Genomic DNA, 57,671 nt, shown 5'->3' with positions numbered 1-57,671 from the left:
GTTCGAGAGGCACGCGTGCTGATGTATGTCTGGGGCGGGAATGCACCGCGCGGGTCACTGCTCCCGTCGCCCTATCTGGGCAATCAGGGCAAGACGATTGTGCTGCGTCCAGCCGAGACGGGTTCGGCCAACGAACAAGTCGATCTGGCTGCCGATTATCGGCGCAGTTTTGGCGAGGCGCCAACCGCGCTGGTCGGGCTGGCCATATCGGCCGACAGCGACGACACGAACACCACGATCACAGCCGGTTTGTCGCGCCTGCGCCTTGAGTGAGCTTGCGTGCCACCAGGCACCCGCCAAAAACTTGACCAATTGTAAAAATATTTGGCCCCATCAGCCCATCGGCAGTTGACGCCTCGCGCCAAGTTCTGCCTATTGAACGGGCCGGGCGCAGGCTGATCCTGCCGCGATCCCGCATGAATTCAAGGGCCGGCGCACGTCACGAAACTGTTGCACTCCTGTGCACATAAGCGCGGCGGAGCCATCCGGATAACCAAATGGAGATTTCAATGAAAACCATCATGCTCACACTGACCGCTGGTGTTGCCACCACCGCGCTCATGGCCTCTGCCGCCAGCGCTGACACGCTGCGCCTGCTGACCTGGGGCGGCTACGCGCCCGAGAACGTCATCGAGATGTTCGAGGAAGAGACGGGTCACACCGTCGAAGTCACCATGTCCAACAACGAGGAAATGATCGCCAAACTGCGCGCCACGGGCGGCAGCGGCTTTGACCTTGCCCAGCCCAGCCAGGACCGCATCGCAGGCCCGCAGGCCGAATTCGGCATCTACAAGCCCATGGACCTGAGCCAAATCAACGAAGACCTCTTCATCCCCTCTATGCTGGACGCGACGAAGACAAACACCACCGTCGACGGCGAAGTATATGGCGTGCCGCACGTCTGGGGTACCAGCGGCCTGATCGTCAACGGCGCCGAAGCCGAGGGCGTCGCCGATTACACCGACCTGTGCGATCCCGCGCTCGAGGGCAAGGTTTCCTACCGTCTCAAGCGTCCGACACTGATTGGTTTCGCCTATTCGATGGGTCTCGACCCCTTCGCCGCCTACGGCGACGAAGCGGCCTATACCGAGATCATGAACGAGGTCGAGGCCAAGCTGGTCGAGTGCAAGCCCATCGTCAAAACCTACTGGGATGGCGGTGACGAGCTGCTCAATCTGGTGCGCTCGGGCGAAGTTGTCGCCGCGATGGCATGGGATACCGGTGGCTGGAAGCTGAACGCCGACAATTCCGACATCAACTTTGTCGCGCCCGCCTCCGGTGCCCTCGGCTGGATCGACACCTTCGTCCTGCCCGCCAAGGGTCAGGCCGATCAGGCCGCCTATGACTGGATCAACTTTGTCATGCAGCCGGAAGTCGCGGCGATGATCACCGAATCCGCCGGTAACTTCACCGCATCGGCTGGCGCGGACGAGTTTGCATCAGATGCGCTCAAGGCCCAGTATCAGGAAAGCTTCCCACCCGAAGCCGTGGACAACATTAAGTGGTATCCCCCCGTGCCCGCCGGTCTCGAAGCGATCGAAGGCGGCGTGCTGGACCGTGTGAAGGCCGCTCAATAATCTGCGAAATCGCGGGCGGCCCCATTTGCGTGGGGCCGCCCGTTTTCATGTCTGGAAATACCCCTTATGACCGCTGCCTCCGATAACGCCCGCACCGGCGTTCCCGATCTCGAATGCACCAATCTGACCCGCCGCTTTGGCGATACGGTGGCGGTCGATGATGTGTCCTTTTCGGTGCCCGCCGGTTCATTCTTCTCGATCCTGGGCCCCTCGGGCTGCGGCAAGACGACGATCATGCGCATGGTCGCGGGCTTTCTCGAGCCGTCATCCGGCGACATCGCGATCAAGGGACGCTCAGTCCTCGACACGCCGCCCAACAAGCGACCAGTCAACATGGTGTTCCAGCACCTCGCGCTCTTTCCGATGATGAACATCGAGGACAACATCGGCTATGGCCTGCGCCGCGCCGGAGATTCCAAGGCCGAGATTGCCCGCAAGGTGGATGAAGTGCTTGACCGCATCGGCCTGCCCGGTATCGGCAAACGCAAGACGGACGAGCTTTCGGGCGGCCAGAAACAGCGCGTCGCCATCGCCCGATGCATGGTGCTGGAGCCTGATGTGCTGCTCTTGGATGAGCCGCTGGGGGCGCTGGACCTCAAGCTGCGCGAGCGCATGAAGGTCGAGCTGAAATCCCTGCAAGCCGCCTTCGACACCACCTTTGTCTATATCACTCACGACCAGTCCGAGGCACTGGTGATGTCCGACAGCATCGCCGTGATGAACGAAGGCAAGTTCGAGCAGATCGGCAGCGGTCAGGATCTCTACTATCGCCCGCAAACGCCTTTCGTCGCCAGCTTTGTCGGCGACAGCAATCGCTGGCGCGGCACCGTCCAGCGCGTCGAGGGCAATACCGTGGAGCTGCGCACCGATACCGGCCTGACCATGCGCGCCGCCACCAAGGGCGCGACCACCAAGGGCGCGGATGTAAACATCTTCGTGCGCCCCGAGGCGATCCGCATTGGCCGCAGCGCTGATGATCTGGCCCAATTCGACAACCGGCTTTCGGGCCAGGTCGGCAGCCTGCTGTTCAACGGCGCCGCCAGCCGCATCATCGTGACCAGCGACGAGACCGGCGGCGAGGTCGAGGTTACCCTGCCCCAATCGGGTGAATTCGCTGACCTGCAACGCGGCGCCCCCATCCACATCGGCTGGGCCGCCGATCAGGCCAATTGTTTTGCCGCGGGCGAGGGCTGAGCGATGGCCAACAGCGCCCGCCTCGGCTTTATCCTGCTGCTGACGCCGCTCTTGCTGTGGCTGAGCCTACTGATCCTGATCCCGCATGTCGACATGCTGATGCTCAGCCTGCGCGAACGTGTCGGCGTGGGCGAATACGAGGCCAGCTTCGCCAATTACAAAACTATCCTGACCGAGCCGCTTTACATGCGCACCTTCATGCGCACCGCCGTCATGGCAATCATGGCAACGCTCATCACGCTGCTGATCGCCTTTCCGGTGTCCTATTACATTGCCAAGATGGTGCGGGGCCGCGCGCGCTCGGTCCTCTTCTTGCTGTGCCTCATCCCCTTCTGGGTGTCCGAACTGGTGCGCACCTTCGGCTGGATGATCCTCTTGCGCGAGACCGGCGTGATCTCACAATTCCTGCAATGGTCGGGCGTCGTTTCCGGGCCGGTCGAGATGCTCTATAACGACGCCGCCATCATGACGGGGCTCGTTTATACCTCGATGCTCTTCATGGTCGTCCCGCTGGTCACGACACTGGACAGCCTTGACGACGCGGTCATCGAGGCGGGCTATGACTTGGGCGGTTCAGGCTGGTCCGTCATGCGCGAGATAGTGATCCCCCATGCGGTGCCCGGCATCGTCTCGGGCTGCATCGTCGTCTTCATGCTGAGCCTTGGCAACTACCTGACCCCCACCATGCTGGGCGGCAAGGACAGCCTCTGGTTCACCGAGATGATCTATTCGCAGTTCATCGTACGCTTCAATTGGGAACTGGGGGCCGCCTTTGGATTCATGCTCCTGGCGGCGTCGTCGTTCATCATCTGGGCAATGCTGCGTCTGACCGGCCAGACGCTGGAAAGGACGATGGGCTGATGATTCCCACCATTCCCACCCCCCGCGCGCTCAACGTCATCTGGACGGGCTATGTCGCCCTCTTTTTCATCTACCTGACATTGCCGCTGCTGGTCGTCGCCACCTTTGCCTTCAACGACAGCCAATTCCCGTCCCTGCCGTGGGAGGGGTTCACGCTCGACTGGTTCTTTGGCGATAGCGATCCCAAGATCGGCGTCTTTCACGAACGCAGCATCCTTGGCGCCATCGGCACCTCGGCCATCGTCGGCGCGTCCGTGGCCATCCTCTCGGTCGCCGTGGGCACGTCCAACGCGTTCCTCTTCAACCGCTACAAGTTTCGCGGGCGCGGGGTGCTCTATGTGCTGATGCTGCTGCCGCTGGTGGTGCCCGGTATCGTGCTTGGCATTTCCATCCTCGTATTTTCCTCGACGCTCGCGAACGGGCTGTGGGATGCGGCGAACATCGACGCGCAATTCCTGCGGCCAGGCCTTGCGCTGGTCATTCTGGGGCAGTTCTCCTTCATCACCACCATCGCCACGCTGGTCATTTCGGCCCGCCTGCAAAAGTTCGACACCACGCTCGAAGAGGCGGCGCTCAATCTCGGAGCAAACCGCCTGACGGCCGTGCGCACCATCACCATCCCCTTTCTGATGCCCGCCATCGTCGGCGCGGCTGTCGTGGCCTTTCTCATGAGCTTCGAGAATTTCAACACCACGCTCATGCTGGTCGGCTCGGACGCGCCGCTGACCATCGCCATGTTCGACCGCCTGAAAGAAGGCTCGACGCCTCTCCTCAACGCCGTCTCGCTGATGCTGATGATCGGCTCGTCCCTCCTCGCGCTGATCCTGGTCGCCTTTCAGAAACGCGGCTAAACCACTCGCCCGAGGGAACGCACGGGGCCCCCGCGCTGTTACTCCCGATCACAAGGGGTAACGCCGCAGATGACAGACGCTCACACCACCAAGGACCAGCCGCACATTTGCGTGCTGATCAACGCCAGCTCGGGCAAGCAGGGCGCGGACGGCGCGCGTGCGCGCATCGAAAAGGCGTTTCAATCCGCTGGCACCCCCGCCGAGATCCGCGTGCTCGCCAAAGGCGGGCAGATCAGCACATCAGCGCAAGGCGCGCTCGACGATGAATTCGACATCATCGTGGCCGCAGGCGGCGACGGCACCATCGCGGGCATCGCCGGCACCCTGCGCGGCAACGGCACCGTCATGGGCATCGTTCCCTTGGGCACGTTCAACTATTTCGCCCGCTCCCTCGACATCCCCGAGGACATCGAGAGCGCGGTCGAGCTGATCCTCAACGGCGCGCAGCGTCCCGTGCCTATCGGCACCATCAACGGCCACACGTTTCTGAACAATGCCAGCCTCGGCGCCTACCCGGCCATCCTGCGGACCCGCGAGGAGACGTATCGCAAATGGGGCCGCAGCCGCCTTGCCGCCTATTGGTCGGTGCTGGTCACGCTGGTCACGCTGCGCCGCCCGCTCAAGATTCATATTGAGGCGGATGGTTATGCCCGCACGCACCGCACGCCCTTGGCCTTCGCCGTCAACAACGCTTTCCAGCTGCGCCAGATGGGCCTTGAGGGCGAAGAGCATATCGCCGCCGGGCGCCTTGCCCTCTTTGTCGCGCCCGATACCGGGCGCTGGGGGATGCTGAAAAACGCGGCCATGCTGGCGATGGGCCGCGCACAGCGCGACATTCCCTTTGATCTCATCGGGGCCAAGCAAATCACCATCACCGCCCACCGCAAGCGCAATGACGTCGCCTGCGATGGGGAGCGGTCGCGGATGCGCGCGCCCTTCGATCTGCGCGCCATCCCCGACGAGCTGACCGTGATCGTGCCCAAGGACCGGCAGGCAGGCACAAGGTGAGCCGTCTTATCCACCTTTCCGACCTGCATTTCGGTCGCGCCCGCCCCGAGTTGTTGCAGCCGCTCATCGCGCGGGTGAACGCGCTTGGCGCGGACCTCGTGGTCATTTCCGGCGATCTGACGCAGCGCGCGCGCTCGGTCCAGTTTCGCGCCGCACAGAATTTCATGGATTCGCTGGACGCGCCGGTGCTGGTGGTGCCCGGCAATCACGACATCCCGCTGCATGATCCTTTCAGCCGCTTTTTGCACCCTTGGCGCAACTATCGCCGTATCATAGACGAGACCCTTGAACCCGACTATCTGGATGACGGTCTCAGCGTGCTGGGCGTCAATACGGTCAACCGCTTTGTCCATCAGAGCGGTTGGTTCAATCCCGTCGCCCTTTCGCGTATCGCAAGCAGGTGGGAGAATGCCGGAACACGCACGCGCGTCATCGTGGCCCATCACCCGCTGGATCAGCGGCCCACCGATACGAAAAAGCCGACACGCGGCGCGGATCACGCCATCAACACCCTGTCCGAGCTTGGCGCCGATATCGTCCTGTCGGGGCACCTGCACAGCTGGCGGGCCGCGCTGCTGACACCTCCCAACGAGGGGCGCGCGATCTTGCAGGTCCATGCAGGCACGGGCCTCTCCACACGGCTGCGCGGCGAGGAGAACGATTTCAACCTGATCGAGACCGAGCCGGATCGCATCTGCGTCACCCGCTATGCCGCAGGCGCGGGCGACAAGGGCTTCGAGCCGATGCAAATTTGCCACTTCGGGGCGGGTGATGCGGGCTGGACATTGCTGCACGGCGACACCAGCTGACTTGCACTCGGGCCCACGCGGCCCCACCTTGGGGCAAACAGACATCCAAGGAACTTCCCCATGCGCTACTCCGTTCTCGATCTCGCGCCCGTGCCCGAGGGGCATGACACCCGCACCGCCATCGCCAATTCCGTGGCCTTGGCGCAGGCCGCAGAGGGCTGGGGATATCACCGCTATTGGCTGGCCGAGCATCACAACATGCCCGGCATCGCCAGCGCCGCGACGTCTGTCCTGATCGGCCATATCGCGGATGCAACAGAGCGCATGCGCATCGGAGCGGGCGGTATCATGCTGCCCAATCACGCGCCTCTGGCAATCGCCGAGCAATTCGGCACGCTCGCCACCATCCACCCCAATCGCATCGACCTTGGCCTTGGGCGCGCGCCGGGCGGCGACATGAACATCGCCCGCGCCCTGCGCCGGGGGATGGAGCAGGACAGCTTTCCCGATGATGTCGTCGAATTGATCCAGCTTCTTGGCGATCATCGCCCCGGCGCGCCCGTGGCGGCGCATCCCGGCGAAGGCACCCATGTGCCCGTCTGGATCCTCGGCAGCAGCCTTTATGGCGCGCAGCTGGCCGCGCATCTGGGCCTGCCCTACGCTTTTGCCTCGCATTTTGCGCCCGATGCGCTGGATCAGGCGGTGCAGATCTACCGCGACCGCTTCCAGCCGTCGGCCCAACTTGACCGGCCCTATTTCATGCTAGCCGCCAATGTCTTTGCCGCCGAGACGGACGCCGAGGGCGCATATCTGCGCACCTCGATGCAGCAAGCTTTTGCCCACTTGCGCACAGGCAAGCCCGGCAAACTACCCGCCCCGGTTGCGGACATCGAGGCGACCATCGGCCCGGACATGACCCGCGCCGTTGGTCAGGCCCTGCGCGTCAGCGCGACAGGCAGCAAGGCATCGGTGCGCAGCGCGCTCACCGCAATGCAGGATCGGTATACCCCTGACGAGATGATCCTGACCGGACAGATCCACGACGCGGCAGCCCGGCAACGCTCCTTCCAGATCGCTGCCGAGGTGCTGTCGGATATGGGCGCCGCGCAGGCGGCCTGACCCGGTCCCTCAGCCGCTGGGGCACCCTGCCCCGGCGTCGATCCACGCTTTGGTCAATGCGCCAAAGCGTTCCTGACTGCCCGGCGCAGGCTCGCGGCCCTCGCCCGGCTCCCAGCTCCAGCCGACAAGCCCGTCTTCGGCGTTATGCTCGTGCAGCTCGGCCAGCGTGCGGTCGCCGTTGCGCTCGGGGTCTTTGATCTGCTCGCAAATCTCGGGCAGGGTCAGCCCGATCCATCCCATCGACACCGGTGCCAGATGCCACGGGTCATGGCCCGGCACAGATCCTTCGGCGCCCGTGTATTCGACGTTCTCAGCGCTGTGGCAGTTGCTGCACCGCATCCCCGGCGCACCAAATCCGCCTTGCCCGCGCACGACCGGCGGCTGATGCAGCGCCAGATCATCGCCCTGACGGGGCGTGCCGTCCACCGGGTGGCAATTCAGGCAGCGTGGATGCTGAAGCACCTTGCCCATCTCATTAAAGATCGCCGCCGAGCGTTCGCCCTCATCGGCAATCCCGTCAAAGCTTTCGGGCTCGGCCAGATCCTCGGCAAAGGCCGGCAGGGCCACCAAGGGCAGCGCGGCCAGAGGCACGGCGATCAGGAATTTACCAAACATCCGCATCATACCGCTCCCGCTCCAAAGGGCAGCCGGTAAGGCATCTTGCCCGTCAGCGACCGCCACGCATTCGCCACCGCGGGCGCGATGGGCGGTGTGCCCGGCTCGCCCACCCCCGTCGGGTCCACCTCCGACGCGAGGATCGTTACCTCGATCTGCGGCATCTCGTTGATGCGCAGCGTCCCGTAGCCGTCATAGTTGCTCTGCCGGACGCGGCCCCCCTCATCCAGTGTGATCTCACCGTGCAACATGGAGCCAAGGCCAAAACCGATGCCCCCCTCCATCTGCGCGCGCACTACATCAGGCGTCACCGCCACACCGCAATCAATGGCGCACCAGACGCGAGTGACATGCGGCCTGCCATCACGGTCCTCGACCTCAGCGATCTGCGCCACATAGCTGCCGAAACTGCGCACCACCGCGACACCCAGCCGCTTGTCCCCCATGCCCGGCCCGGACCATCCGGCCATCTCGGCCACGCGCATCAGCACGGCGGCATCACGGGGGCGATCCTGACGCATCAGGTTCAGGCGCCCGTCTACCGGATCGCGCCCCGCAGCCAGCAGCACCTGATCCATGAACGTCTCGACTGCATAGGCCGTATGCGTATGCCCGACCGAGCGCCACCAGAGCGTCGGCACCCCCGCCTGCATCTGCGCCCAGCTCAGCCGTCTGTTCGGCATGTCATAGGCCAGATCGTTCGACCCCTCGTAGGCCGTCGGGTCCAGCCCGTCCTGCATCATCATGGCAAAGGGCGTATCTGCGATGATCGACTGGTTGGCGACCGTGTTGGACCAGGCCGTGATGTTGCCCTCCGCATCCATCCCCGCCTTGAAGTGATGCGCCGTCAGCGGCCGGTAATAGCCCGCCCGCATATCGTTCTCGCGCGTATAGACCAGCTTGTAGGCGCCCGGCCCCGCCGCCTTGGCCACATGCGCCAGCTCGGCCGCCAGATGGCTGTCCGGTGTCGCGCGGCGGCCAAAGCTGCCACCCGCAAACATCGTGTTCATGGCGATATTGCCGGGCTCCATGCCCAGAATGGCGCCCATGGTCTGCTGGCTGATCGTCGGGATCTGCTCGCCCGCCCAGACCTCGGCGCCATCCTCGCGCAGCTCGATCACACCGTCCAGCGGCTCCAGCGCGGCGTGGGCAAGATAAGGAAAGAGGTAATCGGCCTCGATCACCTCCGCGGAATTGGCCAGCGCCGTATCCACGTCACCCTCGGCTTCGACCGTCTGGGCAGGCGCGCGCGCCGCCTCGGCAAAGACGCGGGCGATTTCGCCTGACGAGCGCGTCTCAGCCTCGCTTTCGTCCCACTCCACGCGCACCGCGTCGCGGCCCTTGAAGGCGGCGAAGGTGTTGGCGGCATAGACCGCAATCCCAGATGGCACCTGCCGCACGGCATTGACCCCCGCCACGTCAAGCGCGGCGGTATCGTCGAAGTAGGCCACGACGGCGCCGAATTTCGGCGGGTGGACCATCGCCACCACCTGCATCCCGTCGCGATAGACATCCATGGTGAATTCCGCGCTGCCGTTGGTCTTGGCCGCGCTGTCCAGCCGCGTGACAGACTGTCCCCCGATCAGCGTAAAATCCTCAGACGATTTCAGCGCCACATCCACCGGCACGGGCACCTGTGCGGCCGCCTCGGCCAGCGCGCCAAAGCCCGAGGAATTGCCACTGCCCTCATGCGCCACGACGCCCTTGCTAACGGTGATCTCGCCCGCTGGCACGCCCCATGCATCCGCCGCCGCCGACACCAGCATCGCGCGCGCCGCCGAGCCCGCCTGACGCATCGTCAGATAGGAGTTCGACAGGCCCGTCGACCCTCCGGTGCCCTGAATGCCAAACGCCGTGTTGACATAAACCACTGGATCCGAGGGCGCCTGCGCCGCCCGCATCTGCGACCAGTCGGCATCCAGCTCTTCGGCCACCAGAATGGGCAGGCCGGTGTTGGCCCCCTGCCCCATCTCGATATGCTTGACCAGCACGGTCACGGTGTCGTCAGGCGCGATGCGCACGAAAGCATTGGGTGCAAAATCGCCCTCGCCCGCCGCCACGCTGGCACGCCCCTTGCCGGGGGCCAAGTAGAGGCCCAGGATCAGCCCCGCCGAGCCGGCCAGAAATCCGCGCCGTGTGGGGCGCGGCGCAGTCATTGCCTTGATGTTCGGATGCATGTTCTAGCCCTCCAGACTGTCTGAGGCCTGGCGAATCGCCTGGCGGATACGGGCGTAGGTCGCGCAGCGGCAGATGTTGCCCGCCATCGCGTTGTCGATATCCTCGTCCGTGGGCTTGGGGATCTCGCGCAAGAGCGCGGTCGCGGACACCACCTGCCCCGATTGGCAATAGCCGCATTGCGGCACATTGATCTCTACCCATGCCGCCTTCACCGCCTTGGCCTCGGGGCCGTCCATCGCCTCGATCGTGCGCACATCCGCGCCCTCAAGCGTGCCGACGGTGGTCACGCAGGACCGCACGGTCATCCCGTCCAGCATCACGGTGCAAGCACCGCATTGCGCGATGCCGCACCCGAATTTCGTGCCGGTCAGGCGCAATTCATCGCGCAGTGCCCAAAGCAGCGGCATGTCGGGATCGACGTCCAGCGAGACGGGGTCACCATTGACGGTAAGGCTTATGGCCATGGGGGGTCTCCTTTGGCGTGTGCGCTGAAATGTAGCACACTCCCGGTGATTGGCGAACGGGCGATGTGCCAAGGCCGCCGCACCGCGCCTACCCCGCTGCCCGTCTTAGGTTTTTTTTCTGGGTCCCAGCCGCGCAATCACCGCAAAGAACAGCGGCACAAAGAGCACGCCCAGCACCGTCGCCGTAATCGTCCCCGCCAGCACGCCCGACCCGATGGCCGTCCGCCCGCCCGAGCCCGCCCCCGAGCTGAGGACCAGCGGCAGAACCCCCAGCGAGAAGGCCATGGACGTCATGATGATGGGCCGGAACCGCTGCCGCGCGGCATCGACGGCGGCCTCCAGAACACTTTCGCCTGCGGCGCGTTTGTCGCGCGCGAATTCAACTATCAGGATCGCGTTTTTCCCCGTCAAGCCAATAACCGTCAGCAGGCCCACCTGAAAGAAGACACCATTCTCGAACCCGCCCAAATATGCGCCCCCCAGCGCGCCCAGAACCCCGATGGGCATAGCAAGCATCACGGCGAAGGGAATCGACCACGATTCGTAAAGGGCCGCGAGCGCGAGGAAGATCGCCGCCAGCGACAGCGCATAAAGCAGGGGCGCCTGATTGCCCGACTCCTGTTCCTCCAGTGACAATCCGGTCAGCGAGATCTGGAATCCGGGCGGCAGTTGCCCGGCCAGACGCTCGATCTCGGCAATCGCATCGCCGGTCGAAACACCTGGCGCGGGGCTGCCCTGAATCTGCATCGACGGCACGCCGTTATAGCGGTTCACGCCTTGCGCCCCGTAACTCCACGCGGCATCGACAAAGTTCGAAAACGGGACAAGCCCGCCGCTTGCGTTGCGCACGCGCCACTTCTCGATATCCGAGGGCACCGCGCGGGCATTGGCCTCGCCCTGCACATAAACCCGTTTGATCCGGCCCTCGTCGATGAAGTCGTTGACGTATCTCCCGGCCCATGCGGTGCTCAGCAGGTTGCCCACATCGGTCGCGGCCACGCCCATCGCACCCGCGCGCCGCCAGTCGATATCCAGATTGAACTGCGCCGCATCCTCAAGACCCGAGGGCCGCGCGCTGGCGATCAGCGGGCTTTCTGCCGCCATGCCCAGCATCTGGTTGCGCGCCTCCAGCAGCTGCTCATGGCTCTGCCCGCCGCGCGCCTGAATGTAGAAGTCAAAGCCCGAGACGTTGCCCAGCTCGATCACCGAGGGCGGCACGATCGGGAAAACCATCGCCCCCTCGATCTGGCTGAACGCGCCAAAGGCCCGCCCGGCCAGCGCCTGAACGCTCTGGCTTGCGGCCTCGCGATCTTTCCAGTCCTTCAGCCGCACAAACGCCAGTCCCAGGTTCTGCCCCTGCCCCGCAAAGCTGAATCCGGCAACGCCAAAGACACTCTCGACCAACTCGGGCTCCTGCGTCAGGAAGTAATCCTCGACCTGCTTGACCACATCCAGCGTCTGCTCGGCCGTGGTGCCCGTCGGCCCCTGAATGAGGGTAAAGAGAATGCCCTGATCCTCTTCGGGCAGAAAACCCTGCGGCGTGCGCATGAACATGCCCACCATCAGCGCAACAATCGCCAGATAGATGATGCCCAGCCGGACCGGCCGCTTGACGATCCAGCCGACGCTGCCCGCATATCCGCCCAGCAACCGCGCGAACCCGCGATTGAAGAGGGCGAATGGCCCGCGCTGGTGCCCGCCGTGCGTTTTGGCCTTCAGCATCGTCGCGCAAAGCGCCGGCGTCAGCGTCAGCGCCACCAGCACCGACAGCGCCATAGCCGAGACAATCGTGACCGAAAACTGCTGATAGATCACCCCAGTCGAGCCGGGAAAGAACGCCATCGGCACGAACACCGCCGACAGGACCACGCCGATACCGATCAGCGCGCCGGTGATCTGGTCCATCGACTTGCGCGTCGCCTCCTTGGGGCTCAGCCCCTCTTGCTCCATGATCCGCTCTACGTTTTCGACCACGACGATGGCGTCATCGACCAACAGGCCGATGGCCAGCACCATCGCCAGCATGGTCAGCGTATTGATCGAGAACCCCATCAGCGACAGCACCCCGAATGTGCCCAGAAGCACGACAGGCACCGCCAGCGTCGGGATCAGCGTCGCCCGCAGGTTCTGCAGGAAAAGATACATCACGAGGAAAACGAGGATGATCGCTTCGATCAGCGTCTTGACGACCTCCTTGATCGAAATTTCGACAAACGGCGTCGTGTCATAGGGGATCACATATTCGATCCCGTCGGGAAAGAATTGCGCCAGCTCCTCTACGCGGGTCTCGACCGCCGTGGCGGTATCCAGCGCATTGGCGCCGGGCGCGAGGCTGATGGCAAGGCCCGATGCCGCCTGCTGATTGAAGCGCGAAATGGTGCCGTAGTTCTCAGCCCCGATTTCCACGCGCGCCACGTCATTGATCAGGACCAGCCCGCCGTCGGTCTCGGCCCGGATCACGATCTGTCGAAAATCCTCGGGCGTGGTCAGCAGGGATTGCGCCGTGATGGTGGCATTCAGCACCTGTCCGTCCACCGCGGGCCGCGCACCAAACTCCCCCGCCGAGATCTGGGCGTTCTGCGCCTGCACCGCCTGCACCACATCTGCCGGCGTCAGTTCGAACGCGGCCAGCTTGGCCGGGTCCAGCCAGATGCGCATGGCGTATTGCGCGCCAAAGACCTGAACATTGCCGACACCCTCCACACGGCTCAGCTCATTGACCATGTTGGTTTCCAGGTAGTCGCCCAGATCGGTCGCATCATAGCCGCCACCAGCAGCAATTAGCGCGATCACCATCAGGAACCCGGCCGAGGATTTTTGCACCGTCACGCCCTGCCGCTGCACCGGCTCGGGCAGCAGTGCGGTCGCCTGCGCCAGCTTGTTCTGCACCTGCACCTGCGCGATGTCCGGGTCGATGCCAGTCTCGAACGTAAGGGTGATCGACGCGCCCCCCGCACTGGTCGAGCTAGAGGAGATATAGCGCAGCCCGTCCAGCCCCGTCATTTGCTGCTCGATCACCTGCGTGACCGTATTGGCCACAGTCTCGGCGCTGGCTCCGGGATAGGCCGCGTTGACCGAGACCGTCGGCGGCGCGATCTCGGGATATTGCGAGATCGGCAGCGTCACGATCGACAGCACGCCAATCCCCATGATGAAGATCGAAATGACCCAGGCAAAGATCGGTCGGTCGATAAAGAAACGTGCCATTGGGTGGCGCTCCGGTCAGGATCGGGTCAGGCGGCGACGATTATCAGATACAGCGCGCCGACAGGCGAGGCGCGCCAGGGTTCAGTCTTGGGCGGCGTCCTCGGCCTCGGTGTCAGTCTCGGCCGCAGGCTCAACTTCGTCCTCGGGCTCGCTGCTGCGCTCCTTGGGGGAGACGGTCGCGCCGGGCGCGGCGCTTTGCAGGCCGGTGACCACCACGCGGTCGCCATCCTCCAGCCCGTCATCGACCACCCAGTCCTGCCCGCGATCCTGAAGGACGTTCAGCACCCGCTGCTCGACCACGCCATCCTCGCCGACGACCAGCGCCGTGGGCTGGCCGCGCCGATTGCGCGTCACCCCCTCCTGAGGCACAAGAATGGCACCCTCGGCAATACCGCTTGGCATCTGGGCCTGCACATACATGCCGGGCAGCAACAGCTTGTCGGGGTTCGCGAACTCGATTCGCAACACGACCACGCCGGTCAGCGGATCGACCACCGGCTCGGCGGCGGTCAGCATGCCGGTCTGGTCAAAGACACTGCCATCGGCCAGCGTCAGCAGAACCTCCTGCGGCCCGTCCCCGACCCGCGCGCCGCCATTGCCGCGCCGAAACGCCAGCAGCTCGGCAGCCGATTGCGTCACATCCACATAAACCGGATCAATATTGCGCACGGTCGCCAATGGCGTCTGCTGACTGGCGGTAACCAGCGCGCCGGGGCTGACCATCGAGCGTCCGATTTCCCCCGACAGCCGCGCGCGGATCTCGGTGCGGTCCAACTCGATTTCCGCTGATTGCAACTGCGCCTCGGCGACCTGAAGCGTGGCAACCGCCCCGTCGCGCGCGGCAATCGCGCTGTCCAGCGCCTGCTCGCTCACCACATTGCGCTCGGACAGGGTGACAAGGCGGCCGGCCTCGCGTTCAGTCGCCTGCACCTGCGCCTCTGCCTGCGCCACGGCGGCACGGGCCTGCGCGACCGAGGCGTCATAAATCGCCGCGTCGATCCGGTAGAGCACATCACCCTCCTCGACGCGTCCGCCCTCGTCAAAGAGCCGCTCGGTGATGATGCCCGCCACCTGCGGGCGCACCTCGGCCTCAGCAGAGGCGACGACGCGGCCCGGCAGGATGGTGGTCAGGTCAACATCGCTGCTGCGCACCGTCACAACAGTCACACCGGGGGGTGGCTGCTCGCCCTGTTGGGCAGTGGCGGGGCTGGCAATGAGGCTCAGCAGAAGAAGCGGAAGAATGGAAATTATCCGGGGCATCAAATCACTTGTCCTATGGAAGGCGGGACCTTTTCGCGCGACCATAGTCTAAACTTGGCAGTTCACAAGAGGCCCCAGCCCCAGAATTGGCCTTGCGTTGCAGCGGTGCTCAAAAAATAGGCAACCGCCCGGCTCAGCGCAGCCCGCTCACGGCAATTTCGCGTGCAAGCTGGCGGGTCACTTCGCCGCGCGCCGCCGCAATATCCTGCGCCGCACCCTCGCCGCCAATCGGCACCGACAGCGCAAAGAGGCGCGCGCGATCGCGGCCATCCTCGGGCGCGACGAAATACTGCCCCGACATGCGGAAGGTGCCATCCGCATAGGCCAGCATCTCTTCGATCCGCAGCTCGACCTCGGCATCGGGCCGGTCAAGGAAGGGCCAGGGCTCGCTTGCCACCCGCGCGCCGGTGATTTGCGCCAGATAGCGCGCCAGCTCCAGCGTGACCGCCCGGCCCGGATCATCGGCCCACAAAAGGCCCTCCCCCAGCACGATGCGCCCGTCCGGCCCCGACACCCAGATATCCTCCGACGCGGCATAGGTGGGCAGCGAAACGGTCCGCAGCGAAACCGAACTGTAAGAGATCTGCTGCGTCGCACCCGCATCAGCGCGCGGCACGGCCACACGTTCATCCGGTGCGCCGCAAGCTGCGACGAGGGCCAGCGCGCTCAGCGCGGCGATGGATCCAGTTTTCAACATCATGTTACCGTCCTGTCAGCAGGGAATTGGGATTGCGCTCGATCGCCCGCGCCAGCGACGATACCGCCTGCGCCGCACGCTCGACCTCGCGCAGCGCATTGCGCGCGTCGCGGCCCAGACCGTTATTGGCCTGATACCCTTCGATGGTGGTGCCCGCTTGCGACAAGACAAGGCGCGCCTGTTCGATCAGGCGGGGCAAATCGCTACTGGCAGTCGCAATCGTATCGGCTGCGTTGCTGGCAGAATTCAGCGTGTTCGTGGCCGTCTCGACCACGCCCGCTTCGCGCAGCTGCACCAGAACCGCGCTCAATTCATCCAGCGTGCCATTCAGGCTGGCGGGCAATTCACGCGTGCTTCTCTGGTTGAGGAAACTGTCGACCGTCGTCAGCAATTCGGTGACCTGCGCACCCATCTCATCGATGGCCACCTCTTCGATATTGGCGGCCACACCCTCGATCCGGGCGACCAGTTCGGGCACCCCCTCGACAGCGGTATTCACGCCCTTGGCCGCATCGGCGGCATCATCCAGCGCCTTGCCCAGACGCTCGGACAGGGCGGCCTCGTTAAACCCTTCGATAAGCGTGGCAAGCTGGTCGATCGCCTCGTTCATCTGCCCCGGCAGGGCGCGGACATCCTCCGACGTTATGACGCCGCGCGCATCCGCCAAGAGGCCATTGAGGTTCTCGGGCGCGTCGCGCACCCCCTCGCTGGTAATCAAGGCATTGATATTGCCCAATAAGTCGATTGCCTGGCTCATCACCTCTTCGACCGGCAGATCGTTGATCCTCTGGAACACACCCTCGGCAGTGGCCGACACATCCGCAATATCGCTTTGCGCGGTCGGGATGCGCGGGCCGGAATCGCCCATCATTTCCAGCTCGGCTGGCGGCGCATCGGGCACATCGGCCAATTCGACCTTGAGCCCGCCCGTCAGGATCGACGTGGTCGCCAGTCGTGCGCGCAATCCGCCCCTGACTCGCTCGGCCAGAAAGTCCAGCGCGCTCTCTTCGGTCTGATCCCCTTCAAGGCCCAGCCGACCGGGCCGCACCGACAGGGTCGCCACGAGACGCACGCGGTTGTCGCCAAATCGCTCGGGATCGACCAAACCGTTCAGACCGCTGACCCGTCCGATCCTCAAACCCGCCAGTTCGACTGGCGCATCGACAGACAGACCGGCGATGTTGTCCTCGAAGACCGCCGACAGCGTCAGCCTTTCGCCCTCGTCGCCCGAAAAGAGGTTTTCCCGTGCCGCCGATTCATCCTCGTACACGGTCACCACGGCCCCGGATTCGAGCGGCTCGCCTCCCGACACCATGGTGCCGAAGGTGACGCCGCCCGAAATCAGCGATGCGATAGAGGTGAAATCCAGCACCGCGCCCCCTGCCCCGAGGCTGAAGGAGAACCCCGATGTGTCCCAGAACCGCGTTGATGTGTCGATCAGCCGGTCATGCGGCGCAAAAATGACCGCCTCGGCCTCGGCGGTCGAGCCATCCTGACTGATCCGCGTCTTGCCGATCCGGCCCACGTTGATGCCCTGATAGACGATGGGCGACCCCTCGTTTAGTGCCACGCCCTCGTCAGCGCTCAGCGTCAGCACAACCCCCTCGTCGTTCAACCGTTGGAGAGGCGCCTCAGCAAGCCCAGTGAAATCACCGGCCAGCCCACCTGGCTCACCGTCCCAGATACCTTCGAGATAGACACCCGACAGCACCGTATCGAGGCCCGACACCCCTTGGGCCGTCACTTCGGGGCTCACGACCCAGAATTGCGCGTCACGGTCCACATATTCGGCCACATCCTTGTTCAACCGCACCGTCACGACGACGCTGTCCAGCCCGTCGGAAAAGCCAACGCCCTCGACCACACCCACTGTCACGTCGCGGTACCGCAGCTCAGTCGAGCCTGCCGCGACGCCAGACGCGTTCTCGAATGCGATGTCGATGAGCGGGCCTTGGTCCATATAGGTGCGCACGGCCACGGTCAGCACGGCGATCAGTGAGATCAGCGGCACCAACCAGATTACCGAGATTCGCCGAAACGGGCTTTTCTTGGCCGATTTGATCGGCGGCGGGGGCGGTGTGCTGTCGGTCTGTGTCACGCCGTGCGTTCCTTTTCAGTGTCAGTCGCCTCGTCATCCGACGAGGCGCGATCCGCCGTATCGCGCGCACGGCCAGTGTCCCAGATCAGGCGGCTGTCGAAGCTTTGAGCAGATATCATCGTGAATATGACGGACAAGGCGAAAAAGAGGCTCGCCCGGCCGGGGGATATGTTGACCAATGTCTGAAGCTGCACCAGCGCCGACAGGACCGCGACCACAAAAACGTCTACCATTGACCAGCGGCCGATGTATTCGACCACCTCATAGAGCTTCTGGCGCAGCCCGTCCGAGATCTGCGGCCCGCGTTGCACGCCGATGACAAGGCCGAGGATGATGACGAATTTGCCCACCGGGATCACTGCACTGGCCAGCAGGATGATGATCGCGACACCCCATGCCCCATGCCGGGCCAGATCGACCGCGCCGCCGATGATGGTGCTGCTGTCGCTGCTGACCAGCGTCTTGGTCTCGAGCATCGTATAGAGGTTGGCGGGGATGTAGCAGGCCACACCCAGAATCCACCACGCCATCACCTTTTGCAGCGACATCGGATCTCGCGATACGACTTTGCCGCCGCAACGGGGGCAGACTTCGGTCCCCGGCGGCGAGACGCGGGTGCAGCGTTTGCACCCGATGAGGCCCATTTCCTTGGCTGTCTTCATGGTGCGAGCGACTTCCAGATGGAATAGCGGCACATCAAGACATCGGCGGCCACGATGATGACCATCAGGATCGCGAACATCCAAGCGGCGGGCCCAAGGCTGACCTGTGCCAGATCGCTAAGTTTGACGAGGGCCACGGCGCAGCCGATGGCAAAGATCTCGGCCATGGACCAGGGCGTCAGATCCTCGGCCAAGCGAAACGCCGGGCGCGCATAGGGCGCTGGCGGCTTGTTCTGAATAACGGGGACCAGCACATAGATCAGCAGCATCAGCCGGACCATCGGGATAATCACGATGAAGGCCAGAACAGCGGGTGCAAGAATGGCTAGCGATCCGGTAAAGGCAAGGCTGGTCTGAACGATGGACGCCCCATGGGTCACCCCCCCTGCCCCGATCGACAGGAACGGAAAGAACATCGCGGCGGAGATCAGGATCAGGATGCTGGCCGCCATCGCGATCAGCCACTTGCCCGCCCTGTTGCGCGGTGCGATCAAGACCGAGTGACACCGCTCACAATAAGCGCGCTCGTCCTTCTCGATGCGAGGAACAGTATAGACGAGGTCGCAATGGGGGCATGCGATCAACTCATCCATCGGATCGGAGGTGCCCGTTCCGGGAATATCGGCAGCTTGCGTCATAGCCGCCTATTGTTGCCCTTGTTTTCTGCAACCGCAAGCGGAGACGCGCGCATTGATCTGCTGCGTGCCCAGTCCAGTGTCGAAAGCATCAAAAGTGACGTCAAGTTATTGTTATTATTAATTTATATCTTGTTCAAAGTTGCGTGACCGATGCAGGGATCATTCTGGCAAGGGTTTCGCCGCGAAACCTCAGGGCTTGTCCAGGAGTGCCTGAATTTCCACCATAAGCGAGTCCATCAAGTCACTGTCCAGCTTTCCACCCTCGAATCGCAGCACATAGCCGCGCTCGTCCCGCATTTTGCGGATCGTGATCCCCGAAGTTGTCCGAAGCACGTCCGCGTTCTGCCATCCCGCCGGAGGCGCCGTGCGCCGAGGCCTGCCGCCCTGACCGCTCTTGGGCGGCACGTCATCGGAGTGCGCAATGACCGAGTCGACCGTAGCCCATTCCTGCTCGGGGTTTTCCGGCACACGCCGCGCCAATGCCTCGCGAAGCGCCGCTTCGCTACCGGCGCGCAATGCCTGGGCCAGTCGCAAGCCTCGCTTTTCACTGAGCGCCTCTGGAAAGGTGAGCATATCGCCCAATTCCTCAAAAATCATCGCAAAGGACCTAACCTTGCTACGCTTGGCCTTTGAGGCTGACGCATAGAGCCGGTTCACGGCATCCTCGACATTCACGAACGCGCCCTGCTGTGCCGAGATGACCGCGATCCGCCCCCTTTCGAACGGCGTCAACTGTGCCCGGACCTCATTTTCCTCGACCATTGCAACGAAGGCGCCATCCGCCTCAGCGCGGGGCCGCACGATGGCGCGGATTGCCGCGTGCCTCTCCTGCCCAGTGAGTTCATGCAGCGCGCGCACGGCCATGTAACGACGATAACCTGAAATCAGCGCGTACTTGGCCCCGTTGTCCGCAGGCTCGGCCAGCTCAAAAACCTCGATCGGCAGGCGCAGACCGTGCGACGCGATGGACTGCCTCAGCTCGGTCATATCATCCTCGGCCAGGTCGATCCGGTCACGAACCATCGCGTCTGGTTCGATCTCGGAAAGAGGCAGTTCGACCATTAAAAGCCCCGAGACGCGCGCCTCATTCAACTCGCGCAACTCTGCCGCAACCCGCGCCTGTCCTGCTCGCATCTCGGCGCTTGCGGTTTGGAGCTGTTGCGCAGCTTCTCCTGCCACCTGCGCTATGGGCGCGCCCTGCCCCAATGGCGGCCGACCCGAGGTTTCGCGGCGAAACTCATCCTCGAACCGGTTCATATCCTCGGCGCTTGGTGCCTCAAGCTTCTTACGCTTTGCCATTTTCCGCCTCCTGCCTGCGCGCTGTCTCGTCACGATACCACGTCCCGATGACCAATTCCTTAACTTCGGCCCAGGTCCGATCAAAGGTCTCGCGGCCCCTCACGTAGGTATCGCGGTTGAACTCGCGGTAGTCGGCCTCGTAAATCCCGTTCACCTGCTCGCCCGCCTGTCCGACCATGGCGGTCATATCCTGCCGATAGGTCGTCATGAAGTCACCGAAATAAGCTTGAATCACATTGGCCAGATCCGTCTGCTGATTGGCGTCAAACCGAGTGATGAGCGCTCGAACGGCGTCCCATTCAAAGCCGATCTCAGGCAGGCCATCGCGGCGGCGCACGGCATTTTCGCCCTCTTCGATGCTGGCGAAGGTCGAGTAAAGCATGTCGAAAAACCGGCCCGTGCTGTCAAATTCCAGAAAGGACGCACCCAAGGGAACCAGCAGGATGTCAGCCGCCGCGAGCGCGTTGATCGTCAGATACCCCAGCGCGGGGGGTGTATCGAGAAAGATGATGTCATACTCATCCACGACCCCTTCGCCCGTCAGAGCATTGGTCAGCGCATCCCAAAGCGGCCAGCTGCGCAGCCCCATGCGCCACACGGGGATCTGAAATTCAGCCCAATAGAGATTGAGCTGCGCGCCCAGCAAATCAATGTTCGGCCAATGCGTGCCCTGGATAAGGTTTCGCGGCGAAACCCCCAAAGCCTCGGTCAAAGTCTCGTCAAACGGCAGCGGAGGATCACCGGCAGCCTCCCGCACGATGTTTTCGGCTTGCACCGCCTTGGCATAATCCTTGGCCAGAAGGGGAAAGGCGGTCGACCATTCATCGGGGACATCGCCGCCCATGATCGACGTCAGGGAGCCTTGGCTGTCGAGGTCGATCACCAGCACCTTGTAGCCGTCAAGCGCGGCGGACATGGCCAGATGGGCGGTCGTCGTGGTCTTGGATGTCCCGCCTTTGAAGTTGGAAACTGCGACAATCTTGGCCGGCAGGCCATCGGGCCGGTAGGGCAGATACTCGCGCCCCGACGCGCCCTCGGCCGCAAAATGTTGGCGCAGGCGCAGAACATCCTCCAACGAAAACCACTTGGAATTGCCCTCGCCGGTGCCTTGGGGCAGGTCGGGATGCCTTTTGAGGACGCGGCGGAAATGAGCGGGGGCGACTGGGATAAGATACTTGCAAATCTCCCAGGTAGAAAACCGGCGCAGGCGCTTTTTGCCATCGGGCGCATATCCTCGGCGGGCGAGATCTTGGCGACCCTTGCCGGCGAAGGCGGCAGCTTTTGCGAATCGGGCGGTATCGATAGGATCCGAGAGCTTGGCGGCGGCGGCGGCCGGATCGATGTTGAAATAAGGGGGGAGGGGCTCTTTGCCTGAAGTCATTGCACTGCCTTTGCGATGTTCGGTGTTTTGTATGCTTCGCCTTGATCTATGGCACATCAATAGCCCGCAGTGAATCAGTCATTCCATTTTCACTGCAAAATCATGATCTCGTAAGAGAAAAGCAGCCACAAAGTTGTAGAGTCTTTGAGTTAATTTAAGAACTTTGCGCGATATTACCCTAATAAAATCAATGAACTACACTCCTTTAGGCACCCGTTCACGGGGCTTTGCGGACCCGTTTGCAGGGGCAAGAGCGCCTTAATGCAGGGGAAGGGGCCCCGATTCGCGGGGGAAGGGGCACCGGGATGCGGTTAGACCCTGTTTCGGGCAATTTTGCGCACGCTGTGGTGAACAACTATTAACAAATGTCCCGTAAATGGGTGCCATTGCGCCGCTCCTCCCGTACCAGAACCACTATGAGAACCCGTTTACGGGAGGCATCATCATGCGTAATGGGCAGGGACAAGCACCTCGAGGTGGATTGATTGCAGGTGCCTTTGACGCCATAGTAGTTGGAAAAACAGCCAATCGACAAGATCGGCAAAAATTGAGGGCGCGCAGATGAACGATATACCCCGCGAGCAGCTGACCGGATCGCTGAGGCGCGCAGCGGTCAAGAAGCATGTGGCGGCGATCCATGTATCGGGCAAGCTGTCGCTCCTGCAGCGCAAGCTGTCCAATGTGCTCTTGCTGAATGCCTATGACACGCTGACGACCCAGCGCAGCCACCAGATCGATGCGGGCACGCTCTGCCTGATGATCGGCTATAATTCCAACGACACCGCAACGCTGAAGCAGTCTCTAAAGGGCCTTGCAGAGACTGTGGCTGAATGGGACATGCTGGATGCCAGCGGCCAGCAGGAATGGGGCGTCAGCAGCTTGCTGAGCTATGCGACGCTGAAAGGGGGCGTGTGTGAATACGCCTATTCGCCCGCGCTGGCCGACAAGCTGCACGATCCCAAGGTCTTTGCGCTGATCAACCTCAATATCCAGCGGCGGTTCACCAGTGGCCATGCGCTCGCGCTCTATGAGAACTGTTATCGCTTCATCCGCACGGGTAGCACCGGCTGGTGGTCGATGGAGATTTTCCGCCGGCTGATGGGTCTGGACGGGTCAAGCTATTACGAGAGCTTCAAGCACCTCAACGCCAAGGTCATCAAGCCAGCGGTGACCGAGGTGAACAAGACCAGCAATATCGTCATCACGCCCGAGACGCGCAAGCGGGGCAGGGCGGTCACGGACATCCGCTTTCTTATCAAGGAGAACCCGCAGCTGGCGATCCTCGATCTGGATGATGGGGCGGCGGCGCGGCATGGCGCGGTCTACAAGCGTCTGCGCGATCTGGGTGTGAGTGATCGGCTGGCCCGGCAGTGGCTGAGCACCCATGGCGAGGATCAGGTCGAGGCCAAGCTGGAGTATGTGGCGGGGCGCAAGAACGTCGGCAGTATGGTGGGCTATCTGAGTGCGGCGCTGTCGAGCGATTACGGCGCACCCGCCGCGCCCGAGGCCAAGCCAGGCAGCGCGCGGGCGCAAAAACTGGGCCGGATGCAGGCAGCGGCGCAGGCGCGCACGCCCACGCAGCGCGATGCGGACAAGCGCCTGTTCGCGAGCAGGATCGAGGATGCGGCAGCGCGGGCGGATTTCGAGCGCTTTGGCTGGATGTCGGCCCTGAACGCGCGCGCGATCCTGGAGTTCTGGCACGAGATGGATCCCAGCCTTTATGACGGGATCGAAGAGGGCTGAGGGCAGGTATCAGCCCCACGGCAGAAGCGGCGCGATCTCAGCTCAACGATGAGGAGGCGGGGCTATCGGGCAGGGTGTACTGCGCCAGATGACGACGGATGAAGTCCTGCATGTCGGCACCGCCATGCGCGGGGGGGTGATCGCGCGATGATATCATCGCCGTCTCGTGGCGCACCTGCGGTTTGAACGCGCGGCAGACCACGCCGTCACCCAGATCCGCGCTCGCGTTGATCGGGTCGATGATGGCAAGGCCGCCGCCCGCCGCGACCATGTTGCGCGCGATGGCATAGTAATAGCAGAACGCGCGGTAGCGCAGGGGCTTGCCCACCTCCAGCATGAGGCGTTTGATCTGGCGGTCCGTGACATGATCGCCGTTGACGCCGATCATCCCGCGCCCGGCAAGGCACGTGGGGGTGATGACCTCCTGCGCGGCCAGCGGATCATCGGCGCGCATGATGCACATGCATTCCATCGCGAACACCTCGGCCTTGAGCCCGGCGACGGGAACGGGCGTGTCGATCAGCCCGATATCGATCTGCCCGCTCGCGGTCCAGTCGGCAATCTGGCGCGAGGAATGCACGCGCATCTCGACATGGGTGCCGGGGTATTCGACCTGAAAATCGGCGATGAGGCGCGGCAGGAAGTTCATCGCCAGCGCGCCGTTGGAGGCGAGGCTGAAGCCGCCAGCCCAACCTTGGCGGATGTCATCCGCGCGCTGCTCGACCCGTGCCAGCGCCATCAGGCCTTGGGAAATCTCGCCGCGCAATTGCAGCGCCTCGCCCGTTGGGGCGAAAAACCCGCGATTGCGGTGAAAGAGGCGAAAGCCCAGCTCACTCTCAAGATTGCCAAGCGCAATGCTGACGGCGGGCTGGGTCAGGTTCAGGCGCTGCGCGGCGTTGCTGACCGACCCGGCCTCGAAAAGGGCGTTGAAGACTTCGAGGTGGCGGATCTTGAGGGGCAAGAGATTCGGCTCTCATGTATAAGTAAAATGAATTTAAAGATTACACATATTAAATTGCTAAATTCAAGACGGCTACATACCGTAGGGTCACTTGAGGGTATTGGGAGACATGCGGGTATGACCACGGCACGGCAGATCGGTCCCGGCGGCAATGCGAATCTATGGGCGCCAGACTGGTCCGACACGTCCTATTGGCTGGACGGCGTGAGCGCGCCAGAGGTGCCGCAAGGATCGCTGCCGCCCGAGGTGGACGTGGTCGTCATCGGCTCGGGTTATACGGGTCTAAATGCGGCGATAGAGACGGCGCGGGGCGGGCGCAGCACGCTGGTTCTGGAGGCGGGCGCGCCGGGCATGGGATGCTCGACCCGCAATGGCGGGCAGATCAGCACCTCGATCAAGCCGACGCTGTCGAAACTGGCGGCGCGGCACGGACAGGCGCGCGCCGAAGCGATTCGCGCCGAGGGGCGCGCGGCGCTGGCCTGGATCGAAGAGCGCATCCGCACAGAGGACATCGACTGCGATTTCCGGCGCGCGGGGCGGTTTCACGCCGCGCATACCCCCGCCGCCTACGAGGGGCTGGCCCGTGATGCCGAGGTGCTGCGCCGCACCGAAGGGATCGAAGTCGAGATGGTTACGAAGGCCGAGCAGCGGCGCGAGCTGGGCACGGATGCCTATCATGGCGCGGCGCTGTTTGCGCAGCACGGGGCGCTGCATCCGGCGAAATATCTGCACGGTCTGCTGCGCACCGCCATGGAGGCGGGCGCGCAGGTGATGGGCCATACGCCGGCCGAGGCGATAGCCTCGGGGCAGGGGGGGCATCTTGTGCGCACGCCGCGCGGCACCGTCCGGGCGCGCGACGTGATCGTCGCGACCAACGGCTATACCACGGGCACCACCCCATGGCAGCAACGGCGCGTCATTCCCATCGGCAGTTACGTCATCGCGACAGAGCCGCTGGAAAAGGATCTGATGGATCGCCTTTTCCCGACCGACCGCATCGCCAGTGATACCTGCAAGGTGGTCTATTATTACCGCGCCTCGCCGGACCGTACACGCATCCTCTTTGGGGGGCGGGTGTCGGCGGGCGAGACAGATACGACCATCAGCGGCCCGCGTCTGCACCATGATATGTGCAACATCTTTCCCGAGCTGCGCGGCACGCGCATCAGCCATAGCTGGATGGGCACGGTTGCCTATACCTTTGACGAGCTGGCACATTGTGGCACACATGACGGGGTGCATTACGCGATGGGCTATTGCGGGTCGGGGGTGTCGATGGCGTCCTACCTGGGTATGCGCATGGGTCAAAAGGTGCAGGGGCTGGCTGAGGGGCGTACCGCCTTCGACGATCTGCCCTTTCCGACGCGGCCTTTCTATACCGGGCGTCCATGGTTCCTGCCTGCCGCCGTCGCATGGTATCGTTGGCGCGATGCGCGGCAGAGGCATCAGGCGCAGGCACTGCCCGGATAGGGCACGACCTGCACCACAATCAATCCAAAAGGTCACCGGCTGAACCGGGGCCATCATCAACAGAGGAGATAGAGATGAAAAAGAAACTGACACTGACGGCTGCGGGCCTGATGGCCACCACGGCCATTGCGCAGGTCGCATGGGCGCAAGGCCAGGAATTGACCGTGGCAAGCTGGGGTGGCTCCTATCAGGAGGCGCAGAGCAAGGCGCTCTTTGAGCCTTATGAGGAAAAGACCGGCAACACCGTCAAGCAAGAGACCTATGGCGGCATGTCGGACGTGCGCCTTCAGGTGTCCTCGGGGCAGGTGACGCTGGATGTGGTTGCCAGCGGATCGGGGTCGGCGGCACGCGCCGGGGCCGAGGGCCTGCTGGAGCCGCTGGACTATGACGTGATCGACGTCAGCAGTTTCCCCGATGCGTTCTATAGCGAATACTGCGTCGGCGGCGACGTATTTTCGGTCGTCCCCGCGTTCAGCACCGCCAAGTTCGGCGAAGATGGGCCGCGCGGCTGGGCCGATTTCTTTGATACCGAGAAATTCCCCGGATCGCGCGCCTATCGCGGCACCGTCTCGGGCGCGCTGGAGCCTGCGATGATGGCAATGGGCGTTGCGCCCGAGGATGTTTATTCGGAGCTGGACAGTGAGGAGGGGATCGAGCGTGCGCTGGACAAGATCCGCGAGCTGAAGCCGAATATCGCTGTCTTCTGGTCCTCGGGCGCGCAGCATGCGCAGCTGATGAAGGATGGCGAGGTGGATATGACGACCGGTTGGAACGGCCGTTTTGACAATGCCGCCGCCGATGGCGCCGAAGTGTCCTATTTCTTTGATCAGGGCCTGCTGGACTACGACTGCTTTGCCATCCCCAAGGGCGCGCCCAACAAGGATCTTGCGATGGAGTTCATCGCCGAGATTTCCAAGGCTGAGTATCAGGACGATCTGCCCAAATACATCACCTACGGGCCGACCAACTCGGACGCCTATGACACGGGTGAGATCAGCGAAAAGGTCGCCGCCAGCCTGCCGTCATCGCCCGAAAACATGGACAAGCAGCTGGCCATCTCGCTGGAGTGGTATACGGAGTGGGAGCAGATCGCAGCCGAGATGTATCAGGAAATGCTGACCGAGTAAGCAAGGCCGATACATGCAGGACTGACGCGCGGGCGGATCATCTGCCCGCGCGTCCAACCATAACCCAATGGGAGCGAGCAATTGACCAAACCTGAGGCCCTGCCGATCACCGTGCGCGGCGTGACCAAAACCTATGGCAGTATTCACGCGCTGGATGATGTATCGCTGGATGTGAAGAGCGGCGAGTTTTTGACCCTGCTGGGCCCTTCAGGGTCTGGCAAGACCACGCTCTTGATGGTGCTGGCCGGGTTCACGAGGCCCGATTGTGGTAGCCTGCGCTTTGGGGACCACGAGATGATCCGCACCGCGCCGCATCTGCGCGGCGTTGGCATGGTGTTTCAGAATTACGCGCTTTTCCCCCATATGACCGTGGCAGGCAACGTCGGCTACCCCTTGCGGCTGCGCAAGATGTCCAAGGGCGAGGCCAAGGACAGGATCGACCGCGCGCTGGAGCTGGTCCAACTGGAGGGTTACGGTGACCGCGGGATCGAGCAGCTGTCTGGAGGGCAGAAACAGCGTGTGGCGCTGGCGCGCTCCATCGTGTTTGAGCCGCGGATCTTGCTGATGGACGAGCCTTTGAGCGCGCTGGACAAGAAACTGCGCGATCGGATGCAGATCGAATTGCGCCACCTGCACGAAAAGCTTGGGATGACGACCGTCTACGTGACACACGACCAGCGCGAGGCGCTGACCATGTCCGACCGGATCGCCGTGGTGAACCACGGCAAGATCATGCAACTGGCCGAACCGCAGCACCTTTATGATCGGCCCGAGAATAAGTTTGTCGCGGATTTCATCGGCGATTCCAGCTTCCTTCCCGTGGCGCGGGACGGCAGCGGCGTCAAATTCGGAGATATGGCCGTGCAGATGGACGGCGCGGTGCCGCAATCGGACACGCTGCTCCTGATGGTGCGGCCTGAACGCGCGCAGCTGCTGACCGGTGAGGTGCCTGCCGATATGAATGTCTTCGACGCCAAGGTGATCGAGCTGGTCTATCAGGGCGAGAGTTATCTGCTCTATGCGACGCTGACAGACGGCAGCGAGATCGCTGTGCGCGGCGCGATCCGCGAGGGCACATTCGCGGCGCTGCCGCGCGCCGGGGACTCGGTAAAGCTGGGTCTGCACCGGGTGGATACGGTCGTCATCGCGGATGGGGGCAGTTAGATGGCCGTCACCGATATGCCCGCAGACACCCCAAGAGACATGCACGCCGCCGGCCTGCGCCGGGATGAGCGGATGGAGCGATGGAAGCTGTTCGGCCTCGGGTCGCCCGCGCTGCTGCTGGTGCTGGTGATCCTCGTGATTCCGGTGGGTTGGCTGTTCTATGTGTCCTTCGTCGGCGCCAACGGCAATTTCTCGCTGGAGAATTACGAGCGGATGATAACGCGCAAATCCTACGTGCGCATTTTCATCACCACCTTTCAGGTCAGTATCCTGACCACTGCGCTGTGTATCATGATCGGCTATCCGCTGGCCTATTTCATGTCGCAGTTGCCAACCAAATGGGCGAACCTGTGCCTTGTCACCGTGCTCTTGCCGTTCTGGACCTCGCTTCTGGTGCGGACCTACGCGTGGCTGGTTCTGCTCCAGAAACAGGGTCTGGTGAACCAATGGGCGATCAATATCGGCCTCTGGGACGAGCCGCTGAAATTCGTTCACAACATGACCGGCACGCTGATCGGGATGGTGCATATCATGCTGCCCTTCTTGATCCTGCCGGTTTATGGCGCGATGCGGGCCATCGACCGTGACTACCTCAAGGCGGCGTCGAACCTTGGGGCCAGCCCGAAACGCGCGTTCTGGACGGTGTTCTTTCCGCTGTCGACGCCGGGCCTGTTTGCTGGGTCGCTGATGGTGTTTGTGCTCTGCCTCGGGTTCTTTGTGACGCCCGCTGTGCTTGGCGGGGGGCGTGTCATCATGGTGTCGATGAAAATCGTCTCGAACATTGAACTTTTCGTGAATTGGGGCGCGGCCAGCGCGCTTGGCGTGGTCCTGTTGGTGATGACGGTCATCGTCTTGTGGATCGCGTCACGCTTCTTACGGCTGGAGCAGATGACAGGCGGGGGGCACTGATGCTGAAATGGTTCAACTCCCCCGCGTCAGACACGCAAGTGACGCATGGCCAGCGGATCTGGCTCTATGTCTTTTCGATCACGGCGATGGCCCTGTTGGTCATGCCGACGCTGATCGTGATCCCGATGTCTTTTTCGGATTCGCAGTATCTTGAATTCCCGCCCGAGGAATGGTCGCTGCGCTGGTACAGGAACTACTTCGGCTCGGACGAGTGGATGAATGCCACCTGGACATCGCTGAAAACGGCTGTGCTGACGATGTTTGTCGCCACCCCCATCGGCGTCTTGGCGGCCTACGCGCTGCACGCGTCCAAGCTGCCCTATATCCGGGCGGCCTTCGTCATGCTGATCACGCCGATGATGGTGCCTGTCGTGCTGATCGCGGTGGGCGCGTTCTATGCCTATGTGAAGCTTCAGATCCTATACACGATCACCGGGCTGGTGTTGGCCCATAGTCTGTTGGCGATCCCGCTGGTGGTGATCGTCACCGGATCGGCGCTGAAAGGCTTTGACATGAACCTCGAGCAGTCGGCCCGCAGTCTGGGTGCGCCGCGGTGGATGGCATTTCTGACGATAACGCTGCCGCAGATCAAATTTGCGGTGGTCACGTCGATGCTGTTGTCGTTCCTTGCCTCCTTTGACGAAGTTGTGATCGCCATGTTCATCTCGGGCGGGGACAACCCGACACTGACGCGTAACATGTTCAACGCCCTGCGCGATCAGATCGACCCGACGATCGCCGCGATCTCGACCATCATGGTCCTGATCACGACCGTGATGATGATCCTTGCATCGGTGTTTGGCCGTGATAAGCGCTGACCTCGATGGAACACTATGATTATATCGTGGTCGGCGCAGGATCGGCTGGGGCGGCGCTTGCCGCGCGCTTGGTTCAGCACGGCAAATCTGTGCTGCTGCTCGAGGCGGGCGGCACCGGGCGGCATCCTTGGGTCAATATTCCGCTGGGATATGGCAAGGTGTTCTACGATGAACGGTTCAACTGGAAATACTCGACCGAGGCAGAGCCGGAACTGAATGGGCGCCCCGTCTACTGGCCGCGCGGCAAGGTTCTGGGCGGCTCGTCTTCGATCAACGCGATGGTGTGGGTGCGCGGCCATCCCAACGACTATGCTGAATGGGGCGCCGCTGCGCCCGGCTGGGGCTGGGAGGATGTCGCGCCGGTGTTTCGCAGGCTCGAAAAGTGGACCGGCGGCGCAAATGATCACCGGGGCGGCGATGGCCCATTGAGCGTGACGGGCGTCGACAAGGCGATGCATCCTCTGACGCGTGCCTATCTCAAGGCCGCCGAAGAGGCGGGGATACCGACCAACGCCGACTACAACGGCGCGTCCCTCGAGGGCGCGTGTTTCTACCAGATCAGCACCAAGGGAGGGCGACGCGCCTCGACCGCGCAGGCGTATCTGAATGCGGCCCGCAAGCTGAAGAACCTGCGCATCGAAACGGGGGCGATTGCAACGCGCATCCTGATGGAGGGACGGCGCGCGACCGGCATAGAATATCGGCAGCGCGGCAAGACGCTGAGCGCTCATGGGACAGAGGTCATTCTGAGCGGCGGGGCGATCAACACGCCGCAGCTGATGATGCTGTCGGGCATCGGGCCAGCGGCGCATTTGCGCGAGCATGGCATCGAAGTGGTGCAGGACTCGCCCGCCGTGGGCCAGAACCTGATGGATCATCTGGGCAGCGATCACCTCTTTCGCACGCGGCAGCCCAGCCTCAACCAGGTGCTGCGCCCGTGGTGGGGCAAGGCGCTGGCCGGGCTGCAATATGTGCTGACGCAAAAGGGGCCGCTGGCGATGAGCCTCAATCAGGGCGGCGGGTTTATCCGGCTGGCTGAGGGGGAGGGGCCGCCCGATACCCAGCTTTATTTCTCGCCGCTCAGCTATTCGGGCGCGCCAACGGGCAAGCGCCCCTTGATGAGCCCCGATCCCTTTCCGGCGGTGCGCATCGGCTTTAACCCCGCCAAGCCCACCAGCAGGGGCAGCGTTTGCTTACGCAGCGCAGATCCCTTGGCGGCGCCGATCATGCGGGGTGGCTATCTGTCGACCGAGCATGACCGCGACCTTATGATAAAGGGCACGCGCGAGGTGCGGCGCATCGCGTCAATGCCGTCTCTGAGCCGCGTGATAGAGACTGAACTTGAACCTGGAGCCGAGTGCCAGAGCGATGACGAAATCCTCGATTTCGCGCGGCGCGACAGCTGGACCGTGTTTCATCAATGCGGCACCTGCCGGATGGGGCAGGATCCGGCCACCTCGGTTGTCGATCCGCAGTTGCGGGTGCATGGCATCGCCGGGCTACGCATCGCGGATGCGTCGATCTTTCCCACCATTCCCACAGGCAACACCAATGCCCCCGCCGTCATGGTGGGCGAGCGTGCGTTTGACCTGATTACCCAAGGATAGAGCCACATGAAGATCACCCGTATCGAAACATTCACCACCGAGTTCGTCGGCTTCGTGCGCCTTACCACCGAGGATGGCAGCATCGGCTGGGGGCAGGTATCGACCTATCATTCGGATATCACCTGCGCCGTGCTGCACCGTCAGGTGGCACCCCATGTGATGGGCCGCGATGCGAGCGATCTGGATGACCTGATGGATCTCGTGGTTGAGCGCGAGCATAAATTTCCCGGATCCTACCTGCGCCGGGCGATGGGCGGCGTCGATACAGCGATCTGGGATCTGCGTGGGCGGCGCGAGGGCAAATCGGTTGCTGAGCTTTTGGGCGGCACGCCGGGCCGCATCCGCGCCTATGCCAGCTCGATGAAGCGCGACATCACGCCAAAGGATGAGGCAGAGCGGATGAAGCGCCTGCGCGATGCCCACGGCTTTGACGCGTTCAAGGTGCGCGCGGGCGCCGAAGTGGGCCGGGGCCGTGACGAATGGCCGGGCCGCACCGAAGAGATCATTCGCACCATGCGCCGCGAAATGGGCCCCGATGCGGCCCTGTTGATCGACGCCAATAGCTGCTACGCGCCCAAGCAGGCCATCGAAGTGGGCCGGATGCTGGAGGATCACGGGTTTTCCCACTATGAGGAGCCGTGCCCCTATTGGGAGCTTGAGCAGACCGCCGAGGTGACTAAAGCGCTGGATATCGACGTGACCGGGGGCGAGCAGGATTGCGACCTGCCCACGTGGAAGCGGATGATCGACATGCGCGCGGTTGATATCGCGCAGCCCGACATTCTGTATCTGGGTGGCATCGCCCGCACGATGCGCGTCGTGCGCATGGCCGAGGCGGCGAATATGCCCGTCACACCCCATTGCGCGAACCTGTCTCTTGTCACGCTCTTTACGATGCATCTGCTGCGGGCGATCCCGAACGCGGGGAAATACCTGGAGTTCAGCATCGAGGGCGCGGATTACTATCCTTGGCAGGACGGGTTTTTCACCTCTGATCCCTACAAGATCGAGGACGGCCATGCCACGGTCACGGACGCCCCAGGCTGGGGCATCGAGGTGTCGCCAGATTGGCTGGCGCGCGCGCATTACAGGGTCTCAGCCGCAGGTTAGAGACGCAATTAGGAGAGACGGATATGATCAGCCTGGACAGCTTTAAGGATCTGGCGAATGTAGAGTTGGGCCCGTTCAAGCCCAAGCCGACCACCCTGACCGATGGCCAGACCGAGGCGGCAAGCCCCCTTTGGTCCTCGCCCGATGGTCTGACGAACGTCGGCGTCTGGGAATGCACGGAAGGCCGCTTTACCGCCGACCGCACCGCGGCGGGGGAGTATTGCCACATCATCAAGGGCCGCGCGACAGTGCGCAACGCGGATGGATCGAACCCGCGCGACATTGGCCCCGGTGATCTGCTGGTGCTGCCGCAGGGCTGGAAGGGCGAGTGGGAAATCCACGAACATATGCGCAAGCTCTATGTCATCAGCCCGTCACAGTGACTACCTACGTTTGAGAGCACCTTGATCGGCGTATGAGACGGCGATCAAGGGCAGCCCTGAAGAACTGGCGCTGGTGGACGGTGAGGGAAGACTGAGCGAATGACACCGATGACGCGCGCCCTTGTCGACGCCATTCCGATGCCTGCCCTGTTAATCGGGCCGGATATGCGCGTCCTCGCGGCTAATGCGGGGGCGGCGCAGGTTTTGGGCGATTCGGGCATTGGCGGGCATGTGGCGCGGGTGTTGCGGCAGCCCGCCGTGCTGGAGGCGATCGAGGCGTGCCGAAGTGGTGGGGCTCGGACCGAGGCGCAGTATATCGCAGATGATGCCGGGCAAGACGCGCATTTTGACGTGACCTGCGCGCAAGTCGAGGGGGCCGTTTTGGTCTGCCTTGCCGATGTCAGCCCGGCGATGCAGACGGACCGGATGCGCCGCGATTTCGTCGCCAACGTCAGCCATGAGTTGCGCACGCCGCTGACCGCCCTGTCGGGATTTATCGAGACGCTCATGGGCCCGGCGCGCGGCGATGTGACCGCGACGGACCGATTTCTGGGCATCATGCAGGGCGAGGCGGCGCGGATGGAGCGTCTGGTGCATGACCTGTTGTCGTTGAGCCGTGTCGAGGCGCAGCAGCGCCAGCGCCCCAAGACGCTCGTCGACCTGACGCGCGTCGTCCGGGGTGCGGTGGATGGGCTGTGCGGGGTGGCGCAAAAGGCGGGGATGCAGCTGTCTGCGGAGCTGGCTGATACGCCGGTGTGGGTGCAGGGCGATGCCGATCAGCTACGCCAGATTTGCATTAACCTGATCGAGAATGGCCTAAAATACGGCGGGCAAGGGGGCAGGGTTGATGTCACGCTTGGCGTCGAGGCGCATTACGCCGCGCTGCGCGGGCCTGCGGCGATCCTGTCGGTGCGTGATGACGGGCCGGGAATCGACCCGTTGCACATCCCTCGCCTGACCGAACGGTTCTATCGCATCGACAGCCACCGCTCGCGCCAGAAGGGCGGAACGGGCCTTGGCCTGGCCATCGTCAAGCATGTGGCGCAGCGCCATCGCGGGCGCCTCATCATCGAAAGCCAGCCGGGCAAGGGCTGCGAGTTTCGCGTTGCACTGCCTTGGGCCGAGGCCGAGTGACGGGATTGTGGCTGCGGCACACCCTGCGCTGATGGTTTCGCCGCAAATTCTATCCACATTTTGGCAATTGTCATCAAACTGTTACAAAACCTTTGCAAAGCCGTCGTCAGAGGGCGTTAGCACCCATTGGAACCATGCTGCCGTGCGACGGCAATCATTGAACCAAGAAGGGGCACTCCCGCCTTTCGCGAAACACCACAAGAGACACCACCGCACGAAACCGCACGGAATAGGAACAAGACATGAGCCAGCACATCACATCGGCATATGACCGCGATCTGGAATCGGTCGAGGTGCTCATCACCCGCATGGGCGGTCTGGTCGAGCAGGCGATTTTGAACGCTGCCAGCGCCCTTGAGGCGCAGGACGAAGAGGCCGCCCAAGAGGTGCGCAACGCCGACCGCGCCATCGACGCGCTTGAGGATCATCTGAACGAGGAGGCGGCGCGCATCATCGCGCTGCGCGCGCCGATGGGCGTCGATCTGCGCGCCATTCTGGGCGTCATCAAGATTTCGGGCAACCTTGAGCGGATCGGCGATTATGCCAAGAACATGGCCAAGCGGACCTCTGTCTTGGCCGGGATGCCGCCTGTCGAGGGTGGCACCGCCGCGCTGCGCCGCATGGCGCGCGAGGTGGGGCTCCAGCTCAAGGATGCGCTGGACGCGTATGTGCGCCGCGACGTGGAGCTGGCCCGCGAGGTGCTGCGCCGCGATGAGGATATCGACCAGATGTATAACGCGATCTTTCGCGAATTCCTGACCTTCATGCTGGAGGATCCGCGCAACATCACGCCTTGCATGCACTTGCATTTCATCGCCAAGAACACCGAGCGCATGGGCGATCACGTCACCGCAATCGCCGAGCAGGTGATCTATATGGCGACAGGCGCCCACCCGGACGAGGAACGCCCCAAGAACGACAGAACATCTGTCGATCTGGGCGTGCCCACCGCATGAGCCCGGCCGTGGCCAACGGGCGTCCCACCGTCCTTCTGGTCGAGGACGAGCCCGCGCAGCGCGAGATTCTGGCCTATAACCTTGAGGCGGGTGGCATCAACGTGGTGCAGGCCGGCGACGGGGAAGAGGCGCTGATGCTGGTGGCAGAGGGCATGCCGGATCTGATCCTGCTGGACTGGATGCTGCCCAATGTCTCGGGCATCGAGGTGTGCCGCCAGATCAAATCGCGCACAGCCACCCGCGCTGTTCCCATCATCATGCTTTCGGCGCGCACAGAAGAGGTCGACATGGTGCGCGGCCTCGATACCGGCGCCGATGATTACATGACCAAGCCCTATTCGCTGGCCGAGCTGATGGCGCGGGTGCAGGCGCAGCTGCGCCGGTCGCGCCCGGCGGCAGTCGGCTCGCGGCTGGAGTACGAGGATATTGTGCTGGATGGCGAGACGCACCGCGTAACGCGCGGCGGCACAGCGATCAAGCTGGGGCCGACCGAGTTCCGCCTGCTATCGACCTTCATGGAAAAGCCGGGCCGCGTGTTGAGCCGTGAACAGCTGTTGGACCGGGTCTGGGGCCGCGACATCCACGTCGACAGCCGCACCGTCGATGTGCATGTCGGGCGCCTGCGCAAGGCGTTGGGGCAGGGCGGCGAGGGCGATCCGATTCGCACCGTGCGCGGTGCGGGCTACGCGCTGGGATAGCGCGCCCTAAAGCGGCGCGCCCATGTCGGCCATCATCTGGCGCAACCCTGCCTCGATCTCGCGCGTGCCTGCGCTGGCGGCGGTTTCCAGAACCTTCGAGATGCTGGGCGAGGCCTCGGCCCCCGTCACGCGCGCGATCGGCTGGTCCAGCCAGTCAAAGACGCGGCGTTGCAGCGCGTCAGCCAGCCACCCGCCATAAGAGGTGCCTTGCGCGCCCTGCTCGACGATCAGAACATTGTTCGTCTTGCGGATCGACGCTTCGATCGTCTCCCAATCCAGGCCGGCACGGTCAAGGCTGCGCAGGTCGATCACCTCGGCGTCGATGCCCAGATCCTCGACCACTTGCCGCGTTTTCTCGACCATCGCCAGATAAGTCAGAACGGTCAGCTTGGTTCCGGGGCGGACGATGCGCGCCTTTCCCAGCGGAATGATGTAGTCGAAATCCTCGACTGGTGCGGTGCCTTTGGAATTGTAGAGCTCGACATGCTCCAGCACCAGCACCGGATCCCGGCACAGCAGCGCGGCGTTCATCAGGCCGACGTAATCAAAGGGCGTGGAAGGCGCGACGATGCGCCAGCCGGGCGCGGTGGCAAAGATGCCCGCTGGGTCCATCGAGTGCTGCGAGCCATAGCCCGTGCCGATGGCCACCTTGGTCCGCAAGACCAGCGGCATATCCGCATCGCCGCCGAACATATGGCGAAACTTGCCGATCTGGTTGAACACCTGATCAGCGGCGACCCACATGAAATCGGGATACATGAACTCGATGACCGGGCGCACGCGCCCATCAGCGGCCATGCCCGCCGCGATGCCGGTAAAGGCATTTTCGCTGATTGGGGTGCCGAGGATGCGGCCTGGATAGGCGTCTGACAGGCCGCGCGTCGCACCATTGGTGCCGCCTTTGAGGCGGTGAACATCCTCGCCCAGCACGATGATGCGGTCGTCCTGCGCCATGCGGCGATGCATGACATCAGCGACGGTATCGACGAATTTGGCCTCGTGCAGATCGCCGTCAAAGCTGTCTTGCTCGGCGGTGCGCACGCCGCCGAACTCGGATAGATCACCGCGCAGGCCCGCGTCGCGAAAGCCTTCTTCGGGCCAGAGGGCGGGGATGATGCGGGGGCGGCCCTCGTGCATCTCCATCAGTTCGCTCGCGACATCCTCCATCAGGGACACCGCGCGATCCCGCAGCGCGGTGATGTCATCCTCGCCCAGCACCTGACGCTCCATCAAGTTGCGGGCCATCGCGTCCAGCGGATCACGGGCGCGCCATTCTGCCTCCTCTTCCTTGTCGCGGTAGCCAAAGGCGCTGCCGGGCAGGGGGCCGTTCTGGTGGAAATACCGATAGAGATCGGCCTCGATCACCGTGGGGCCGTTTCCGCCGCGCATGATTTCGTTGGCGGCCAGTGACGCGTGATAGGCGGCCACCGGGTCCATCCCGTCGACCTTGAAGGCGGGGATGCCAAAGGCAAGGCCGCGCGACGACAGGCGCGGCTCGGCCGTGGATTCCTCGACCGTGGTCGAGACGGCATAGCGGTTATTCTCGATGAAAAAGCAGATGGGCAGCTTCCACGCCGCCGCGATGTTCATCGTTTCAAGGACCGATCCGATGTTCGTCGCGCCGTCACCGAAGTAGCTGTAGACGACGCGATCCGTGCCCGCATTGCGGTGCGCCCAAGCCGCGCCCGCCGCCATGGGCACGCCGCCGCCGACGATGGCGTTTGTTCCAAGGTTTCCGGCCTCTTCCCACCGCAGGTGCATCGAGCCGCCGCGCCCCCGGCAGAAGCCTTGGGCAAGGCCCATGATCTCGGCCATCGTGCGCTTGGACAGATCGCGGATATCGCTCGGGAACGCCTCGGTCGCGGAAATCACGCTGGCCACATGCCGCAGGGATTTCGCCAGAAACTGGTGATGCGCCCGATGCGAGCCGTTGATCTGATCGCCGTCCCCCAGCGTCATCGCAGAGCCGACCGCACCTCCCTCCTGCCCGACGGCAGAGTGGGCGGGGCCATGCACCAGCTGCTTGCCCGCAAGGTCCAGCACCTTTTCTTCGAATGCGCGGATCAGGTGTAGCTGCGCCAGTATTGTGCAGCCCGTCTCGGGGTCGATGGCGTTACGGTCGTCGTCGGTGACGGTGATCTCGCGCCAGGGGGCGAGGGGGGGGATGTCGCGGTATTCGGGCATGTATCTGGTCCTTTGCGGTCAGGCGACCATGTAGAGGCCGCCATTGACCTGTATCGTCTCGCCATTGACGAAACTGGCCGCATCGCTGGCGAGGAAGGCGGCGACACTGGCCACCTCCTGCGGCTGGCCGAGGCGGGCGAGGGGGGTGAGCTTCAACGTCTCATCGGCGCGGGTTTTCTTGAAATCGCCGATCATCGCGGTGTCGATGATACCCGGCGCGATGGCGTTGCAGCGGATACCGGGGGCCAGCTCTCGCGTCAGGCTGCGCATCAGCGCGCCGACCGCGCCCTTGGCGGCGGCGTAATGCGCGTTGGTCTGCGCGCCCCGATGCGGGGCGAGCGACGTCAGGAACACCAGCGCGCCGCCCGGCTTCAGATGCGGCACCGCGCGGCGGCAGACATAGAACACTCCGTCGAGGTTGATCGCCATGAGGCGGCGCCAATCCTCGTCTGTCATCTCGGCAAAGGGCTGCGCGGGGTAGATGCCCGCGCCGGGGATGAGAAAGTCGATCCCGCCAAAGCGCGCGGCGGCCAGACCGACCAGCGCTTGCGCGTCCTCGGGGCTGGCGGCGTCCCCCGCGAGGGTGGCGATGCGGCCCTCCCCGAGGTCATCGGCAAGCGCGCTCAGCGCCGCCTCATCCCGGTCGCCCAGCACCAGATTGGCGCCTGAGCGGTGGAAAAGCTCTGCGATGCAGCGCCCGATGCCGCCCGCCGCCCCGGTCAGGACCAGCGTGCGGTCCGTGAAATCGAAACTTGCGTTCATCGTCTAAAATCCCCGCGCGCGAAAGCCGCCATCCGACAGATGCGAGTGCCCATTGATGAAAACCGCCGCATCCGAGGCGAGGTAGACGGCCATCTCGGCCACTTCCTCGGGTGTGCCCATGCGGCCCTGTGGGGTGCGCGCCTCGATCGCGGGGAGGTCGAGCTTGCCTTGGGAAATCAGCTCGTCCGTCAGGGCGGTGCGGATATAGCCGGGGCAGATCGCGTTGACGCGGATGCCGTGGCCCGCCCACTCATCAGCCAGCACTTCGGTCAGGGAAATGACCCCGGCCTTGGAGGCGCAATAGGCGGCGCGGTTGGCCGAGGCCGACAGGCCCCACATCGACGCGGTGTTCAGGATCACGCCGCCGCCCTGCGCGATCATGTGCTTTGCGGCGGCCTGCGCGCAGATGAACGTGCCGGTGAGGTTCACGTCAAGCGCGCGGCGCCAGTCATCAAGGCTCAACTCGATGCTGGGGCGGTTCATCGAAATGCCCGCATTGGTCAGCAGGATGTCGAGGCTGCCATAGGCGTCCGCGCAGGCGGTGCAGGCCGCGGCGACATCGGCCTCATCGGTGACGGAGCCTTGATACGTCTCGACCCTCGCATCGGGATAATCAGTGCGCAGCCGCTCTGCCGCCGCCTCAAGCGCGGCGCCGTCCATATCCACCAGCATCAGATGCGCGCCGTGCCGGGCGAACGCCTGGGCCATCGCATAGCCGATGCCCTTGGCCGCGCCGGTGTTCAGGACCGCGCGCCCCTTGAGGCCGGGATAGGTAGCGGGGAAAAACTCTCGTGTCATGGCATCCCTTTATCTTGCGTCCCGCAGGATCAATTCGGCGCCTTTTTCGGCGATCATGAAAACGGCGGCCTGCGTGTTGCCCGACACGATGGTCGGCATGATCGACGCATCCACGACGCGCAGCCCGTCCACGCCGCGCAGGCGCAGCGATGGATCGACGACTGATGCGTCGTCATTGCCCATCCGGCAGGTGCCGCTGGCGTGATAGATCGTCTGTCCGTTGTCGCGCGCGAATTGCAGCCAGTCGCCATCGCTCTGGCAGGCGTCGCCGGGGCTGATCTCGGGGCCGCGAAAGGCGTCCATCGGAGCCTGTGCCACGACCTCTCGGGTCATCTTCATGCCATCGACCATGGCGCGGCAATCCTCGGGCGTGGCGAGGAAATTGGGGCGAATCACGGGGGGCGTCTCGGCGTCTGGCGCGGCGATATGCACCGTGCCGCGCGATTCCGGGCGCAGCTGCGTGACGCCGATGGTCATGCCCGGCTGCCTGTCCAGCTTGCGCTCGGCCGCGTTGGCATAGCTGGCGTGCAGGAAGAAAAGCTGCACATCCGGCCCCTCAATGTCGGGGCGGGTCCGCATGAAGCCATGCACAAGGCCGGTGCCATAGGTGAGGATACCCTTGCGCGTCAGCGCGTATTGCAGGACCGATTTGACGAGGGACAGCCCGCGCGTCATCTCGTTCAGCGTGACGGGCTGGGTGACGCGCCAATTCATGCGCGTGCAGTAATGATCGATGTAATTCGCGCCAACGCCCGGCGCCTCATGCACCACCTCGACACCTGCCGTGCGCAAAACGTCGGGATCGCCGATGCCAGACACCTCCAGCAATTGGGGCGAGTGAAAGGCGCCTGCAGCGAGGATCACCTCGCCCCGCGCGTGGACCTGCCGCAACGTGCCGCGCTGCATCACCTCGATGCCGGTGGCGCGGCGCCCCTCCAGCAGGATGCGCCGGGCGTGGGTGCCGGTCCAGATCGTCAGGTTGGGGCGCTTGCGGACAGGGTCCAGATAGGCGGCGGCGGCCGAGACGCGGCGGCCGTTCTCCTGGTTGACCTGATAATAGCCAAAGCCGTCCTGCGATGCGCCGTTGTAATCGTCGTTTTCAGGGTGCCCCGCCGCGCGGGCGGCGCGGATGAAGGCGCGCCCAATCTCGGGCCGCTCCTGCACCGTGGTCAGGGGCAGGGGGCCGCCGTGCGCGCGCAGATCATCGGCGCTGCCATCTTGCGTCGGCCCATCCCAATCCTCGACCTTCTTGAAGTAGGGCAGCACATCGTCGAACGACCAGCCGGTGCAGCCGCGCTGCGCCCAGCCGTCGAAATCCTGTGGTTGGCCGCGCACATAGATCATCCCGTTGATCAGCGTCGAGCCGCCCAGCCCCTTGCCCTTGGGGATCGAGATCACGCGGTTCATTGTTGCCTCTTCGGGCTCGCTGGCCAGTCGCCAGTTGTGGCGCGGGTTGGTCAGCAGCTTGGAGAAGCCTGCGGGCACATCGACCCAAGCGCTCTGCCCGTCCTCGCCCGCCTCGATCAGAAGGACGCTATGCTTGCCGCTCTCGGTCAGGCGGTTGGCCAGAACGCAGCCCGCGTTGCCGCCGCCGACGATGATGTAATCGTACGTCTCAGTCATCTTGCGGCACCACCTTGCCGGGATTCATCAGGCCACCCGGATCGAGCGCATGTTTGATCCGGCGCGTCAGGTCATGCTCGGGCGCGCTGGCCAGCCGCGCCCATTCGGCCACGCGATATTGCCCCAGCCCATGCTCGGCCGAGATCGAGCCGGCGTGCCGCGCCACCACGTCATGCACGGCGGCGTTGACCGTGCCTGCGTCCGCCTTGGCCACGTTCATCACGTTGTAATGCAGGTTGCCGTCGCCCAGATGGCCAAAGACATTCAGCCGGGCGTCTGGCGCGGTGCTGCGCAGCATGTCGCCCACCTCGGACAGAAACGCGTCGATGCCGGTGATGGGAACCGAAATGTCATGCTTGATCGCGCCGCCTGCCTTGCCCTCGGCCTCGGTCAGCGATTCGCGCAATTGCCATAGCCCGTCGGCCTGCGCTTCGGATTCGGCCAGAACGCCATCGGTGGCCCAGCCTTCCTCGAACGCGGTTTCCAGCAGCGCCTCGGCAGCCTCGCGCAGGCCGGGCAGGGATGATCCGGCCTCGATCAGCAGATACCACTCGGCACCGCTGACGGGGGCGTCCTGACCCATATGCCGGGCGACAAGGGCGAGGCCATCGCCCGAGATCAGCTCGAACGCCGACAGCGCCTCGCCAATATCGCTCTGCGCGCGCTCGTAAAGGCGCACGGCGGCGGCGATATCGGGCACGGCGATCAGCGCGGTGGCGCGGTGGCGGGGCAGGGGGACGAGGCGCAGCACGGCGGCGGTGACGATGCCAAGGCTGCCTTCGGTCCCGATGAAGAGCTGTTTCAGGTCATAGCCTGCGTTATCCTTGCGCAGGTGGCGCAGACGGCTCAGCACTTGCCCGTCCGGCAGAACGACCTCAAGCCCCAGAACCAGCGCGCGGGTCATCCCGTAGCGCAGCACATCGATGCCCCCCGCATTGGTGGCAATCAGCCCGCCGATCCGGGCCGAGCCTTCGGCGGCAAGGCTGAGGGGCAAGAGGCGGTTTTCGTTCTCGGCGGCGTCCTTGACCGTTTGCAGGATCGCACCCGCCTCTACCTCGACCGTCATGCCGATCGGGTCGATGTGGCGAATGGCGGTCATGCGGTCCAGCGCGATGATGACCTGCGTGCCGCTGGCGTCGGGCGTGGCCCCGCCCGCAAGGCCGGTATTGCCTCCCTGAGGCACGATGCCCGCCCCCGCCTTGGCGCAGGAAGTGACGCAGCGGGCGACCTCATCGGTGTTGGCTGGCCGTACCACGCAAAGCGGCGTGCCGTGGAACATGTCGCGCCAGTCGGTGGCATAGGCGGCGGTATCGCCGCCGGTCAGCACCGCCGTGTCGCCGCAAATTCTGCGCAGCGTGTCCAGCAGGGGCGCGCCATCGGTCATCAGGCTGCGCCCATGAACTCGGCCATCAGGCGTGCCTGACTTTGCAGCATGGGCAGGCCTGGATGGGTGTGCGCGCCCACCTTCTCGGCGGCGGCCAGAAGGGGAGTGATGGCGGGGTCCATGATGGCCTCGGCGACAATCTGATCCTTGTGGAGCTGGCTGATATCCAGCGGCAGGGCGTCGCCCTCGCGCATGCCTAGCGATGTGGCGTTGACCACCAGATCGGCCCCGGCAACGGCGCTGGCATCGGTGGAGAGGGTGACATCGGGATAAGCGGCGCTGACACGATCGGCCAGATCACGGGCGCGCGCCTCGGTGCGGTTGGCGATGGTCAGCGCGGTGGCGCCCGCCTCGGCCAGCGCAAAGGCGATGGCGCTGGCCGCGCCGCCCGCACCGGCGAGGATCACCGATAGCCCGCGCGGATCATGCCCCTCGCCGCGCAGCCCCTCGACAAAGCCGACGCCGTCGAGGATCGCACCGGTCAGTGTGCCGTCCGCGTCTCGGCGGATGCAGTTTACTGCACCCACCATGCGCGCCTGATCGGTCAGCGCATCGCAAAGATCAGGGATCGCCGTCTTATGCGGAACCGTCACGATTACGCCCGATAGGCTCTGAATGCGGCGCAGCCCACGCACCGCATCTTCCAGCCCGCCAGCGGCGACATGCAGGGGCACCAGCACGCCGTCATGGCCCACCTCAGCAAAGAGGCGGTTCATCACTTGGGGGGTTTTGACGTGGTGAATGGGATCGGCAAGGATGCCGTATAGCTTCGTATTGCCGGTGATCTCGTTCATGTCATTGCCTTTCAGATACGTGGGGCCACCGCCTCACGTCATGTAGAGCCCGCCGGCCACGTCGATCGTCTGACCGGTGACAAAGCTGGCCTCGCTGGAGGTCAGCCAGAGGGCAGTATCGGCCACTTCAGTGGGCTGGCCCAGCCGCGCCATGGGGGTCAGCGCGATCTGCGCGTCATTGGCGGCCTTGCCCGCGCCTGCGACCATTGGCGTCTCGATCCGGCCGGGGGCCAGCGCGTTGACGCGGATGCCGTAGGGGCCCAGCTCGGCTGCGAGGTGGATAGTAAATCCGACGATGGCCGATTTGGTCGCGGCATAATGGCTGGCCACGATGGGCGAATGCGTCTTGCCCGCCACCGACGACATGTTGACTACCCAACCGCGCCCGGCGTCCCGCATGGTGGGCGTCAGCGCGCGGATAGTGTTGAAGCTGCCCGTCAGGTTCACATCCACGACGCGGCGCCACTCGGCTGGGTCCATTTCCCAGACGCCATGCGGCTTGCCCTCATGTTTGGGTGAGATGCCGGCGTTGTTGACGACCGTATCAAAAGGCGCGCCCAGATCGCTGGCCGCGCGTGCCAGTGTGCCCTCGACCGCGTCCCAATCGGCCACGTCGAGCCGCAAAGGAATCGCGCGGCCCAGACCGGCCTTGGCAATCAGCGCCTCGGTTTCGGCAATCGCGTCCTCGTTCATGTCGGCCACGCCGACGACCGCGCCACGCCGGGCAAAGCCGAGCGCGATGGCGCGCCCGATGCCGTTGCCCGCGCCGGTGACCAGAACATGGCGGCCCGCGTGACTGGGGCGGATATCGAGCGCCTCGGGGGTGATTTCACTGCGTTCCATCGCCTCAGATCCCCAAGTAAGCTTTCCGCACATGCGGGTTTTCCAGCAGCGCATCGGCATCATCGCTCAGCACGATTTCACCGTTTTCCAAGACATAGCCACGGTCGGCGGCCTTGAGCGTGTGAAAGACGTTCTGCTCGACGATCAGCACGGTCGCGCCGGTTTTCACGATGCTGTCGATCACCTCGAACACCTGGCTCACGATAATCGGGGCAAGGCCCAGCGACGGCTCGTCGAACATCAGGAGGCGCGGTTTGGCCATCAGGCCGCGCGCGATGGCAACCATCTGTTGCTCGCCGCCCGAAAGGGAGTTTGCCTTTTGCTCCAGTCGTTCCTGAACACGCGGGAAAAGATCGAGAACCTCCTCCATCAGTTGCGATTGGCTGGCCCGCGCACCCTTGCGATAGGCACCCATCTGCAGGTTTTCGCGCACCGTCATGTCCGGAAAGAGCTGGCGCCCCTCGGGGATCAGGGTAATGCCCAGCTCGACCGTCTCATGCGAGCTGAGCCTGGTGATGTCCTGCCCGTCAAAGGTGATCTTGCCCGCCGTCGGCTTGATCAGGCCCGAGATGGTGCGCAAGGTCGTCGTCTTGCCCGCGCCGTTGGCGCCGACGATTGTGACGACCTCGCCCTCGCTCACGTTCAGCGACACGTCCTGCAAGATGGTGGTCGAGTCATAGCCCGAATGAATGCCGCTCAACTCAAGCATGGGTAAACTCCTTGCCCAGATATGCCTCGATCACTTGGGGATCCTCGACGACCGTCTTTGGCTTGCCCTCGGCGATCACCTCGCCCGAACTCAGCACGATGACATGGTCAGACAGCGACATGACCGCCTGCATCACATGCTCGATCGCGATGATCGACACGCCTTCGTCGCGGATGGACAGCATCAGGTCGATGGCGCGGCGCACATCGGCCTGGTTGATGCCTGCCATCACCTCGTCCAGCAGCAGAACGCGCGGCTCCATCGCCATGACGCGGGCCACCTCCAGTCGTTTCAGGCCGCCGATGGTCAGCGACGATGCCTCGGCGTTCAGATAGGGCGCGAGGCCCATCTTTTCCGCCGTGCGCCGTGCGGCGGCGCGCGCATCCTCGACATGGGGATAGCGGTGGAACGCGCCGACCATGATGTTTTCCTCGACGGTCATGGCCGCGAAGGGCTGCACGATCTGAAAGGTGCGCCCGACGCCCAGTGTCGCGAAATCAGCAGGGCTTTTCGGTGAGTGCCATTTGCCGTCCGCCCCCTTGATCTCGACCGTGCCGCTATCGGCGTCCAGAAAGCCCGAAATCATGTTGAAGAGCGTCGTCTTGCCCGCGCCATTGGGTCCGATCAGGCCAAGGATCTCGCCCTCGCGCAGGGTGAAGGACACGTCATTGGTCACATGCAGACCGCCGAAATGCTTGTTGAGGTTCTTGACGCGCACGACCTCCTCGCCCGGCTCGGGCGGGGTAAAGGTGCGCGCCTCCGTCGGCGCCTCGACCTCGGCAGCCTGTTTGCTGCTGGTGTCACGCCCTTTGAACCAGGGCGAGATGAGGCCCATCAGACCGTTCGGGATAAAGATCACGACCAAGACCAGTACCGCACCATAGACGAAGCCATGGAGGCCAACCGCCTCGGCACCAAGCGCACCGCGCGCGAATTCGGTGATCGGAACCAGTAGGACCGCGCCCAGAAGGGGGCCGAACACACTGCCCAGCCCGCCGATCAGCGCGAACATCGCGATCTGGATCGAAAAGGTGAGAGAGAAGGCCGACTCCGGCTCGATGAAGGTTAGATACATGCCGTGGAATGTGCCCATCATCGCGGTCAGTGCCGCCGAAATGGCAACCGCGATCAGGCGCACCTTGACCGTGGCGACACCTGCGGCCCGCGCCGCGGACTCGCGTTCGCGCGTGGCGACCAGTTGAAAGCCCAGGCGGTGCGTGCGGATCCACCAGGCGACCGCGAGGATAAAGCACATCATGCCAAAGGCGATGACGAGGGCCGGCAGACGCTCGCGGAAAACCATCCATTCCCAACCGATGTTGAGCGGGATCATCATGCCCGACGCGCCGCCGGTGAAATCCTTGAAGTGAATCGCAAGCTGATGGAACACCTCGAGGAACGCGATGGTCGCCAGGGCAAAGAACGGCCCTTGAAGGCGGAAGCAGGGGTAGCTGATGATGACCGCGACAGTGGCCGCGATGCCCGCGCCCGCAAACATGCCGATCCAGGGTGAGATGCCCAGATTGGTCAGCATGAAGCCCACATAGGCCCCGATCCCGTAGAAGATCGCGTGGCCCAGCGACAGCTGCCCGGCGAAACCGCCGACGATATTCCACGCGGTCGACAGACCTGCAAAAATGCAGATCGTGATGAAAATATGATAGACGAACTGGTCGTCGAGCGCGACCGGCGTGATGAAGATCGCCGCGAGGAGCACGGCAAGGGCGATGGCCCCGCCCGTGCTGCGCTTGGCCGTCGGGCTGATCGTCTTGGCGGTTGGTTTTGTGCTTGTCTGATCCGTCATGATACGTGCGACAGGTTCAGTCGCCCTCCGAACAGGCCCTGCGGACGCAGGATTAGTATGAGAAGAAAGACGCTGAACACCGCGACTTCGCGCAGGTCAGAGCCGATATAGAAGCCCGCGAGGCTGTCGATCAGGCCGATGATCATCGCCCCGAGGAACGCCCCCCCGATCGAGCCGAGGCCACCAAGGACCACGACGACGAACGAGATCAGCACGAAGTAGGTGCCGATGCCCGGCGAGGTCGGATAGAGCGGCGCAACAAGGCAGGCGGCGACACCGACACAAGCGGCGCCGAGGCCGAAGGTCACCATGTAGACGCGGCTGACGTTGATCCCCATGAGCTGCGCGGCAGCGCGGTTCTGTGCGACGGCGCGAATGCCTCGGCCCGCTTGGGTGCGCTGCAAGAAGAGGTGCAGACCGATCACCAGCGCGGTCGCGACGGCAAAGAGGACAACCTGGCCAACCAGCATACGGATGGGCCCGAACTCAACGGATGCGCGCAGGCCAAAGTTGGGCGTGTTGTAGATGTTGGCACCGAAGATGAGCAGCGCGAGATTGATGAGCGCTGTGGAAAGGCCCACGGTCGCAAAGATCTGGATATCGTGATTACGCGCCCCCATGAGCGGCTCGATCATCAATTTTTGCGTCAGCATCCCGAGCACGAAGAGGATCGGCACCACCGCCCCAAGGGCGACATAGGGATGCATCCCGAATTGGGCGGTGATGAGGTATGTGGCATACATCCCAATCATCAGGAATTCGCCGTGGGCGAAGTTCACCACCTTGACGATACCAAAGATCAGCGTGAGGCCCACGCTGGTGATGGCGAAAAGGCCGCCCAGTAGCAGGCCATTCACCACGACTTGAAGAAACACGTCCATCGACTATCCCACCTTGTCCTGAAAGGGGGCGGGCCATGCTGCGGCCCGCCCCGGTCGATCCCGCGAGGGGATCAAAGTGCCAAGATCAATTCTTGGTGCGCATTTCGGCGGCGGCGGCATCGTCGGGATAGACCGTCACCAGCTTGCCGTCCTGCCATTGCAGACCCATCATGCGGGCGCGCTCGTTCTGATTGTTCTCACCGAACTTGACGCCATACCCGGCAGCGGTCGTGCCCTCGGGGATGTCGATGGCCGAGACCGTTTCGATGATGGTTGCAGGCTCAAATCCATCAGCCTCGTTCAGGGCCTCGAGGATCGCCATCGCGCCGACATAGTTGGTGAGCGAGTGGCCCGACAGCGGCTCAGAGTCGAACTTCTCTTCGTAGGCGGCAAGGAAGTCGTCGATGCCGGGAGTGAACTCCTTGTTCACGATATACTGCGTGAAGTCGGCATTCAGCACACCATCGATGATGTCATGGCCCACGGCGTCCGCCGTGGCTTGGGTCGAGTAGCCACCGCCACCACCGATAACCGCCATCGGTTTGAACTCGGCCTCATTTGACTGTTGCAGGAAAAGGACTGAGTCATTCTGATAGGATGTTTGCAGAACCACATCGACTTCGCGCTGCTGTAGGTCCAGCACGATGGACGACATATCGACAGTGGATGCCGGATAGGCGAGCGTGGTCACGACGTTAAGGCCTGCCTCTTCGGCGAGACGCTCCTGGTGGCCCGAGACCGAGCTGCCGTAGCTGCTGTCCTCGTGGATGATGCCGATCTTGAGGTCGGCGGCGTCCATGTCGGCGGCTGGGGCGACCTTGTCGACGATCATGTTGATGATCGTATCGGCCATGTCCTCGGCGGTCGGGTTGACGCGGAAGAGATATTCCAGCCCGCGGCCGGTAACCTCGTCAGCGACGGCGCCCAGTTCGAAATAGGGGATACCCGACAGTTCGGCCACCTGGCTGGCAGCGATCGAACGGCTGGAGGAATAGGTGCCGAAGATTGCCTTGACGCCTTCGCGCGAAATCAGGCGACGGGCCTCGCCGATTGCCTGGTTGTTGTCGACGGCATCGCCGCGCTCCAGCACGATCTGCTCGCCCTGCAAGCCACCTGAGGCGTTGATTTCATCCACGGCCAGCTCCAGACCGCGCGAGGATTCCTCGCCCAGCAGCGCCAGAGGCCCGCTATACGGATAAAGTGCGCCGATGGTGACCTCGGCATAGGCCGCTTGCGCGCCCAGAAGTGCACCTGCGGCGACCGTTGTTTTCAGGATATGTGTCAGTTTCATTGGGTTCTCCTCCCCTAATTTGACGTCAGTAATCGAGAGCGCTCTTGCCCTCGAAGCTTGTGATGGGTGGATGGGCCTTTTCGTCGGTGACGACGTCGATCACCGTGGCCCGTCCACTGTTGATCGCCGCGGCAAGTGCCGGGGCGAAATCCTCTGCCGCATCGACGCGCACACCGTCACAGCCGCAGGCGCGCGCGATTGCGGCGTGATCCACGGGCTGGAAATGCACAACGTCGGTGTGATTTCCATAAATGGTTAGTTCTGCATGCTTCTGATAGCCGAGGATCTGGTTGTTCAGAACGATCACCGTCACCGGCAGGTTCATGCGGCGAGCCGTCTCAAGCTCGCCCCAGACGTGGCCAAAGCCACCGTCCCCGGTCAGGCAGATCACTGGCGCATCCGGACGCGCCGCCTTGGCCCCCAGCGCAAAGGGCAGGCCCCAGCCCAGCCCCGCAAGGCCGCGCGGCGTCAAGAAGCGCTGCCCCGCCTTTTGCGCGGTCAGATAGGCCGCAACCCAGATCGACGAATAGCTGGCATCTGCCACCACGATGGCGTCACCGTCGATGGCCGCATCAAGATCGCGCATCATTCGTTCGGGCCGCAGCGGGCTGGCATCCAAGTCCAGCGCCTTCATGTCCTCGGCATAGGCGTCGCGGCTTTTTGCGATGCGCGCCTCGACATCCTTGCCCGCGGACGACAGATGGGCCGTATCGCGTGTCTTGAGCGCGTCGGTTAGGGCCGCCAGCGTCAGCTTGGCATCCCCGACAAGGCGCAGGGCCTCATAGTTGCGGCCGACCTCGGCCCCGTCGATGTCGATATGGATATAGCGCGCATTCTTGGGATAAAGCTGCCAACTATCGGTGCCGTTCTGGTTCGTGCGGTTGCCGACCAAGAGCACCACATCGGCCTCAGTGACCATGCTGCGCATGTGATGTGTGCGGCTGCCCTTGGCCATGAAATAGCCTACGACGCCCAGCGACAGGGGATGCGTCTCGTCCACTGTTCCTTTGCCCATGACGGTCGTCGCCACTGGCAGGCCCAACTCTTGCAGTTTCGCCAACTCGCCCGTGGCGCGGGCGGAATGGACGCCGCCCCCGGCAATGACGATGGGCGCGCGGGCAGAGGCCAGAAGGTCCGCAGCCTCGGCGATGCGGTCCGGCGCGGCGACGCTGCGGTCCAGCGGGTAGTGCCCCAAGGTGGCCTGCCGGCCCTGTGGCGCAGCCATCTGGTCCAAGACATCGACCGGCACCATCAAGACCGCCGGCCCCGCGCGCCCACTGGCGGCAGCGGTAAAGGCCATGTCGACGTAATCGTCGATCCGCGACGCGTCACTGATGCGCCGGATCCATTTCGACACGCCGGAAAAGAGCGCGAAGTGATCCAGCTCCTGAAAGGCGTTCTTGTCGGTCGCGCCGCGATGCACGTCCTGCACGATGGCAACGACCGGGATCGAGGCCTTGAGCGCCTCGCCCAGACCCGGCACGAGCAGCGTCGCCGCTGGGCCGTTCTGTGCGGTGACGATCGAAACCTGCCCGGTGATCCGCGCATAGGCATCGGCCATCGCCGCGCCCGCGTTCTCGGTTCGGTAGCCAACCTGCCGGATGCCGTAGTCCGGCGCGGCCAGAATCAGCGCGGTCGGCAGGCTCTGCCCAAAGATCTGCGTGACCCCGTGCCGGGCCAGCGCGGCGGCCATGATATGTGCGCCGGTGGTGTTGGCCCCGGTGGGATTGGTCCCTGTCAGATTGGCTGCGGTCGGGCTCGGAGGGGTGGTCATGCCGCGTCATCCGTCATGGTCAACACGATTTTGCCCACATGCCCGCCGCTGTCCATGCGCGCATGGGCGCCGCGCACATCATCCAGCGGATAGGTGCTGTCGATCACAGGCTTTGCAATGCCCTTGGCCAGCAGGGGCAGCACGTGCTCCTCCAGCGCGGCGGCCAGTTCGGCCTTCATCTCGACCGGGCGCGCGCGCAGGGTCGATCCGGTCCAGGTCAGGCGCTTGGTCAGAAGCTGGAGCATGTTCAGCTCGGCCTTGGGCGGCTTTTGAAAGGCGATCTGGGCGATGCGCCCGTCGATGGCCACCGCCTCGATATTGCGCTGCATGTAGTCGCCGCCGACCATGTCCAGGATGACATGCGGGCCATTGCCGTCGGTGGCCTTCTTGGCCTCTTCGACAAAATCGGATGTCTTGTAGTTGATCGCCACATCCGCGCCGTTGGCCTTGGCCGCCTCGCATTTCTCGTCGCTGCCGCAGGTCACGATGACGCGGCTCCCCAGCGCCTTGGCCAGCAGGATCGTCGTCGTGCCGATGCCCGAGGTGCCGCCATGAAGCAGGATCGTCTCGCCCTTTTTCAGACCCGCGCGCTGAAACACGTTGGACCAGACGGTAAAGAACGTCTCGGGGATCGCGCCCGCCTCGACCATGCTCAGGCCTTCGGGCACCGGCAGCGCGTTGGTCTCATGCACGGCGCACCATTCGCTGTAGCCGCCACTGGGCACCAGTGCCATCACGCGGTCGCCGACCGCGAAACGGCTCGCGCCCTCGCCCAGCTCTTCGACGACACCGGCCATTTCAAGGCCCAGGATGTCGGAGGCGCCGGGGGGCGGCGGGTAATTGCCCTCGCGCTGCATCACGTCGGGGCGGTTGATGCCCGCCGCATGGACCCGCACCAGAACTTGGCCGGGGCCGGGCGTGGGGCGGGGCAGGCTCACCACGTCCAGAACCTCGGGGCCACCCGCACCACTGGCCGTGACGGCCTTCATCATGTCACTCATCGCTGTCTCCTCCTTTGGTGCGCGCCGTGCGGGGCTATCTGTCTGCCGCTCCCTCCCCGGAACGGCAAACACCCCGCGACCCTTTACCCATGTTGCGTTTCGACCTCGCTTTGAAAGCTGTCTTTACGTAAGTTTGGGCTATCGGCGCGAACGCGTTATTTGTTATAACAAGACTAAGCAGGGGAGACACACACTTGTCAACGCGCAGTTTGGAAAACGGCGGAGAATTCGCCGACAGCCATGCTTGGGCCAGCCCGATCACCAAGGAAAACTTGGGCGATCGCGCCTATTTTGCGCTACGCGCTGCGCTGATGGGCGGGCAGCTGAAGCCGGGCGAAAAGTTGCGGCTGCGCCCTGTGTCCAAGCGATTCGGCATCAGCGCGACGCCCATGCGCGAGGCGTTCTTGCGGCTTGTTTCGCTGGATGCGCTGGCGCTGGATGCGCGTGGCACCGCGATGGTGCCCGAGCTGACCCGCGATCAGTTGATCGAGATTCGCAACATCCGCCTCGATCTGGAGGGGCGCGCCGCGGCCGCCGCCGCCACCTGCGCGACCAGGGCCGAGATCGACGCGTTGGACAAGATGCACGCGCAGTTGTCGCGGGCCTTCGAGGCAGGGGATCACGCGCAGGCCATCGACCTCAACACGCAGTTCCACCTGAATCTGTGCCGCGCGGGACGGATGCCGATCCTGCTGGAAATCGTCGAAAATCTCTGGGTGCGCTGCGGGCCGCTGCTGTCGCATCTCTATGATGCCGGCAACCCCTTCCACGATGTCCACCCGCACCTGTCAGTGATCGCGGGGCTGCGCGCTCGTGATCCGGCGATGACCCAAGCCGCAATCTGCCATGACATCGAACACGGGGGGCAGGGGCTGTTGCAGCACGCGCGCGCCACACAAGACGGCACGGCCGCGAAACGCACCCCGGCGGAATAGGACTGTGCCCTAATCAACGCCCGGCGGTCAGCGATGTCTGGCGCGTCACTTCGCGGCCTTTCCCAATGGGTGAAATTGCAGTAACTGACTGCCAAGATGTTCTCTGATCGCCATCATATCCGGGGCGCGGCCCGCACCATGACTGTGGTGTTTGCGCTGATCGCAGCCCTCATGGTTGCAGGCAGCGGGGTCTTGCGCGCTCAGGCGTCCGGCCATCTTGCCCAGACTGAGATTGCGCTTGCGCCGCTGCTGGAGATGGGCGGAACGCTCGACGATCTGTGCGCGGAGGAGGGCGAACATTGCCCCGGCTGCGTGGAATGCGACAGCTGCTGCCTGCAACTCTCGGCCCCGCTGCCGATGCAATCTGCCTTGGCCGCCACCCGGTGGCAGCTTGTCATCGCGCAGGGCGCGCCGCTGAACCGGATTACGGGCCTCCCGCTCAGGGCGCCGCCCAGCCCGCCAGCCCGCGCGCCGCCGCGCTTTATCTGAAGTCCCTCACATCACAAATTCAATGGCCCTGCGCAGGATCGCGTCAGGGCAACGTCTTGATGGAACTATCAGATATGCTCAAGAAACTTGTAATTATCGCGGCCTGTGCCGTCTCGTCCACCGCGCTCTGGGCCCATGAGTTCACCGCTGGTGATCTGGAAATCGCCCACCCCTATGCCTTTGAAACCCCGTCGATGGCCATGGCCGGCGGCGGGTTCATGACCATCACCAATACCGGTGACACCGCCGACCGCCTGATCGAAGTGCGTGCTGATTTTCCCAAGGTCGCGGTGCACGAATCCGTCGTCACCGATGGTGTGGGCCGGATGCTGCCCGTCGATGGGGTCGAGATCGCGCCGGGGGCGAGCGTCACGCTGAAACCCGGCGGGCTTCATGTGATGTTCATGGGTCTTAAGGATCGCAAACTGGTGAGCGGAAAAAGCTTTCCCGCGACGCTGGTTTTCGAACGGGCAGGNTCATGTGATGTTCATGGGTCTTAAGGATCGCAAACTGGTGAGCGGAAAAAGCTTTCCCGCGACGCTGGTTTTCGAACGGGCAGGCGAGGTCGAGATTGAATTCGTAGTCGAGACGCGCCCCACCGATGCGGGCGAGTCGTCGGATCATGGCGACATGGATCATTCCAGTCACTGACAGCCGGGGCGCTGCGCGGGTCAAGGGCCACGCGCAGCGCCAGCATCCCATCCCTTTCGCAAAGAGAGACATCCCATGTCCAGAACTCCGCTATTCATCGTCGCGGGCCTCGCGGCGGCATTGATCGCGGGCGGCGCAGCGTGGTGGCTGAACCGCCCCGCCGCTGACCGTTTTGCCCAGTGCAGCACATCTTCGGTTGCCGGTGGGTCCATCGGCGGCCCCTTCACACTGGTGTCCGAAACCGGCGAGACCGTGACCGACGCCGAGGTCATCACCAAGCCTTCGCTGATCTACTTCGGCTATACCTTCTGCCCCGATGTCTGCCCGATGGACACGGCGCGCAACGCCGAGGCGCTGGACCTGCTTCAGGACGAAGGCAGGGACGTGCAATCCCTCTTCATCACGGTCGATCCCGAGCGGGACACGGTGGAGCGGGTGGATGAATTCACCGACTTCTTTCACGACGACATGATCGGACTGACCGGCAGTCTCGAGCAGATCGACACCGCCTCGCGTGCCTATAGGACGTTCTATTCAAGGCAGCCGGGGAATGAAGACTATTACCTCTTGGATCATTCCACCCATACCTATCTGGTTCTGCCGGATGCAGGCTTTGTCCAGTTCTTTCGCCGAGAGCATACCGCCCAGCAGATCGCCGATACGGCGGCATGTTTCATCGACGTGGTCTGAGCCGCTGTTGCAGGCCGCGGCAATCGACTTTGAGGTATGAACCGGTTGCCGGGAAGACGCTCCTGACGATGATTCAGTTTTGGGGCATGATTGCCGGGGGGGCATCCACACCATCAGTGTCTAGTCTTCGGTGAGCACCTCACTTGCGAGAAAATAGGTGCTGTCCTAGTCTTGAAGTCAAATACGGACAGGAGGAAATGACATGCGGGCAGCTCTTAACGCCGTTTTCTTCTTAGCGTTTGGAAGCTCCTTCCCAGGCCATGCCGCTTCCGAACCGATGCTGAGACCCACGCTGGCAGCTGAGATGATCCGTATTGAGACGTTGGTCGAAACCGCACCGCAGAGCGCGCTTGTTGAAGTTGATGCGCTTCTTGAGCTAGCAGGCCTTGAGGCGGCTCCTACGAACCGCCCTCAATTCGATCTGTTGCTCATGCGAGCTCGATTACTTGATGAGCTCGGGCAGACGCGGGAGGCGGCACAACTCTTTGCGGAACTTGGCCAAATTGCTGAAAGTACGGGATCTGAATGGTATGATCCGGTGACCTTTTTCGAAAGGGCTGCGCGTCTCTTTGAGCAGGCAGGCGATTTGACGGCTGCACGGCGGCAGATTATTTCAAAGATGCGCGTTCTTCGTGCCTCGGCTGCTTCCGAGGCGGAGATCTCAGCCGCACGCGCTGCGCGCGAACGTCTGACTGGGCTTATGTCGGATGAGCCCCTAACTTCCTCGTCATCATCCTCCGCAGGCGTGGCCCCACTTACAGCGGTGCCATCGGCCGCCGCTCCTGCCGCTGGTGCCAAGCAAGCATCCGAGCAAGGGTATCATACTATCGACGTGTATTACGGAACGGACCGCGCCCGAACCGGTGAAATTCGACCCGCCGATTTCTACGGCGCGGGTCGCGGGACGTTGGAAACCGGCATCGTCACGGTCACCATTCCTGAAAACCACACGCCCGGTGAAATCGAGGCTCCGTCTGTCTGGCAGCTTGAGTTTGCGCCTTCGCCGACCCGGCACATGACCCTTCAGAGCATCCAGCCCCTGGACAGCAATGCCTTTTTCCGGCGCATGAATGCAGAATTTCGCGAGGCGCCGGACCGCGATGCCTTTGTCTTCGTCCATGGCTTCAACGTGAGCTTTGATGCGGCGGCTAAACGGGCCGCACAGCTGGCGTTCGACATGCGTTATCCTGGTGTGCCGGTCCTGTATTCTTGGCCGTCACATGCGCGCACTTCCGCATACATCGCTGATAGCGCAGTCGTGCGTCTATCCGGCCGTCGCTTAGCCACCTTTTTGCAAGATATCGTTGATCAGTCTGGAGCGCGGCGTATCCATCTTGTGGCGCATAGTATGGGCAACCGGGCGTTGACTGACGCGCTAGAATTGTTGTCTCTGCGTAATAGCCTAGCGAAGGGAATGGATCCACTATTCGGACAGGTTATTTTTGCCGCGCCGGACGTAGACGCGGGACTGTTCAAGGAGATGCTGCCCACCATGCGCCCGACCGCCGAGCGCATGACACTTTATGCATCTGAAGCAGATTGGGCCCTCGAAACTTCGCGTCTTTTGCATGGCAAGCGGCCACGGGCAGGGCAGGGTGGGGACGAAACCATCGTGTCGCCGTTGATCGACAGTATCGATATGTCGGATCTTGGTGAGGACTTACTCTCGCACGGCTACTTTGCAGACGATCCTTCGGCGCTGGCAGATTTGATGCTGATGTTCTGGCGAAACTTGCCGCCGAGCGGGCGCTGCGGGCTGAGCTCGGAACAACAAGAACTGCCGGTCTGGCGTTACCGTATCGGAACCTGTCCCGCACGAGATATCGTCCCGCTTCTCGCACATGTTATGCGCGAAAAAATCACGAACGCCGAAGATCTGCGTAGGCTCGTGGAGGCTACCCGCCCGTCGGACGACCAAGCCCGCATGGAGCGCGCGTTATCGACGATGGGTATTTTCTTGTCGGAGTGACGTGTTTCGGGGTCAGCAACAACTCCCAAAACACGTCACAGGCCCACTTAGTTTCCGCCACTCAAAAGGTAATCAACCTCGTCCGAGGCGAACGGCAGGGTGGGCCGTTGGTCGCCACGGGTCAAGGCTGACACCCGGCCGCGCGTATAGAGAATGGTTTCCTGTAAGCTGTTGAAGCCGTCCTGATCGCCGACATTCGTATCCGCCATCCCGCGCAGCGCCTCAAGGAGCGCCGCCGTAAATGAACCGTGGCCTCCACCATAAGTCTCGCTCTCGAGCGATTGCTGCGAGCCAGAGGAGGACGCAAAGACAACCGCCCCCGTGTTGCGGGTCAAAAGTGGACTGCCCCCATCGAGTGGTCCGAGTTAATTGTTAGTGCATGATGGGCCTCTGGTCTATCGGGATGAAGGTTTCAGGTGCGGGCGGACGGTATCCCAGAGAGCTGTGCGGCCTGACGGTATTGTAGTGGCGACGCCACCTTTCGATCAGGATCTGGGCCTCTCTGAGCGAATAGAAGACTTCACCATTGAGTAGCTCGTCGCGAAATCGGGCGTTGAAGCTCTCACAGTAGCCGTTCTCCCAAGGCGATCCTGGCGCGATGAAAGCCGTTTTGGCGCCGACAGCCCCGATCCAGGAACGCACCTTTTTGGCGATAAATTCCGCGCCATTGTCGGATCTTATGTATTCTGGCGGACCGCGCAGGATGAACAGGTCGGTCAAGGCATCGACTACATCGACTGAATTGAGCTTGCGTTTGACGCGGATCACCAGTGCCTCCTTCGTGAACTCATCGATGATATTGAGCGTCCTAAAGACCCGCCCATCGTGGGTCCGATCCTGGACGAAGTCATAGGACCCGCTGCCCGTCAGGGTATTGCGTAGCAATGTCCCGAGAGGGAGACATGGTTCGGGCGCTCCGGCCGGAGCCGGATGCATGAGCCGTCGTTCAGCCAGAGCCGGCCCTTCTTTGGTTGTTTTTGCGGGACTTTCAGCCCTTCCTGCCACCAAATGCGTTCGATGCGCTTGTGATTTACATGCCAGCCTGTCAACGGCGGAGACAAAACCGGCCACGTGGCGGCGCAAAACCAGGCCAGTGGCGGGGTGCCAAGCGCCATGGCACGTGCGCTCCCCAGATAGCTGGCGCGTGCCAT

52 protein-coding genes and 1 pseudogene (1 of these 53 running past the window's edge) are annotated in these 57,671 nt (G+C 63.4%); 26 read left to right on the top strand and 27 right to left on the bottom strand.

Going from position 1 to position 57,671, the window contains the following annotated elements:
• From V8352_RS15545 to V8352_RS15510, 8 genes are all read left to right on the top strand, one after another.
• On the top strand, window positions 1-273 hold the 3' end of the coding sequence (locus V8352_RS15545) for a DUF3047 domain-containing protein (RefSeq protein ID WP_336425215.1). It extends 360 nt beyond the left edge of the window; the window shows 273 of its 633 coding nt (coding positions 361-633); its start codon lies off the left edge, out of view; the stop codon is at window positions 271-273.
• A 248-nt stretch (window positions 274-521) separates the two neighbouring features.
• The gene (locus V8352_RS15540; protein ID WP_442971046.1) at window positions 522-1,577 is read left to right on the top strand and encodes an extracellular solute-binding protein; all 1,056 of its coding nucleotides are present in this window, start codon (window positions 522-524) and stop codon (window positions 1,575-1,577) included.
• A 66-nt stretch (window positions 1,578-1,643) separates the two neighbouring features.
• Window positions 1,644-2,771, top strand: a complete 1,128-nt coding sequence (locus V8352_RS15535) for an ABC transporter ATP-binding protein (RefSeq protein WP_336425213.1) — start codon at window positions 1,644-1,646, stop codon at window positions 2,769-2,771.
• A 3-nt stretch (window positions 2,772-2,774) separates the two neighbouring features.
• Window positions 2,775-3,632: an ABC transporter permease gene (locus tag V8352_RS15530; RefSeq protein ID WP_336425212.1), complete on the top strand. Its 858-nt coding sequence runs from the start codon at window positions 2,775-2,777 to the stop codon at window positions 3,630-3,632.
• Window positions 3,632-4,483 (top strand): ABC transporter permease, encoded by an 852-nt coding sequence (locus tag V8352_RS15525; RefSeq protein WP_336425211.1) that lies wholly within the window; start codon window positions 3,632-3,634, stop codon window positions 4,481-4,483. The genes V8352_RS15530 and V8352_RS15525 overlap by 1 nt, the downstream gene beginning before the upstream one ends.
• A 69-nt stretch (window positions 4,484-4,552) precedes the next feature.
• A complete protein-coding gene (locus V8352_RS15520; protein WP_336425210.1) occupies window positions 4,553-5,491 on the top strand; it encodes a diacylglycerol/lipid kinase family protein in 939 nt (312 codons plus the stop codon).
• Entirely contained in the window at window positions 5,488-6,300 is an 813-nt protein-coding gene (locus V8352_RS15515) for a metallophosphoesterase family protein (protein WP_336425209.1), read from the top strand. Before V8352_RS15520 ends, V8352_RS15515 begins: the two co-directional genes overlap by 4 nt.
• Before the next feature lie 60 nt (window positions 6,301-6,360).
• On the top strand, window positions 6,361-7,359 hold the full coding sequence (locus V8352_RS15510) for an LLM class flavin-dependent oxidoreductase (protein ID WP_336425208.1): 999 nt from the start codon (window positions 6,361-6,363) through the stop codon (window positions 7,357-7,359).
• A 9-nt stretch (window positions 7,360-7,368) separates the two neighbouring features.
• Here the strand turns inward: V8352_RS15510 and V8352_RS15505 are convergent, their stop codons facing one another.
• The 11 genes from V8352_RS15505 to V8352_RS15455 form a co-directional block, all read right to left on the bottom strand.
• Window positions 7,369-7,983 (bottom strand): Isoquinoline 1-oxidoreductase subunit, encoded by a 615-nt coding sequence (locus V8352_RS15505; protein ID WP_336425207.1) that lies wholly within the window; start codon window positions 7,981-7,983, stop codon window positions 7,369-7,371.
• Entirely contained in the window at window positions 7,980-10,151 is a 2,172-nt protein-coding gene (locus V8352_RS15500; protein ID WP_336425206.1) for a xanthine dehydrogenase family protein molybdopterin-binding subunit, read from the bottom strand. The genes V8352_RS15505 and V8352_RS15500 overlap by 4 nt, the downstream gene beginning before the upstream one ends.
• A 3-nt stretch (window positions 10,152-10,154) precedes the next feature.
• Window positions 10,155-10,616 (bottom strand): (2Fe-2S)-binding protein, encoded by a 462-nt coding sequence (locus tag V8352_RS15495; RefSeq protein WP_336425205.1) that lies wholly within the window; start codon window positions 10,614-10,616, stop codon window positions 10,155-10,157.
• 105 nt (window positions 10,617-10,721) lie between these two features.
• Window positions 10,722-13,823: an efflux RND transporter permease subunit gene (locus V8352_RS15490; protein ID WP_336425204.1), complete on the bottom strand. Its 3,102-nt coding sequence runs from the start codon at window positions 13,821-13,823 to the stop codon at window positions 10,722-10,724.
• Window positions 13,824-13,904: 81 nt separating this feature from the next.
• Complete coding sequence (locus V8352_RS15485; RefSeq protein ID WP_336425203.1) at window positions 13,905-15,083, bottom strand: efflux RND transporter periplasmic adaptor subunit; 1,179 nt, start codon at window positions 15,081-15,083, stop codon at window positions 13,905-13,907.
• A 133-nt stretch (window positions 15,084-15,216) separates the two neighbouring features.
• A complete protein-coding gene (locus tag V8352_RS15480; protein ID WP_336425202.1) occupies window positions 15,217-15,783 on the bottom strand; it encodes a PqiC family protein in 567 nt (188 codons plus the stop codon).
• A 1-nt stretch (window position 15,784) separates the two neighbouring features.
• Complete coding sequence (locus V8352_RS15475; protein WP_336425201.1) at window positions 15,785-17,878, bottom strand: PqiB family protein; 2,094 nt, start codon at window positions 17,876-17,878, stop codon at window positions 15,785-15,787.
• On the bottom strand, window positions 17,875-18,540 hold the full coding sequence (locus V8352_RS15470; RefSeq protein ID WP_336425200.1) for a paraquat-inducible protein A: 666 nt from the start codon (window positions 18,538-18,540) through the stop codon (window positions 17,875-17,877). The genes V8352_RS15475 and V8352_RS15470 overlap by 4 nt, the downstream gene beginning before the upstream one ends.
• On the bottom strand, window positions 18,537-19,178 hold the full coding sequence (locus tag V8352_RS15465; RefSeq protein ID WP_336425199.1) for a paraquat-inducible protein A: 642 nt from the start codon (window positions 19,176-19,178) through the stop codon (window positions 18,537-18,539). Before V8352_RS15465 ends, V8352_RS15470 begins: the two co-directional genes overlap by 4 nt.
• Window positions 19,179-19,367: 189 nt before the next feature.
• Complete coding sequence (locus V8352_RS15460; RefSeq protein WP_336425198.1) at window positions 19,368-20,477, bottom strand: ParB/RepB/Spo0J family partition protein; 1,110 nt, start codon at window positions 20,475-20,477, stop codon at window positions 19,368-19,370.
• Window positions 20,464-21,858, bottom strand: a complete 1,395-nt coding sequence (locus V8352_RS15455) for an AAA family ATPase (RefSeq protein WP_336425197.1) — start codon at window positions 21,856-21,858, stop codon at window positions 20,464-20,466. Before V8352_RS15455 ends, V8352_RS15460 begins: the two co-directional genes overlap by 14 nt.
• Before the next feature lie 561 nt (window positions 21,859-22,419).
• Between V8352_RS15455 and V8352_RS15450 the strand changes: the two genes are divergently transcribed.
• Complete coding sequence (locus V8352_RS15450) at window positions 22,420-23,601, top strand: replication initiation protein (RefSeq protein WP_336425196.1); 1,182 nt, start codon at window positions 22,420-22,422, stop codon at window positions 23,599-23,601.
• A 37-nt stretch (window positions 23,602-23,638) separates the two neighbouring features.
• Here V8352_RS15450 and V8352_RS15445 read toward each other — a convergent pair whose 3' ends face one another.
• Window positions 23,639-24,562, bottom strand: coding sequence for a LysR family transcriptional regulator (locus V8352_RS15445; protein ID WP_336425195.1), 924 nt, complete (start codon window positions 24,560-24,562; stop codon window positions 23,639-23,641).
• Window positions 24,563-24,679: 117 nt separating this feature from the next.
• Between V8352_RS15445 and V8352_RS15440 the strand changes: the two genes are divergently transcribed.
• The 11 genes from V8352_RS15440 to phoB all read left to right on the top strand — a co-directional run bounded on the left by V8352_RS15440 (window position 24,680) and on the right by phoB (window position 35,938).
• Window positions 24,680-26,032 (top strand): NAD(P)/FAD-dependent oxidoreductase, encoded by a 1,353-nt coding sequence (locus V8352_RS15440; RefSeq protein ID WP_336425194.1) that lies wholly within the window; start codon window positions 24,680-24,682, stop codon window positions 26,030-26,032.
• A gap of 74 nt (window positions 26,033-26,106) precedes the next feature.
• Window positions 26,107-27,159: an ABC transporter substrate-binding protein gene (locus tag V8352_RS15435; RefSeq protein WP_336425193.1), complete on the top strand. Its 1,053-nt coding sequence runs from the start codon at window positions 26,107-26,109 to the stop codon at window positions 27,157-27,159.
• Window positions 27,160-27,240: 81 nt separating this feature from the next.
• Window positions 27,241-28,323, top strand: a complete 1,083-nt coding sequence (locus V8352_RS15430) for an ABC transporter ATP-binding protein (RefSeq protein ID WP_336425192.1) — start codon at window positions 27,241-27,243, stop codon at window positions 28,321-28,323.
• Window positions 28,324-29,232 carry an ABC transporter permease gene (locus V8352_RS15425; RefSeq protein WP_336425191.1) on the top strand — a complete coding sequence of 303 codons (909 nt, stop codon included), beginning with the start codon at window positions 28,324-28,326 and terminating at the stop codon, window positions 29,230-29,232. It abuts the gene before it with no gap.
• On the top strand, window positions 29,232-30,050 hold the full coding sequence (locus V8352_RS15420; protein ID WP_336425190.1) for an ABC transporter permease: 819 nt from the start codon (window positions 29,232-29,234) through the stop codon (window positions 30,048-30,050). The genes V8352_RS15425 and V8352_RS15420 overlap by 1 nt, the downstream gene beginning before the upstream one ends.
• A gap of 5 nt (window positions 30,051-30,055) precedes the next feature.
• Window positions 30,056-31,657 carry a GMC family oxidoreductase gene (locus tag V8352_RS15415; RefSeq protein WP_336425189.1) on the top strand — a complete coding sequence of 534 codons (1,602 nt, stop codon included), beginning with the start codon at window positions 30,056-30,058 and terminating at the stop codon, window positions 31,655-31,657.
• Between the two features lie 6 nt (window positions 31,658-31,663).
• Window positions 31,664-32,767, top strand: a complete 1,104-nt coding sequence (locus V8352_RS15410; protein ID WP_336425188.1) for a mandelate racemase/muconate lactonizing enzyme family protein — start codon at window positions 31,664-31,666, stop codon at window positions 32,765-32,767.
• A gap of 23 nt (window positions 32,768-32,790) precedes the next feature.
• Window positions 32,791-33,150, top strand: a complete 360-nt coding sequence (locus tag V8352_RS15405) for a cupin domain-containing protein (protein ID WP_336425187.1) — start codon at window positions 32,791-32,793, stop codon at window positions 33,148-33,150.
• Between the two features lie 99 nt (window positions 33,151-33,249).
• Window positions 33,250-34,284, top strand: a complete 1,035-nt coding sequence (locus V8352_RS15400) for an ATP-binding protein (RefSeq protein WP_336425186.1) — start codon at window positions 33,250-33,252, stop codon at window positions 34,282-34,284.
• A gap of 242 nt (window positions 34,285-34,526) precedes the next feature.
• On the top strand, window positions 34,527-35,240 hold the full coding sequence (phoU, locus tag V8352_RS15395) for a phosphate signaling complex protein PhoU (protein ID WP_336425185.1): 714 nt from the start codon (window positions 34,527-34,529) through the stop codon (window positions 35,238-35,240).
• Window positions 35,237-35,938 carry a phosphate regulon transcriptional regulator PhoB gene (gene phoB / locus V8352_RS15390; protein WP_442971044.1) on the top strand — a complete coding sequence of 234 codons (702 nt, stop codon included), beginning with the start codon at window positions 35,237-35,239 and terminating at the stop codon, window positions 35,936-35,938. The genes phoU and phoB overlap by 4 nt, the downstream gene beginning before the upstream one ends.
• A gap of 6 nt (window positions 35,939-35,944) precedes the next feature.
• Here phoB and V8352_RS15385 read toward each other — a convergent pair whose 3' ends face one another.
• From V8352_RS15385 to V8352_RS15325, 13 genes are all read right to left on the bottom strand, one after another.
• Window positions 35,945-38,122, bottom strand: a complete 2,178-nt coding sequence (locus V8352_RS15385) for an alpha-ketoacid dehydrogenase subunit alpha/beta (protein WP_336425184.1) — start codon at window positions 38,120-38,122, stop codon at window positions 35,945-35,947.
• A gap of 18 nt (window positions 38,123-38,140) precedes the next feature.
• On the bottom strand, window positions 38,141-38,884 hold the full coding sequence (locus V8352_RS15380; protein ID WP_336425183.1) for an SDR family NAD(P)-dependent oxidoreductase: 744 nt from the start codon (window positions 38,882-38,884) through the stop codon (window positions 38,141-38,143).
• 3 nt (window positions 38,885-38,887) lie between these two features.
• Window positions 38,888-39,682 carry an SDR family NAD(P)-dependent oxidoreductase gene (locus V8352_RS15375; RefSeq protein ID WP_336425182.1) on the bottom strand — a complete coding sequence of 265 codons (795 nt, stop codon included), beginning with the start codon at window positions 39,680-39,682 and terminating at the stop codon, window positions 38,888-38,890.
• 9 nt (window positions 39,683-39,691) lie between these two features.
• On the bottom strand, window positions 39,692-41,305 hold the full coding sequence (locus tag V8352_RS15370; RefSeq protein ID WP_336425181.1) for a GMC family oxidoreductase: 1,614 nt from the start codon (window positions 41,303-41,305) through the stop codon (window positions 39,692-39,694).
• Window positions 41,298-42,689, bottom strand: coding sequence for an FAD-binding oxidoreductase (locus V8352_RS15365; RefSeq protein WP_336425180.1), 1,392 nt, complete (start codon window positions 42,687-42,689; stop codon window positions 41,298-41,300). The genes V8352_RS15370 and V8352_RS15365 overlap by 8 nt, the downstream gene beginning before the upstream one ends.
• Window positions 42,689-43,483: a shikimate dehydrogenase family protein gene (locus tag V8352_RS15360; RefSeq protein WP_336425179.1), complete on the bottom strand. Its 795-nt coding sequence runs from the start codon at window positions 43,481-43,483 to the stop codon at window positions 42,689-42,691. Before V8352_RS15360 ends, V8352_RS15365 begins: the two co-directional genes overlap by 1 nt.
• Before the next feature lie 33 nt (window positions 43,484-43,516).
• The gene (gene fabG, locus V8352_RS15355) at window positions 43,517-44,326 is read right to left on the bottom strand and encodes a 3-oxoacyl-ACP reductase FabG (protein ID WP_336425178.1); all 810 of its coding nucleotides are present in this window, start codon (window positions 44,324-44,326) and stop codon (window positions 43,517-43,519) included.
• A gap of 4 nt (window positions 44,327-44,330) precedes the next feature.
• Window positions 44,331-45,035 carry an ABC transporter ATP-binding protein gene (locus V8352_RS15350; RefSeq protein ID WP_336425177.1) on the bottom strand — a complete coding sequence of 235 codons (705 nt, stop codon included), beginning with the start codon at window positions 45,033-45,035 and terminating at the stop codon, window positions 44,331-44,333.
• Complete coding sequence (locus V8352_RS15345; RefSeq protein WP_336425176.1) at window positions 45,028-46,839, bottom strand: branched-chain amino acid ABC transporter ATP-binding protein/permease; 1,812 nt, start codon at window positions 46,837-46,839, stop codon at window positions 45,028-45,030. Before V8352_RS15345 ends, V8352_RS15350 begins: the two co-directional genes overlap by 8 nt.
• Window positions 46,836-47,720, bottom strand: coding sequence for a branched-chain amino acid ABC transporter permease (locus V8352_RS15340; RefSeq protein WP_336425175.1), 885 nt, complete (start codon window positions 47,718-47,720; stop codon window positions 46,836-46,838). The genes V8352_RS15345 and V8352_RS15340 overlap by 4 nt, the downstream gene beginning before the upstream one ends.
• Before the next feature lie 85 nt (window positions 47,721-47,805).
• Window positions 47,806-49,011, bottom strand: coding sequence for an ABC transporter substrate-binding protein (locus tag V8352_RS15335; RefSeq protein ID WP_336425174.1), 1,206 nt, complete (start codon window positions 49,009-49,011; stop codon window positions 47,806-47,808).
• A gap of 25 nt (window positions 49,012-49,036) precedes the next feature.
• Entirely contained in the window at window positions 49,037-50,785 is a 1,749-nt protein-coding gene (locus V8352_RS15330) for an acetolactate synthase catalytic subunit (protein WP_336425173.1), read from the bottom strand.
• Window positions 50,782-51,786: an NAD(P)H-quinone oxidoreductase gene (locus tag V8352_RS15325; protein ID WP_336425172.1), complete on the bottom strand. Its 1,005-nt coding sequence runs from the start codon at window positions 51,784-51,786 to the stop codon at window positions 50,782-50,784. The genes V8352_RS15330 and V8352_RS15325 overlap by 4 nt, the downstream gene beginning before the upstream one ends.
• Before the next feature lie 194 nt (window positions 51,787-51,980).
• Here V8352_RS15325 and V8352_RS15320 point away from each other — a divergent pair, with 194 nt between their 5' ends.
• The 6 genes from V8352_RS15320 (at window position 51,981) to V8352_RS15295 (ending at window position 56,520) form a co-directional block, all read left to right on the top strand.
• Window positions 51,981-52,721, top strand: a complete 741-nt coding sequence (locus V8352_RS15320; RefSeq protein ID WP_336425171.1) for a GntR family transcriptional regulator — start codon at window positions 51,981-51,983, stop codon at window positions 52,719-52,721.
• 96 nt (window positions 52,722-52,817) lie between these two features.
• Window positions 52,818-53,210 (top strand): hypothetical protein, encoded by a 393-nt coding sequence (locus tag V8352_RS15315; protein WP_336425170.1) that lies wholly within the window; start codon window positions 52,818-52,820, stop codon window positions 53,208-53,210.
• Window positions 53,211-53,269: 59 nt separating this feature from the next.
• Complete coding sequence (locus tag V8352_RS15310; protein ID WP_336425169.1) at window positions 53,270-53,710, top strand: copper chaperone PCu(A)C; 441 nt, start codon at window positions 53,270-53,272, stop codon at window positions 53,708-53,710.
• Window positions 53,694-53,861 (top strand): hypothetical protein, encoded by a 168-nt coding sequence (locus V8352_RS15305; protein ID WP_336425168.1) that lies wholly within the window; start codon window positions 53,694-53,696, stop codon window positions 53,859-53,861. Before V8352_RS15310 ends, V8352_RS15305 begins: the two co-directional genes overlap by 17 nt.
• Window positions 53,862-53,936: 75 nt before the next feature.
• A complete protein-coding gene (locus V8352_RS15300) occupies window positions 53,937-54,551 on the top strand; it encodes an SCO family protein (protein WP_336425167.1) in 615 nt (204 codons plus the stop codon).
• Between the two features lie 202 nt (window positions 54,552-54,753).
• A complete protein-coding gene (locus tag V8352_RS15295; protein ID WP_336425166.1) occupies window positions 54,754-56,520 on the top strand; it encodes an alpha/beta hydrolase in 1,767 nt (588 codons plus the stop codon).
• Window positions 56,521-56,567: 47 nt separating this feature from the next.
• Here V8352_RS15295 and V8352_RS15290 read toward each other — a convergent pair whose 3' ends face one another.
• The gene (locus V8352_RS15290) at window positions 56,568-56,855 is read right to left on the bottom strand and encodes a hypothetical protein (RefSeq protein ID WP_336425165.1); all 288 of its coding nucleotides are present in this window, start codon (window positions 56,853-56,855) and stop codon (window positions 56,568-56,570) included.
• A 37-nt stretch (window positions 56,856-56,892) separates the two neighbouring features.
• Window positions 56,893-57,563: pseudogene (locus tag V8352_RS15285) on the bottom strand (IS3 family transposase); the annotation flags it as partial.
• Between the last annotated feature and the right edge of the window lie 108 nt (window positions 57,564-57,671).

This window comes from Roseovarius sp. D0-M9, assembly GCF_037083805.1.
In the GTDB taxonomy this organism is placed as follows: domain Bacteria; phylum Pseudomonadota; class Alphaproteobacteria; order Rhodobacterales; family Rhodobacteraceae; genus Roseovarius.
Note: the sequence above shows the minus strand (reverse complement) of the source record. Positions and strands in the feature narration are given on the sequence as shown.

Excerpts from the sequence above, each read along its gene's own strand:
- V8352_RS15315 (WP_336425170.1), top strand. The coding sequence starts at position 52,818 with ATGTTCTCTGATCGCCATCATATCCGGGGCGCGGCCCGCACCATGACT.
- V8352_RS15540 (WP_442971046.1), top strand. The coding sequence starts at position 522 with ATGCTCACACTGACCGCTGGTGTTGCCACCACCGCGCTCATGGCCTCT.
- V8352_RS15425 (WP_336425191.1), top strand. The coding sequence starts at position 28,324 with ATGGCCGTCACCGATATGCCCGCAGACACCCCAAGAGACATGCACGCC.
- V8352_RS15350 (WP_336425177.1), bottom strand. The coding sequence starts at position 45,035 with ATGCTTGAGTTGAGCGGCATTCATTCGGGCTATGACTCGACCACCATC.
- V8352_RS15365 (WP_336425180.1), bottom strand. The coding sequence starts at position 42,689 with ATGACCGATGGCGCGCCCCTGCTGGACACGCTGCGCAGAATTTGCGGC.
- V8352_RS15410 (WP_336425188.1), top strand. The coding sequence starts at position 31,664 with ATGAAGATCACCCGTATCGAAACATTCACCACCGAGTTCGTCGGCTTC.
- V8352_RS15335 (WP_336425174.1), bottom strand. The coding sequence starts at position 49,011 with ATGAAACTGACACATATCCTGAAAACAACGGTCGCCGCAGGTGCACTT.
- V8352_RS15325 (WP_336425172.1), bottom strand. The coding sequence starts at position 51,786 with ATGAGTGACATGATGAAGGCCGTCACGGCCAGTGGTGCGGGTGGCCCC.
- V8352_RS15370 (WP_336425181.1), bottom strand. The coding sequence starts at position 41,305 with ATGACTGAGACGTACGATTACATCATCGTCGGCGGCGGCAACGCGGGC.
- V8352_RS15340 (WP_336425175.1), bottom strand. The coding sequence starts at position 47,720 with ATGGACGTGTTTCTTCAAGTCGTGGTGAATGGCCTGCTACTGGGCGGC.
- V8352_RS15495 (WP_336425205.1), bottom strand. The coding sequence starts at position 10,616 with ATGGCCATAAGCCTTACCGTCAATGGTGACCCCGTCTCGCTGGACGTC.
- V8352_RS15375 (WP_336425182.1), bottom strand. The coding sequence starts at position 39,682 with ATGACACGAGAGTTTTTCCCCGCTACCTATCCCGGCCTCAAGGGGCGC.
- fabG (WP_336425178.1), bottom strand. The coding sequence starts at position 44,326 with ATGGAACGCAGTGAAATCACCCCCGAGGCGCTCGATATCCGCCCCAGT.
- V8352_RS15455 (WP_336425197.1), bottom strand. The coding sequence starts at position 21,858 with ATGACTTCAGGCAAAGAGCCCCTCCCCCCTTATTTCAACATCGATCCG.
- V8352_RS15380 (WP_336425183.1), bottom strand. The coding sequence starts at position 38,884 with ATGAACGCAAGTTTCGATTTCACGGACCGCACGCTGGTCCTGACCGGG.
- V8352_RS15330 (WP_336425173.1), bottom strand. The coding sequence starts at position 50,785 with ATGACCACCCCTCCGAGCCCGACCGCAGCCAATCTGACAGGGACCAAT.
- V8352_RS15530 (WP_336425212.1), top strand. The coding sequence starts at position 2,775 with ATGGCCAACAGCGCCCGCCTCGGCTTTATCCTGCTGCTGACGCCGCTC.
- V8352_RS15510 (WP_336425208.1), top strand. The coding sequence starts at position 6,361 with ATGCGCTACTCCGTTCTCGATCTCGCGCCCGTGCCCGAGGGGCATGAC.
- V8352_RS15360 (WP_336425179.1), bottom strand. The coding sequence starts at position 43,483 with ATGAACGAGATCACCGGCAATACGAAGCTATACGGCATCCTTGCCGAT.
- V8352_RS15305 (WP_336425168.1), top strand. The coding sequence starts at position 53,694 with ATGTTCATGGGTCTTAAGGATCGCAAACTGGTGAGCGGAAAAAGCTTT.
- V8352_RS15480 (WP_336425202.1), bottom strand. The coding sequence starts at position 15,783 with ATGATGTTGAAAACTGGATCCATCGCCGCGCTGAGCGCGCTGGCCCTC.
- V8352_RS15520 (WP_336425210.1), top strand. The coding sequence starts at position 4,553 with ATGACAGACGCTCACACCACCAAGGACCAGCCGCACATTTGCGTGCTG.
- V8352_RS15460 (WP_336425198.1), bottom strand. The coding sequence starts at position 20,477 with ATGGCAAAGCGTAAGAAGCTTGAGGCACCAAGCGCCGAGGATATGAAC.
- phoU (WP_336425185.1), top strand. The coding sequence starts at position 34,527 with ATGAGCCAGCACATCACATCGGCATATGACCGCGATCTGGAATCGGTC.
- V8352_RS15470 (WP_336425200.1), bottom strand. The coding sequence starts at position 18,540 with ATGAAGACAGCCAAGGAAATGGGCCTCATCGGGTGCAAACGCTGCACC.
- V8352_RS15465 (WP_336425199.1), bottom strand. The coding sequence starts at position 19,178 with ATGACGCAAGCTGCCGATATTCCCGGAACGGGCACCTCCGATCCGATG.
- V8352_RS15505 (WP_336425207.1), bottom strand. The coding sequence starts at position 7,983 with ATGATGCGGATGTTTGGTAAATTCCTGATCGCCGTGCCTCTGGCCGCG.
- V8352_RS15415 (WP_336425189.1), top strand. The coding sequence starts at position 30,056 with ATGGAACACTATGATTATATCGTGGTCGGCGCAGGATCGGCTGGGGCG.
- V8352_RS15400 (WP_336425186.1), top strand. The coding sequence starts at position 33,250 with ATGACACCGATGACGCGCGCCCTTGTCGACGCCATTCCGATGCCTGCC.
- V8352_RS15300 (WP_336425167.1), top strand. The coding sequence starts at position 53,937 with ATGTCCAGAACTCCGCTATTCATCGTCGCGGGCCTCGCGGCGGCATTG.
- V8352_RS15385 (WP_336425184.1), bottom strand. The coding sequence starts at position 38,122 with ATGCCCGAATACCGCGACATCCCCCCCCTCGCCCCCTGGCGCGAGATC.
- V8352_RS15535 (WP_336425213.1), top strand. The coding sequence starts at position 1,644 with ATGACCGCTGCCTCCGATAACGCCCGCACCGGCGTTCCCGATCTCGAA.
- V8352_RS15490 (WP_336425204.1), bottom strand. The coding sequence starts at position 13,823 with ATGGCACGTTTCTTTATCGACCGACCGATCTTTGCCTGGGTCATTTCG.
- V8352_RS15405 (WP_336425187.1), top strand. The coding sequence starts at position 32,791 with ATGATCAGCCTGGACAGCTTTAAGGATCTGGCGAATGTAGAGTTGGGC.
- V8352_RS15440 (WP_336425194.1), top strand. The coding sequence starts at position 24,680 with ATGACCACGGCACGGCAGATCGGTCCCGGCGGCAATGCGAATCTATGG.
- V8352_RS15525 (WP_336425211.1), top strand. The coding sequence starts at position 3,632 with ATGATTCCCACCATTCCCACCCCCCGCGCGCTCAACGTCATCTGGACG.
- V8352_RS15420 (WP_336425190.1), top strand. The coding sequence starts at position 29,232 with ATGCTGAAATGGTTCAACTCCCCCGCGTCAGACACGCAAGTGACGCAT.
- phoB (WP_442971044.1), top strand. The coding sequence starts at position 35,237 with ATGAGCCCGGCCGTGGCCAACGGGCGTCCCACCGTCCTTCTGGTCGAG.
- V8352_RS15485 (WP_336425203.1), bottom strand. The coding sequence starts at position 15,083 with ATGCCCCGGATAATTTCCATTCTTCCGCTTCTTCTGCTGAGCCTCATT.
- V8352_RS15295 (WP_336425166.1), top strand. The coding sequence starts at position 54,754 with ATGCGGGCAGCTCTTAACGCCGTTTTCTTCTTAGCGTTTGGAAGCTCC.
- V8352_RS15345 (WP_336425176.1), bottom strand. The coding sequence starts at position 46,839 with ATGACGGATCAGACAAGCACAAAACCAACCGCCAAGACGATCAGCCCG.
- V8352_RS15500 (WP_336425206.1), bottom strand. The coding sequence starts at position 10,151 with ATGCATCCGAACATCAAGGCAATGACTGCGCCGCGCCCCACACGGCGC.
- V8352_RS15435 (WP_336425193.1), top strand. The coding sequence starts at position 26,107 with ATGAAAAAGAAACTGACACTGACGGCTGCGGGCCTGATGGCCACCACG.
- V8352_RS15450 (WP_336425196.1), top strand. The coding sequence starts at position 22,420 with ATGAACGATATACCCCGCGAGCAGCTGACCGGATCGCTGAGGCGCGCA.